56 protein-coding genes and 1 pseudogene (2 of these 57 cut by a window edge) are annotated in these 57671 nt (G+C 41.4%); 21 read left to right on the forward strand and 36 right to left on the reverse strand.

What is annotated here, in order from left to right; translation table 11 throughout:
* The 9 genes from MSG93_RS02005 to MSG93_RS02045 all read right to left on the reverse strand — a co-directional run.
* Nucleotides 1-630, reverse strand: the 5' portion of a protein-coding gene (locus tag MSG93_RS02005; RefSeq protein ID WP_004654491.1) for a methionine ABC transporter permease. It extends 66 nt beyond the left edge of the window; the window shows 630 of its 696 coding nt (coding positions 1-630); the start codon lies at nt 628-630; its stop codon lies off the left edge, out of view.
* Nucleotides 627-1655 (reverse strand): methionine ABC transporter ATP-binding protein, encoded by a 1029-nt coding sequence (locus tag MSG93_RS02010; RefSeq protein WP_005284722.1) that lies wholly within the window; start codon nt 1653-1655, stop codon nt 627-629. Before MSG93_RS02010 ends, MSG93_RS02005 begins: the two co-directional genes overlap by 4 nt.
* A gap of 72 nt (nt 1656-1727) precedes the next feature.
* Complete coding sequence (locus tag MSG93_RS02015; protein WP_324619459.1) at nt 1728-2603, reverse strand: MetQ/NlpA family ABC transporter substrate-binding protein; 876 nt, start codon at nt 2601-2603, stop codon at nt 1728-1730.
* Nucleotides 2604-3212: 609 nt separating this feature from the next.
* On the reverse strand, nt 3213-4499 hold the full coding sequence (purD, locus tag MSG93_RS02020) for a phosphoribosylamine--glycine ligase (protein WP_005229564.1): 1287 nt from the start codon (nt 4497-4499) through the stop codon (nt 3213-3215).
* A gap of 180 nt (nt 4500-4679) precedes the next feature.
* Nucleotides 4680-6254: a bifunctional phosphoribosylaminoimidazolecarboxamide formyltransferase/IMP cyclohydrolase gene (purH, locus tag MSG93_RS02025; RefSeq protein ID WP_199972475.1), complete on the reverse strand. Its 1575-nt coding sequence runs from the start codon at nt 6252-6254 to the stop codon at nt 4680-4682.
* An 80-nt stretch (nt 6255-6334) separates the two neighbouring features.
* On the reverse strand, nt 6335-6604 hold the full coding sequence (gene fis / locus MSG93_RS02030) for a DNA-binding transcriptional regulator Fis (protein WP_001086304.1): 270 nt from the start codon (nt 6602-6604) through the stop codon (nt 6335-6337).
* Between the two features lie 374 nt (nt 6605-6978).
* Entirely contained in the window at nt 6979-7839 is an 861-nt protein-coding gene (locus tag MSG93_RS02035; RefSeq protein WP_324620143.1) for a DUF3426 domain-containing protein, read from the reverse strand.
* 14 nt (nt 7840-7853) lie between these two features.
* Nucleotides 7854-8756, reverse strand: coding sequence for a 50S ribosomal protein L11 methyltransferase (gene prmA, locus MSG93_RS02040; protein WP_005229571.1), 903 nt, complete (start codon nt 8754-8756; stop codon nt 7854-7856).
* A 184-nt stretch (nt 8757-8940) separates the two neighbouring features.
* Nucleotides 8941-9333: a hypothetical protein gene (locus MSG93_RS02045; protein ID WP_032871982.1), complete on the reverse strand. Its 393-nt coding sequence runs from the start codon at nt 9331-9333 to the stop codon at nt 8941-8943.
* Between the two features lie 251 nt (nt 9334-9584).
* Between MSG93_RS02045 and mnmG the strand changes: the two genes are divergently transcribed.
* A complete protein-coding gene (gene mnmG, locus MSG93_RS02050) occupies nt 9585-11465 on the forward strand; it encodes a tRNA uridine-5-carboxymethylaminomethyl(34) synthesis enzyme MnmG (RefSeq protein WP_324620147.1) in 1881 nt (626 codons plus the stop codon).
* Between the two features lie 118 nt (nt 11466-11583).
* Nucleotides 11584-11916 carry a DMT family transporter gene (locus tag MSG93_RS02055; protein ID WP_005229577.1) on the forward strand — a complete coding sequence of 111 codons (333 nt, stop codon included), beginning with the start codon at nt 11584-11586 and terminating at the stop codon, nt 11914-11916.
* Nucleotides 11917-11984: 68 nt separating this feature from the next.
* On the opposite strand, the gene MSG93_RS02060 is transcribed toward MSG93_RS02055, so the two are convergent.
* Entirely contained in the window at nt 11985-13388 is a 1404-nt protein-coding gene (locus MSG93_RS02060; RefSeq protein ID WP_324620149.1) for a hypothetical protein, read from the reverse strand.
* A 297-nt stretch (nt 13389-13685) separates the two neighbouring features.
* Entirely contained in the window at nt 13686-13907 is a 222-nt protein-coding gene (locus MSG93_RS02065) for a DUF6500 family protein (RefSeq protein ID WP_324620151.1), read from the reverse strand.
* Nucleotides 13908-14220: 313 nt separating this feature from the next.
* Here MSG93_RS02065 and MSG93_RS02070 point away from each other — a divergent pair, with 313 nt between their 5' ends.
* From MSG93_RS02070 to MSG93_RS02085, 4 genes are all read left to right on the forward strand, one after another.
* Nucleotides 14221-16422: a TonB-dependent siderophore receptor gene (locus tag MSG93_RS02070; RefSeq protein WP_324620153.1), complete on the forward strand. Its 2202-nt coding sequence runs from the start codon at nt 14221-14223 to the stop codon at nt 16420-16422.
* A 308-nt stretch (nt 16423-16730) separates the two neighbouring features.
* On the forward strand, nt 16731-16916 hold the full coding sequence (locus MSG93_RS02075) for a hypothetical protein (protein ID WP_005229587.1): 186 nt from the start codon (nt 16731-16733) through the stop codon (nt 16914-16916).
* Between the two features lie 329 nt (nt 16917-17245).
* The gene (locus tag MSG93_RS02080; protein ID WP_005229589.1) at nt 17246-18565 is read left to right on the forward strand and encodes an NCS2 family permease; all 1320 of its coding nucleotides are present in this window, start codon (nt 17246-17248) and stop codon (nt 18563-18565) included.
* Between the two features lie 112 nt (nt 18566-18677).
* A complete protein-coding gene (locus tag MSG93_RS02085; RefSeq protein WP_005229591.1) occupies nt 18678-19676 on the forward strand; it encodes an adenosine deaminase in 999 nt (332 codons plus the stop codon).
* A gap of 56 nt (nt 19677-19732) precedes the next feature.
* Here MSG93_RS02085 and MSG93_RS02090 read toward each other — a convergent pair whose 3' ends face one another.
* Nucleotides 19733-20290 carry a cytochrome b gene (locus MSG93_RS02090; RefSeq protein ID WP_202740066.1) on the reverse strand — a complete coding sequence of 186 codons (558 nt, stop codon included), beginning with the start codon at nt 20288-20290 and terminating at the stop codon, nt 19733-19735.
* A gap of 225 nt (nt 20291-20515) precedes the next feature.
* Here MSG93_RS02090 and MSG93_RS02095 point away from each other — a divergent pair, with 225 nt between their 5' ends.
* Entirely contained in the window at nt 20516-20899 is a 384-nt protein-coding gene (locus MSG93_RS02095) for a hypothetical protein (RefSeq protein WP_004771561.1), read from the forward strand.
* Nucleotides 20900-20935: 36 nt separating this feature from the next.
* Nucleotides 20936-21508 (forward strand): annotated as a pseudogene (gene rnhB, locus MSG93_RS02100) (ribonuclease HII); the annotation flags it as partial.
* Nucleotides 21509-21564: 56 nt separating this feature from the next.
* Here rnhB and csrA read toward each other — a convergent pair.
* From csrA to alaS, 3 genes are all read right to left on the reverse strand, one after another.
* Nucleotides 21565-21828 carry a carbon storage regulator CsrA gene (csrA, locus tag MSG93_RS02105; RefSeq protein ID WP_004771563.1) on the reverse strand — a complete coding sequence of 88 codons (264 nt, stop codon included), beginning with the start codon at nt 21826-21828 and terminating at the stop codon, nt 21565-21567.
* 237 nt (nt 21829-22065) lie between these two features.
* Complete coding sequence (locus tag MSG93_RS02110) at nt 22066-23346, reverse strand: aspartate kinase (protein ID WP_005229607.1); 1281 nt, start codon at nt 23344-23346, stop codon at nt 22066-22068.
* A 66-nt stretch (nt 23347-23412) separates the two neighbouring features.
* A complete protein-coding gene (alaS, locus tag MSG93_RS02115; protein WP_324620160.1) occupies nt 23413-26103 on the reverse strand; it encodes an alanine--tRNA ligase in 2691 nt (896 codons plus the stop codon).
* 257 nt (nt 26104-26360) lie between these two features.
* Here alaS and MSG93_RS02120 point away from each other — a divergent pair, with 257 nt between their 5' ends.
* The 6 genes from MSG93_RS02120 (at nt 26361) to MSG93_RS02145 (ending at nt 32021) form a co-directional block, all read left to right on the forward strand.
* Entirely contained in the window at nt 26361-27386 is a 1026-nt protein-coding gene (locus tag MSG93_RS02120) for a type I glyceraldehyde-3-phosphate dehydrogenase (protein ID WP_324620162.1), read from the forward strand.
* A 39-nt stretch (nt 27387-27425) separates the two neighbouring features.
* Nucleotides 27426-27740 (forward strand): hypothetical protein, encoded by a 315-nt coding sequence (locus MSG93_RS02125; RefSeq protein WP_324620164.1) that lies wholly within the window; start codon nt 27426-27428, stop codon nt 27738-27740.
* A 69-nt stretch (nt 27741-27809) separates the two neighbouring features.
* Nucleotides 27810-28904 carry a hypothetical protein gene (locus tag MSG93_RS02130; RefSeq protein ID WP_324620166.1) on the forward strand — a complete coding sequence of 365 codons (1095 nt, stop codon included), beginning with the start codon at nt 27810-27812 and terminating at the stop codon, nt 28902-28904.
* A gap of 177 nt (nt 28905-29081) precedes the next feature.
* Nucleotides 29082-30248, forward strand: coding sequence for an ATP phosphoribosyltransferase regulatory subunit (locus tag MSG93_RS02135; protein ID WP_324620168.1), 1167 nt, complete (start codon nt 29082-29084; stop codon nt 30246-30248).
* A 57-nt stretch (nt 30249-30305) separates the two neighbouring features.
* Nucleotides 30306-31625, forward strand: a complete 1320-nt coding sequence (locus tag MSG93_RS02140) for an adenylosuccinate synthase (protein ID WP_005229615.1) — start codon at nt 30306-30308, stop codon at nt 31623-31625.
* Nucleotides 31626-31703: 78 nt separating this feature from the next.
* Nucleotides 31704-32021 (forward strand): putative quinol monooxygenase, encoded by a 318-nt coding sequence (locus MSG93_RS02145; protein WP_324620171.1) that lies wholly within the window; start codon nt 31704-31706, stop codon nt 32019-32021.
* Nucleotides 32022-32352: 331 nt separating this feature from the next.
* Here the strand turns inward: MSG93_RS02145 and MSG93_RS02150 are convergent, their stop codons facing one another.
* Nucleotides 32353-33330: a hypothetical protein gene (locus MSG93_RS02150; RefSeq protein WP_324620647.1), complete on the reverse strand. Its 978-nt coding sequence runs from the start codon at nt 33328-33330 to the stop codon at nt 32353-32355.
* A gap of 98 nt (nt 33331-33428) precedes the next feature.
* Nucleotides 33429-34433 (reverse strand): helix-turn-helix transcriptional regulator, encoded by a 1005-nt coding sequence (locus MSG93_RS02155; protein ID WP_032880419.1) that lies wholly within the window; start codon nt 34431-34433, stop codon nt 33429-33431.
* Between the two features lie 202 nt (nt 34434-34635).
* On the opposite strand from MSG93_RS02155, the gene MSG93_RS02160 reads away from it, so the two are divergent.
* Complete coding sequence (locus MSG93_RS02160; protein ID WP_005229623.1) at nt 34636-35370, forward strand: proteasome-type protease; 735 nt, start codon at nt 34636-34638, stop codon at nt 35368-35370.
* A 48-nt stretch (nt 35371-35418) separates the two neighbouring features.
* Here the strand turns inward: MSG93_RS02160 and alr are convergent, their stop codons facing one another.
* The 13 genes from alr to ppsA form a co-directional block, all read right to left on the reverse strand.
* On the reverse strand, nt 35419-36489 hold the full coding sequence (gene alr, locus MSG93_RS02165) for an alanine racemase (protein ID WP_324620176.1): 1071 nt from the start codon (nt 36487-36489) through the stop codon (nt 35419-35421).
* Between the two features lie 59 nt (nt 36490-36548).
* Nucleotides 36549-37994 carry a replicative DNA helicase gene (gene dnaB / locus MSG93_RS02170; RefSeq protein WP_004771579.1) on the reverse strand — a complete coding sequence of 482 codons (1446 nt, stop codon included), beginning with the start codon at nt 37992-37994 and terminating at the stop codon, nt 36549-36551.
* A gap of 181 nt (nt 37995-38175) precedes the next feature.
* On the reverse strand, nt 38176-38475 hold the full coding sequence (locus MSG93_RS02175) for a TM2 domain-containing protein (protein WP_005229627.1): 300 nt from the start codon (nt 38473-38475) through the stop codon (nt 38176-38178).
* Between the two features lie 115 nt (nt 38476-38590).
* A complete protein-coding gene (gene rplI, locus MSG93_RS02180) occupies nt 38591-39037 on the reverse strand; it encodes a 50S ribosomal protein L9 (protein WP_005229629.1) in 447 nt (148 codons plus the stop codon).
* 12 nt (nt 39038-39049) lie between these two features.
* The gene (gene rpsR, locus MSG93_RS02185) at nt 39050-39277 is read right to left on the reverse strand and encodes a 30S ribosomal protein S18 (protein WP_000090661.1); all 228 of its coding nucleotides are present in this window, start codon (nt 39275-39277) and stop codon (nt 39050-39052) included.
* An 11-nt stretch (nt 39278-39288) separates the two neighbouring features.
* A complete protein-coding gene (gene rpsF / locus MSG93_RS02190; RefSeq protein WP_004638540.1) occupies nt 39289-39672 on the reverse strand; it encodes a 30S ribosomal protein S6 in 384 nt (127 codons plus the stop codon).
* Nucleotides 39673-40053: 381 nt separating this feature from the next.
* Nucleotides 40054-40932, reverse strand: coding sequence for a heme o synthase (gene cyoE / locus MSG93_RS02195; RefSeq protein WP_009514438.1), 879 nt, complete (start codon nt 40930-40932; stop codon nt 40054-40056).
* A gap of 10 nt (nt 40933-40942) precedes the next feature.
* Entirely contained in the window at nt 40943-41272 is a 330-nt protein-coding gene (locus MSG93_RS02200; protein WP_005229635.1) for a cytochrome o ubiquinol oxidase subunit IV, read from the reverse strand.
* Entirely contained in the window at nt 41272-41892 is a 621-nt protein-coding gene (cyoC, locus tag MSG93_RS02205; RefSeq protein WP_005229636.1) for a cytochrome o ubiquinol oxidase subunit III, read from the reverse strand. Before cyoC ends, MSG93_RS02200 begins: the two co-directional genes overlap by 1 nt.
* A 4-nt stretch (nt 41893-41896) precedes the next feature.
* A complete protein-coding gene (gene cyoB / locus MSG93_RS02210) occupies nt 41897-43888 on the reverse strand; it encodes a cytochrome o ubiquinol oxidase subunit I (RefSeq protein ID WP_005229638.1) in 1992 nt (663 codons plus the stop codon).
* A 3-nt stretch (nt 43889-43891) separates the two neighbouring features.
* Nucleotides 43892-44944 carry a ubiquinol oxidase subunit II gene (gene cyoA, locus MSG93_RS02215; protein ID WP_005229642.1) on the reverse strand — a complete coding sequence of 351 codons (1053 nt, stop codon included), beginning with the start codon at nt 44942-44944 and terminating at the stop codon, nt 43892-43894.
* A 298-nt stretch (nt 44945-45242) separates the two neighbouring features.
* The gene (locus MSG93_RS02220) at nt 45243-46007 is read right to left on the reverse strand and encodes an RDD family protein (protein ID WP_199972491.1); all 765 of its coding nucleotides are present in this window, start codon (nt 46005-46007) and stop codon (nt 45243-45245) included.
* Nucleotides 46008-46074: 67 nt separating this feature from the next.
* On the reverse strand, nt 46075-48453 hold the full coding sequence (ppsA, locus tag MSG93_RS02225) for a phosphoenolpyruvate synthase (RefSeq protein WP_004771590.1): 2379 nt from the start codon (nt 48451-48453) through the stop codon (nt 46075-46077).
* A 158-nt stretch (nt 48454-48611) separates the two neighbouring features.
* Between ppsA and ppsR the strand changes: the two genes are divergently transcribed.
* On the forward strand, nt 48612-49448 hold the full coding sequence (ppsR, locus tag MSG93_RS02230) for a posphoenolpyruvate synthetase regulatory kinase/phosphorylase PpsR (protein ID WP_005229647.1): 837 nt from the start codon (nt 48612-48614) through the stop codon (nt 49446-49448).
* A 79-nt stretch (nt 49449-49527) separates the two neighbouring features.
* Nucleotides 49528-50244 carry a hypothetical protein gene (locus tag MSG93_RS02235; protein WP_324620281.1) on the forward strand — a complete coding sequence of 239 codons (717 nt, stop codon included), beginning with the start codon at nt 49528-49530 and terminating at the stop codon, nt 50242-50244.
* A gap of 41 nt (nt 50245-50285) precedes the next feature.
* On the opposite strand, the gene MSG93_RS02240 is transcribed toward MSG93_RS02235, so the two are convergent.
* The gene (locus MSG93_RS02240; RefSeq protein WP_324620283.1) at nt 50286-51287 is read right to left on the reverse strand and encodes an LLM class flavin-dependent oxidoreductase; all 1002 of its coding nucleotides are present in this window, start codon (nt 51285-51287) and stop codon (nt 50286-50288) included.
* A gap of 143 nt (nt 51288-51430) precedes the next feature.
* On the reverse strand, nt 51431-51928 hold the full coding sequence (locus MSG93_RS02245; RefSeq protein ID WP_005229653.1) for a glycine zipper 2TM domain-containing protein: 498 nt from the start codon (nt 51926-51928) through the stop codon (nt 51431-51433).
* Between the two features lie 246 nt (nt 51929-52174).
* On the opposite strand from MSG93_RS02245, the gene MSG93_RS02250 reads away from it, so the two are divergent.
* Complete coding sequence (locus MSG93_RS02250) at nt 52175-52888, forward strand: 16S rRNA pseudouridine(516) synthase (RefSeq protein WP_324620286.1); 714 nt, start codon at nt 52175-52177, stop codon at nt 52886-52888.
* Here the strand turns inward: MSG93_RS02250 and MSG93_RS02255 are convergent, their stop codons facing one another.
* The 4 genes from MSG93_RS02255 to MSG93_RS02270 form a co-directional block, all read right to left on the reverse strand.
* A complete protein-coding gene (locus MSG93_RS02255) occupies nt 52889-53332 on the reverse strand; it encodes a GNAT family N-acetyltransferase (RefSeq protein WP_005229658.1) in 444 nt (147 codons plus the stop codon). It abuts the gene before it with no gap.
* A 98-nt stretch (nt 53333-53430) separates the two neighbouring features.
* Nucleotides 53431-53739, reverse strand: coding sequence for a type II toxin-antitoxin system RelB/DinJ family antitoxin (locus MSG93_RS02260; RefSeq protein ID WP_005229661.1), 309 nt, complete (start codon nt 53737-53739; stop codon nt 53431-53433).
* A gap of 109 nt (nt 53740-53848) precedes the next feature.
* Complete coding sequence (locus MSG93_RS02265; protein ID WP_324620289.1) at nt 53849-54763, reverse strand: pseudouridine synthase; 915 nt, start codon at nt 54761-54763, stop codon at nt 53849-53851.
* Nucleotides 54764-54790: 27 nt separating this feature from the next.
* Nucleotides 54791-55072 carry a hypothetical protein gene (locus MSG93_RS02270; protein ID WP_324620291.1) on the reverse strand — a complete coding sequence of 94 codons (282 nt, stop codon included), beginning with the start codon at nt 55070-55072 and terminating at the stop codon, nt 54791-54793.
* Between the two features lie 120 nt (nt 55073-55192).
* Here MSG93_RS02270 and tsaE point away from each other — a divergent pair, with 120 nt between their 5' ends.
* The 3 genes in view from tsaE to miaA are tightly spaced (at most 6 nt apart) and all read left to right on the forward strand, a layout consistent with a single transcriptional unit that may run on beyond the window.
* Nucleotides 55193-55669 carry a tRNA (adenosine(37)-N6)-threonylcarbamoyltransferase complex ATPase subunit type 1 TsaE gene (gene tsaE, locus MSG93_RS02275; protein ID WP_032867332.1) on the forward strand — a complete coding sequence of 159 codons (477 nt, stop codon included), beginning with the start codon at nt 55193-55195 and terminating at the stop codon, nt 55667-55669.
* Nucleotides 55659-57605: a DNA mismatch repair endonuclease MutL gene (mutL, locus tag MSG93_RS02280; protein WP_324620295.1), complete on the forward strand. Its 1947-nt coding sequence runs from the start codon at nt 55659-55661 to the stop codon at nt 57603-57605. Before tsaE ends, mutL begins: the two co-directional genes overlap by 11 nt.
* Nucleotides 57606-57611: 6 nt before the next feature.
* Nucleotides 57612-57671: the start of a tRNA (adenosine(37)-N6)-dimethylallyltransferase MiaA gene (miaA, locus tag MSG93_RS02285; RefSeq protein ID WP_324620297.1), read on the forward strand. It continues 885 nt past the right edge of the window; only the first 60 of its 945 coding nucleotides appear in the window; its start codon is at nt 57612-57614; its stop codon lies off the right edge, out of view.

Below are 57671 nucleotides of genomic sequence, written 5' to 3' on the forward strand. Positions count from 1 at the left end.
CACGGTTAAAATCACCACGCTGGTGTCGAAACGTTGATAACCATACGAAATTGCCAAGTCACCAATACCACCTGCACCGACTGCACCTGCCATTGCTGTTGCACCGATCAGGGAAATCGTGCCTGTGGTCAGGTTAAGAATCAGGGAGCTACGTGCTTCAGGAATAATAAACTTGAAAATGATCTGCCATGGCGACGCGCCCATAGCCTGAGCGGACTCCACAATACCTTCATTGACTTCGAGCAGAGAGGTTTCAATCAAACGACCTAAGTATGGCCCAACATAGATAGTGAGCGGTACAATCGCAGCCCATGTCCCAATTGATGTACCTACCAGCATTTTAGTCAGTGGAATCACAGCGATCAAAAGAATAATGAAAGGCAGGGAGCGCAGGGCATTCACAATCGGATTAAGGAAATAATAAATTGCACGATTTTGTAGGATACCGCCAGTGCGGGTCACGACCAGGGTAATACCCTGAATTAAGCCCCAAATACACCCAAATAGCAAAGAGAAGAAGACCATCTGGAAAGTTTCTTGCAGCGCCGTTACAAACTGGTCGATCGAGAGCGAGCTATGCCAAAAAGGAGCAGTGACTTGCGTGAGCCATTGTACGATTAAATCTCTCATTGGCTGACCACTCCAGATTGTTCTACTTTCACGCCTTGAAGTTCAAGGAACTTTACGGTTTCTTGAATGATCAACGGATCGCCCAGCAGTTGAATAAACATTTGTCCGATCACGGTACCATTAATCTCGGTCATGTTGGCAAACAGAATATTTAAGCTGACATCAAACTGTTTAATCGCAGCCTGAATCACGGTTTCCTGTGCAGAAGTGCCCAGAAACTGTAGGCTATAGATACTATTGTGATGCTGGTGTTCAAGATTACTTAAAATATTGACAGGTAACTGCTGCTGCAAAACCGTTTGGATAAAGGTTTTGGTGGTTGGGTGCTGCGGCTGGCTGAAAATATCCAAGGTTGGACCAGTTTCAATCACATGACCTGATTCCATTACGGCTACATAGTCACATACCGATTCGATCACATCCATTTCATGAGTGACCATGACAATGGTAATGTTCTGTTCCTGATTGATCTTTTTTAAGAGTGCCAGAACAGATTTGGTGGTTTGTGGGTCAAGTGCCGAGGTTGCTTCGTCACAGAGTAGAATCTTAGGGTGATTGGCCAGCGCACGTGCGATACCAACGCGTTGTTTTTGACCCCCTGAAAGTTCATCAGGGTAGGCATCTTTTTTATGTTTTAGATCGATAAAATCGAGCAATTCAGCCAGACGTTTATCCCGTTCAGCTTTACTGTGCCCCAATAATTTAAGCGGCATCTCAATATTTTCAGACACAGTTTTGGTCTGAAGAAGATTGAAGTGCTGAAAGATCATGCCAATATTTGCACGTTCTTGACGAAGTGTTCGTGCGTCCATCGCAGTAAAGTCTTTTTGATTGATAATAACTTGTCCCTGCGTCGGGCGTTCAAGCAAATTAATCAAACGGATCAGTGTACTTTTACCTGCACCACTATAGCCGATAATGCCAAAGATACTGCCATCTGGGATCTCTAAATTGATCTGGTCCAGTGCATTGATCGTTTGACCTTTCAACTGATAGTGTTTCGAAATGTTTTTAAATTGGATCATGTTCGTCAGTACTATGGCAGAAAAGAAAAAACAGGCAAAATCACTTTGCCTGTTTTATTTGAGAGTATTATATTACGAATTCGCTTCGGTGAGATAGCTTGTTGGTTTGTTCACGTCAACTTTTGTACCCGCGAAGTGTTCTTGCACATATTTCTTCACCGCTTCAGTGTGGTAAAGTGCGCCAACTTTTTGCAATACAGGATCATCTTTACGCGATTCTGCAGTGGCTAAAACGTTTACATTCAGCTTGGTGCTTTGATCTACAGGCTCATAGAAGATCGCATCTTTCAGAACGTTTAAACCACCTTCCATTGCAAGCGTATTGCCTAATAAAATCGCATCAACTTCATCTTTAACACGTACAGCTGTTGCCATTTGAATTGGTTTGATCACAATTTTTTTCGGGTTTTCAGTAATGTCAGCAGGTGTGCCTTTTACCGGATCAAAGTCAGCTTTTAACTTAATCAAGCCCGCGCTTTGTAAAAGTAATAATGCACGTGATTCGTTCGCGCCGTCATTTGGAATGGCAATGGTGGCACCTTCGGCAAATTCGTCAACTTTTTTGACTTTGCTTGAGTAGATCCCCATTGGCTCTAAATAGGTGGTTGAAACAGGTGCAATCTTATCTTTATTGGCAGCATTAAATGCGACAAGGTAAGCGTAAGACTGGAATGCATTCAGATCAACTTCTTTGTTTGCTGCTGCAGTATTCATTGCAACATAATCAGTGAAGTTTTTAATTTCAAGTTTTAGACCTGCAGCTTTAGTTTCAGGTAAAGTTGCAATATAACGCCAGATATCGGCGTCAGAACCTGTAGAAGCGATTACAACAGTTTGTAATGCAGCAGCATCACCTTTTTGCTCGGTAGATGCGGTATCCGGTTGTTTACTGCAAGCAGCAAGTAATAACACCGATACACTTAAAAAAAGACTAATCAGCTTTTTCATGTATAAATCCTAATCGGAATAATGTCGAGAAAATCAGCCTTTCTCGAGCATTAATGATTGTAATAGGTTTGTATGTTGTAAATTGGCATCGTCCTCAAACAATCACGTGAATTATTCTTGAGGTTTTCAGTAGAGTCCTTTCCACAACACGCGAAAAATAAATGAATATTCATGTTCCCATTTAGTATATATACAGCGGGAAATAAGGTATTCATATCTTTTTCTAATCAAATTTGGATTTAGCTGCAATTTGTTTTGTTAGGCTAAATATTCTAATCATTTGAAATGAATGAAAAAGAATACTGATTTAACATAAAAACAACATCTAAAATTTCGGCAATCATAGCAATAATTTAGTGCAGAGGACAGAGCAACAGCGTGTACTATGAGGTATAAGACTATGATTATTTAAGAGAAATTACAGCATAAGTAAATATAAATTGATGATAGTTTTATGGTTTTTTTAAAAAAGCGCTGTAGCCGGTTGAATTAAAACATAAATATATATTTTTCTGAATTTTATATTTAAATAATGAATATAGAAGTAGAAATTATGCAATTTAAGGAATAAAAAAAACCTTCCGAAGAAGGCTTTTTTACAGGATTTACTTATTCTGCTTTTTCACGGGCGATGGCACGATAGCCAATGTCGCTACGGTATTGCATGCCAGTGAAAGTGACCTGACCACACACCTCTAGTGCATTGATTTGTGCTTCAAGTACCGTATCACCTAATGCCGTAACGCAGAGTACGCGACCCCCTGCAGTAATCACATGACCATCAGCACTCATTGCTGTACCGGCATGGAAAATTTTGGTGTCTTCCGGAGATTGACCAAGACCTGAAATGACATCGCCTTTGCGAACAGTTTCAGGGTAGCCACCGGCAGCAAGCACGATACCAATCGATTTACGCTCATCCCATTCAGCTTCCGCTGGCAAGTTACCTGCAATACCTGCTTCTACCAAATCAACCAAAGATGATTTTAAGCGCATCATGATCGGTTGGGTTTCTGGATCACCAAAACGACAGTTGAATTCGATCACACGTGGTTGACCTTGTTCATCAATCATCAAGCCCGCGTATAAGAAACCTGTATAAACGTGACCATCTGCTGCCATACCATCCACTGTTGGACGCATCACTTCATTCATGACACGCTCAAAGACTTCCGCAGTCACCACAGGGGCAGGAGAGTAAGCACCCATACCACCTGTGTTTGGACCTTCATCGCCTTCAAAAATGCGTTTATGGTCTTGTGATGTCGCCATTGGCAAAATGTTGTTGCCATCGATCATGCAAATGAAGCTAGCTTCTTCACCTGCAAGGAACTGTTCAATCACCACACGTGAACCAGCATCACCAAATTTGTTGCCTGCAAGCATATCGTCAATCGCAGCGAAAGCTTCTTCGTTGGTCATGGCCACGATTACGCCTTTACCCGCCGCAAGGCCATCTGCCTTGATGACGATAGGTGCACCATTTTGCTCTACATAAGCTTTAGCGGCATCAACTTCAGTAAAGACGTCATAAAAAGCGGTTGGAATGTTGTGGCGCTTTAAGAAGTGTTTTGCAAATGCTTTAGAACCTTCTAGCTGAGCTGCATATTGGGTTGGTCCCCAGATTTTTAAACCAGCTTCGCGTGCTGCATCCACCACACCATTCACTAAAGGTGCTTCAGGGCCAACAATGACTAATGCCACATCATTTTCTTTGGCAAAAGCAATAATGGCTGGATTGTCTAAAATATCGAGTTCAACGTTCTTGCATTTGTCTTCAGTTGCAGTGCCTGCATTACCTGGCGCCACAAAAACCTGAGTGACTTTTGCATCTTGTGCGATTTTCCATGCAAGTGCATGTTCACGGCCACCGCTACCCAAAACTAAAATATTCATTATAAAGTTATTTCCCTTTTTCCGTATCTAAGAATATACCTGTTCAGAATAAAAAAGTCCCTCTGAATCTCCCCCAAACCCCTCTTTACGAAAGAGGGGAGCAAGCTTATTCGGGTGAAAAAGTAAGTCCCCCTTTTTTAAAGGGGGATTTAGGGGGGATTACGTTGAGACTCAGATCATTTAGTGACGGAAGTGACGCATGCCCGTGAACACCATGGCAATACCAGCTTCATCTGCTGCTGCAATGGTTTCTTCGTCACGCATTGAACCGCCTGGCTGGATAATGCATTTAATGCCAGCTTTAGCAGCGTTATCAATACCATCACGGAACGGGAAGAATGCATCAGAGGCCATGACTGCACCTTCAACCACTAAACCAGCATGTTCAGCCTTAATCGCAGCAATACGTGCCGAGTTGACGCGGCTCATTTGACCTGCGCCTACACCAATGGTTTGGCGGTTTTTCGCATACACGATCGCATTTGATTTCACATATTTTGCAACTTTCCATGCAAAGATAAGATCATCAATTTCCTGTTCAGTCGGCGCACGTTTGGTCACAACTTTCAGGTCATCTTTAGTGATCATGCCCAAGTCTTGGTCTTGAACCAATAAACCGCCATTCACGCGTTTATAGTCAAGCTGTGGCGCACGTGCATCAATGGCCGGAAGTTCACCACAGACCAGTACGCGTACATTCTTTTTCGCACCGGTAATTTCAAGTACACCTTCCGCAATGCTTGGTGCAATAATCACTTCAACAAATTGACGATCAACGATTGCTTGTGCTGTCGTAGTGTCTAATTCGCGGTTGAATGCAATGATGCCGCCAAATGCTGATTCAGGATCGGTTGCATAAGCAAGGTCATAAGCTGCCTTGATGCCATCCAGTGAAACTGCAACACCGCAAGGGTTAGCATGTTTAACGATCACACAAGCAGGTTTCGCAAATGATTTCACACATTCAAGTGCTGCATCGGTATCTGCAATATTGTTATAAGAGAGTTCTTTGCCTTGTAATTGCTTGGCAGTAGAAACAGAGGCTTCTTTTGCATTTTCTTCTACATAGAAGGCTGCGTTCTGATGCGGGTTTTCACCATAACGTAAATCTTGTGCTTTATTCAGTTGCGTATTGAAGGTACGCGGGAAGAGATCCGCTTCGCCTTCTGCTTTACCCACGCGTGCACCTAAATAAGAAGCAATCATGCCATCGTATTGTGCTGTATGCTCAAATGCTTTAACTGCTAAATCGAAACGTGTTTCATAAGACAGCGTACCATTTGCTTTTAGCTCGGCTACGACTGTGTCGTAGTCTGCTGCATTAACGATAATACCCACTGAAGCGTGGTTTTTCGCTGCTGCACGAACCATGGTCGGACCACCGATGTCGATGTTCTCGATTGCATCTGCAAGTGAACAGTTTGGCTTTGCCACAGTTGCCGCAAATGGATACAGGTTAACAATCACCAGATCAATCGGATCAATGTTGTGTTCTTGCATCACCGCTTCGTCCAGACCACGACGCGCCAAGATGCCTCCATGAATTTTTGGATGCAGTGTTTTAACACGGCCATCCATCATTTCAGGAAAACCTGTATGTTCAGAAACTTCTACTACGGCAATATTGTTGTCTTTAAGCAACTTATAGGTACCGCCCGTAGATAAAATTTCTACCCCTAGCGCTACAAGATTTTGAGCGAATTCAACGATTCCGGTTTTGTCGGATACAGAGATTAAAGCACGTTTGATAGTCATGATTTTAGTCAACAGTTTGAAGTCTACAGATTAAAACAAAGGCAAAAAAAATGCCCACGAGAACGTGAGCATTTTATCAATTATTCACTCATTAAACCGTGAGCTTTTAACTTTTTGCGTAAAGTTCCGCGGTTAAGGCCTAAAATCTCAGCAGCACGCGTTTGGTTGCCACGAGTATATTCTAAGACCACAGATAAAAGAGGTTTCTCCATTTCTGCTAAAACCATGTCATAAACTTGAGATGGTTGCTCACCTTGCAATTGTGCAAAATAATGACGAACTGCGCGATCTACATGGATGCGAAGAGCGACATCAGATTGAGCCGTAAAAATAGGAGATTTGCTATTCATGCGTGTTAATCCGAAAAATCAAAATATCACTTGGGTAAAGTGATATAAATGTGGTCTAAATTACTGAGCCCCGTTTTAGATCCTAAAACAGTGACTCTAAAACAAAAGGACTATTAGCTTGCCACAAATCCTCGAGTTGTGTAAAAAATAAGCGTAACAATAGTTAAATATTTGTTACTGCCTACTTTCAAAAACAAAAAAACCAACAATGCGCTTATTGGGTAAAAGCACAGTTCGTTTAACGATTTTATTGTCTGTAAATTACGAGGAGTAAGTGGGTCAAAGCATTCGTGGCGCGTATCATACCACTGTCAGCGAAAAAGTGAGCAAATTAACTGCACTTTTTTTTGTTTTTTTGTCACTTTTTTGAGCTTTTAGGGCTGTACAAATTCTAAACTATAGTCATTGAAGCTATTTTTGCTTTTCGGAATGATAAATTCGAAGCGAAAAGGGCTATTGGATGGAATGCGTTGAATCGTTTTTAAACTGTCAACTAAATAGTCTTGTGGTTTTAAAACCGTAGATGAAATCGCTTCACCATTTTGTTTAAGTATCACTTTTATTGGAGGCAACACTACGCTATTGGCATCCTGATTAAGCAATACCCCTGAAAAACCTGTGGCATCCTGCTCAACCCGTTTCAATTTTACTTTCTCAAATGACAGCGACTGATATTGCTCATTGCTGATCTTGCAGTTGAAAACACCACAGACATAATTAAACATCTGATTTAATGCCGGGCTTTCATGCATGAGTTTCGGGTTAAACCATAAAATCTGGAAAGCAAACACCAGAATCAGGGCAATATTACCGATTCCCCAAAGGGTGTAATACAACCAGCCATGTTGCTTGTCGTTATTCTCCTGCTCAATTAAAAGTGCATCTTCTGAAAGATTCAGGTTGGGCAGGGCGGTAACCGGTTCGGTATTAAAATAATTCAGGTTATTTAGATAGGTAAGTAGGTCAATATTAGAATTTTCAATTTTCTGGTCGAAGATGCGTAAGATCTGCATCTGTTTTTCTGCAAATGAGCTATCTGGCTGGATCGAGGAAAACAGTGAGCGATTGATGGGTGCTGGTGTCGCTTCACTGTCTGTTTCGAGCAAATTGGTTAATGCATTAAAGTTAATCACGCATTTTGGGCAACAAACCATGCCCTGTGCAACACTGAGTTGTGAAAGGGTCACTTTGTACACAGTTGAACATTTAGGGCAGCGGGTTTGTTTTTCACTCATAATTTATAAAATTCTCAGCTTGTTTTTCGTTTTCCTGAAATGCGGCACCAGTTTTCTTCACGCTTTTCAATTTCTAATATATCAAAAAACTCGGCGTAAACGCTAGAAACATCAGCAACTTGCTCTTCAATTACACCTGCTAGTGCGAACTCTCCCTCATTTTTTAATAAAGTTGAGAATTCAGGCGCAAGTGCCATCAGTGGGGCTGCAAGAATATTGGCAACCAGAATATCAGCCTGTTGAGGTTTGAATTCCTGATCAAACTCTTCAGGCAAGCCGACATAAAGGCGGTCAAGCACGCCATTTAACTCGGCATTCTGTTTGGTTGCGAGTACAGCTTGCGGGTCGATATCGGTTGCATAGACTTTTTTAGCACCTAATAAAAGGGCAGCAACACCTAAAATGCCTGAACCACAGCCATAGTCGATGACAACTTTATCTTTAACATCGGTTTTGCCTAACCATTGTAAGCATAAGAAAGTGCTGGCATGGTTACCTGTACCAAAAGCCAGACCTGGATCAAGCTTGATGTTGGTCGCATCGGCTTCAGGTGGTTCTAACCATTCAGGAACAATCCAGAATTTTTCACTGATTTGAATCGGTTCATAATAATCCATCCAGGCACGTTCCCATACCTGATTTTCAAGGTATTCATGGCGCATCGGCACATCTGGAAGTTGAGCTTTAAGGAAAGTTTCCAAAGCATCTACATCAATCGGGTCATCTTCTTCTTGTTGGTAAATACCTGTAACGATGACTTTATTCCACAAAGGTGTTTCACCTGGTAACGGCTCAAGCAGGGCCTGATCTTCTGCATCATCTAAAGTGACACTCACCGCACCCAATGAAAGAAGCAATGTTTCGGTCAGTTCAACTTGATTTTGATCAACAGTAATATGAATTTGTAGCCAGTTCACAGGAAAACCTAAATAAATGTATTTGTGGGTATTGTAATAGATTAAAACTTATTAAAGGGATTATAAAATAGACAGATTACAATTTTAACAGCAAATATTTGACGGCGTGAGCGCTATTACATTGTTTTTAGATTTTATAGACAAAAAAAGAAGGTCATGGAGACCTTCTTTATTCTTGCTGCAATTATGGCGCAGTCTGTTCAACATCAGGAGCAACTGGCGGAGCAGGTGTCGCTGCCGGTGCACTCATCGCAGGCGCAGCTTCCATTGGAGCACTGCTCACTGGACGTGGAGCGGACTGGGTTTCAGAGAGACGACTTTGTGTGTCTACAGCAGCATTAGAAGCTGGCATTGGCGGTTGGAATGCGAGTTTACCTGCTTCATTAGGTTCGCACGAACCGTTGAAAACAACGCCTTTATACGCAAATGAAACTGGGTCACCTTGTTTTTTGCCTTTACAAACCTGTTGATACTTTTTGGCTTGTGGGTCTTGGGTAGCTTTGGTATCCGCCGCATGTGCAGCTACGCTAAAACATAGGCTACAAATAAGAGATGAAAATAAAAGCTTTGTGTTCATATCATTTTCCTAAAGTATTTGTTATGCACTTTTTAGGATAAGAAATTCATCAAATAAAACAGTGGTGTTCGAGTTAATAGTTTAAGTAGCTCTGTTAAGTATAAGATGAAAATGCAACAGAACGTTTCTTTTTGTATGTTTTGTCAGCATAACTGCGGCTTAGAATCCAGCAGAATGTTGACGGTTTTTGCCAATTTGCTGCAAAACTCCTATATAATACTCTGTCATTTTTTGAATACATATTTACCACTATGCACTATCCTAAAGTTTACGACGTTATCGTAATTGGTGGCGGTCACGCTGGTACGGAAGCGGCACTTGCTGCGGCACGTATGGGAAGACAAACATTATTGTTGACGCATAATATTGAAACTTTGGGTCAGATGAGCTGTAACCCGGCAATTGGTGGTATTGGTAAATCGCATCTGGTCCGTGAGATTGATGCCCTTGGTGGCGCCATGGCGCTTGCGGCGGATAAAGGTGGTATTCAATTCCGTATTCTCAATTCGCGTAAGGGCGCTGCGGTTCGTGCGACACGTGCACAGGCAGATCGCGTACGTTATAAAGCTGCAATTCGCGATACGCTGGAAAATCAGGCCAATCTGGATATCTTCCAGCAAGCAGCAGATGACTTAATTGTTGAAGGCGATGCGGTTAAAGGTGTTGTGACCCAGATGGGTATTCGCTTTGATGCCAAAACTGTGGTACTGACAACCGGTACTTTCCTTGGTGGTGTGATCCATGTGGGTTTACAAAACTCGAGTGGCGGTCGTGCAGGAGATCCACCATCAATTGCACTAGCTCATCGTTTACGTGAACTTAAACTTCCTGTGGGACGTTTAAAAACAGGCACACCACCACGTATTGATGCTCGCTCAGTTGATTTCTCTGTGATGACGCCACAACCGGGTGATTTTCCATCTCCTGTCATGTCATTTATGGGTGATGCCTCAATGCACCCTGAGCAAGTCAATTGCTATATCACCCATACCAGTGAAAAAACCCACGAAATTATCCGTGGCGGTTTAGACCGTTCACCAATGTATACCGGTGTGATTGAAGGTGTTGGTCCACGTTATTGCCCATCGATTGAAGATAAAATTCATCGTTTTGCCGATAAAGATTCACATCAGGTATTCCTAGAGCCAGAAGGCTTAGATACCCATGAGCTTTATCCAAATGGTATTTCGACTTCATTGCCGTTTGATGTACAGTTCAATTTGGTACGTTCGATCCGTGGTATGGAAAATGCACATATCCTGCGTCCGGGTTATGCGATTGAATATGATTATTTCAACCCACAAGCCTTGAGATTCACACTTGAAACCAAAGCGATTCAAAACCTGTATTTTGCTGGTCAAATTAACGGTACCACAGGCTATGAAGAGGCGGGAGCACAAGGTTTACTTGCAGGCTTAAATGCTGCGCGCCGTGCTTGGGAACAAGAAGAGTGGACACCAAAACGTGATCAGGCTTACATGGGCGTGTTGGTCGATGACCTGATTACTTTAGGCACCAAAGAGCCGTATCGTATGTTTACCTCACGTGCGGAATATCGTTTGATGCTGCGTGAAGACAATGCAGATCAACGTTTAACCACGATTGGTCGTGAGCTGGGTCTGGTGGATGATGAGCGTTGGGCGGCTTATAGCGAAAAAATGGAAGCTGTTGAGCGCGAAACATCTCGTTTACAACATTTGTGGGCTGCACCAAACAACCCGATGGGTAAAAAATTCGTTGAAATGACAGGTGCCGATCTCAGCAAAGAATGTAGTGCGGTTGATTTGTTGAAACGTCCAAATATCAATTTCAGTCAAATTGCGGAATTAACCGGTTCGGAAGTTTCACAGCAAGTCGGTGAGCAAATTGAAATTGCGGTGAAATATGAAGGCTATATCAATCGCCAGCATGAAGATGTGGCGCAATTGAAGCGTCTTGAAGAAACCAAGATTCCTGCTGATTTTGAATATGATGGTATTTCAGGCCTATCACGTGAAATTACCTTGAAGTTAAAGACAGTTCGTCCGGAAACCTTAGCGCAGGCAAGCCGTATTCCAGGTGTAACACCAGCCGCTGTACAATTACTGATGATTACCATCCGTAAAAACAATATGGCCAAGAAGTCAGCCTAAGCTTTCAATTCGACTTGTTCAAATAAACACTAAAAACACCCTTTAACAGAAGGGTGTTTTTTTCTCTGAGTATTTTACTCTTATCGTCATAAATATAGACCTGCTGAGGTGCGGTGAAATGAAAAACTGGATTATTTTATTTATCGCAATTATCGCGGAAGTGATTGCCACTTCAGCATTGAAAAGCAGTGAAGGTTTTACCAAGCCGCTCGCTTCAATTGTGGTTGTGCTGGGGTATGTAATTGCATTTTACGGTCTCTCTTTGACGCTTAAAACCATTCCAGTCGGGATTGCCTATGCGATCTGGTCAGGTGTCGGGATTGTTTTAATTACCATAGTAGCCTGGTTCGTGTTTGATCAAAAACTCGATATATGGGGGATTATTGGAATTGCGCTGATTATGAGTGGCGTATTGATCTTGAATCTATTGTCAAAATCCAGTTCGCATTAATCTTTTTAAAATAATAAAAAACCGAACTGGTTGAGTTCGGCCTTTTAGAGGGAATTTACAGTTTTAGGTTATCGGCCTGCAAAATCGAAAATACCATTGATATGAAAAACTCGAATTAGTGCTGGGTTTTTTTCATCCTTAGAATATAAAGGCGTGTTTTTAAAGGTAACTTTTGTATTGGCTGCATCATAACTGATACCCCGACAAGGTTGAGTCGTATTACAACTAAAATTATTTTCGAAACGTTTTAATAAGCCAGTGCTAGGATCAACTCCTAATTTAACTTCTTTGAAGTTGATCTTTATAATACTATTGTTCTGAAGAGTTACCTGAATGATTTCATGTCCAAATTCTTGTTGATTGTTATTGACGACATCAAAATATAAAGCAGGACGGTTAAGAGGTGGAATAAGGGTATTTTTATCATCAGAAATGATAGTTAACTGTGTAAGTGGTTTATTTACTGTAATTGAGCCATCGAGTTTAAGGTTGGTTGTGCTGCAATCTGAAGGTGGACTATATGTTTGCTGATATTTTGTTTGATTAAAAGTTAGATTTATCTTGTCTGTTGTTTCTTGTACTTGAATCGACAATGGGTTTTGAACAGGAATATTGGTCTCAATGAGTCCTAGGCATCCTGTTATTGGGGAGGCTTGATAGGATTTTGTATAAACAGAAGAATTTGATCCATCGTTGTAAGATGTGAGTGTTGTAAATAAATCTGACTTAAGTCCTTGATTAACTCCATTATCGGTATAGGTATTAAAAGTAACATTTTTTGATTCTGGTTCGTAAATGATACCGATTGGAGAGATCGGTTGACTATTTATAGAAAGGTCTACCTTGCTTGTTTTTCTAATGCTTTCAAATGATTGAGGTGGGATGGATAGTTTTCCTGTTAACTTTCCATTTAATGTCATGACACTTTTGGTTGTATTGGTAGACTCAGCTAGAGTTAGGTGTGGAGTGGATAATTTAGTATTGTTAAATATAATTTCACTATGCCCAGTCTTGTCATCAAAATTAATTTTTATGTTTTTACAGACATCGTAAAATGAACTACTACAACTATATTGCATAGAACCTATTTCTAATTGACCTATCTCGATCCTTTTGCTACCAATTGAAACAGCTAATATTTCTTTAAGTATTGGATCGTAATTAACATGAAGTGTCTTATTGGTATCATTTTTATCAAAATTGTAGCTCAAAATAATTGAGCTACTTCCACTATCAAAATGATGCGTAACTGAATATGCATTTATTTCATCATTCTGATTACTTTTGCTGCTCAATATCTGAATGGCTGGTTCTGCATCCTTTTGCAAGCTTAAAGTGCTTTGAAACTCAGTATTAAATGGAGTGGGGGTAGTTGTATTGTCTTGAGGCGTTTTACTGTCATTTCCACCCCCACAAGCTGAAATTATCATTGCTGTGGTTAAAATAGTAATACCAGATTTAATCTTTAACATTTTTAGTTTTCTATATGGATTATTTTAGAAAAGAATAATATCTATTCATCACGCTATTTCAAAGTGTTTTAAATAATATTTGCGATAAACGATCGATCGACAGGATTAGGTGGAGTGGGGGTGATAGATAATTTATAAGGTCATTTCTAATCTTTTGCTTTTCATTGTGCTGCTCAATATTTTTTTGGGTTGAATCTGGTTATAAGCTTCTATTAAAAGAAAACGTGCTGCTTAATCAACGCTTTGTTCCTTGAATTTGTCATCACCATGACCCATCCATTTCTCATGGCTCATTTTTTAAATAGACTCACTTAAAATTAAAGCTTTAATTTTGGTGGCTTTCTCAAAATGATTAAGTTGATGCTTCATGATCCACCAGTGAGCAGCTTCCATTAAGCGTTCAGGATCATCATTCTTATTGGCAAAGAAAGCATAAAAAGAAAGCCCGACATCACTGCCTTTTTTGGCAATTTTTTCATTACAGACCTGAATGATTTTAATTTGAAGTTCTTTTCTCATTTTTTATAAAAACAATTGAAGCTAGATGGGCTGATTCTAGCACTTTCGAGCTAAGTCTTTATTGAATATTTGGGCAATTTCTCCTGTAGCTACAGTCAGATGGTTCATGTCTTTTTAAGTGTAGAGTAGAGGGATTTTCATCTGATTTAGGTTGAGTAGAGCCTTGGTAATTGTCTAGGTTGTTTAAGAAAACATCTAAAAAATCGAATTGGTAGAAAATATAGTGAAAATGATAATGATTTTTATTAAAATTGTAATGTTTTATATTTTTTAATTTGTTTTTAATTTTTCGTCTGAATTTTTTGAGAGTTTTATGAATAATTTTCACTTGGGTGGGAACAGCAAATCTGCTTTCAAGCTGAGTTTGTTATCCGTGATGATGTTGCAAGCGCACTATGCATTTGCAGATGAAGCAACAACGCCAACGGCAGTGATGCCTACCATTAAAATTGAAGCGATGAGTGAACTTGATCCGATCAAGAGCTATATCGATTATGAGCAGGCAAGTGTAACGCGTAATGGTTTGAAGAAAAAAGATATTCCGCAGACCATTGATACGATTGATGTGCAAAAATACAAAATTTATGGTGCCAATGATCTGAGTGTCATGTTGCAAGGTACGCCGGGCGTTTCTACCAGTTATGACATGCGTGGAGATGGTATCAACTTAAGAGGATTTAATGCAGATACTGGTGATATCTATCGTGATGGTATCAGAGAGAGTGGTCAGGTTCGCCGTAGCACTGCCAATATTGAACGTATCGAGATTTTAAAAGGCCCTGCATCTGTACTTTATGGGCGTAGCTCGGGTGGTGGCGTGATCAATATGGTGAGTAAATTCGCCAATTTTGATTCTAAAAGTTCTGTTGGTGTTTATGCTGGATCATATGATAATTATGGTACCACAGTCGATTTCAACCAAGTACTGAATGACAACGTTGCGGTACGTTTGACAGGTGAATACGGAGAGTCGAATAGTTTCCGTTCAGGTATAGACAATAAAATCGAAATGCTTTCTCCAAGTTTTACTTATAAAAATGATGAAGGTTTAACTTGGACCATGCAATATACCTATGACAAGTTACATCGAGTTCCTGATCGTGGACCATCATATACATCACTTCCAAAAGGTACCTCAATAAAAACTGGTTTTGCGCAAGAGGGTGATTTTGTCAATGATGTGTTGCAGGTCGCACGTTCTGACTTGAACTATGAGTTTGCACCAAACTGGAATTTCCATTGGGCGGTGAGTTATCGTCAGACTGAACAGAATTTTGATCATTTTTATGCTGGCGGACTTTGTGCGACTGATAATACTACAATTTCTAATGCCGGATCATGCAAAGGACATGTCGGGGATATTTCGCAAATTTATTATTGGCAAAAAACTGATAATAAAACCACCAGTAATACCTTTGATATCCGTGGTGAGTTCGACACAGGTAGCATCAAACATAATTTATTGGTCGGTGCAGACTGGACCTATGAACAGCGTGAACCATTGTTAGCAAATAAGAACGAAGATGGTACAGCTATTTATGGATATGTAAATCCATTAACGGGTCAACGTAGCAGTTCAAGAGGTTCTGGTCATCTAAAGCTCAATACACATAACTATAACCAAGGGGAAGGTTATGGCGTGTTTATCCAGGATTTAATCAGTTTCAATGATTATTTTAAGGTGATGCTGGGTGGCCGTTATGATTATTATCAATCGGAAACAACAAATCGACTCTTAACAAGTTCCGATGATTATTATCACCGTAGTATTGATGGTGAGAGTTTTAGTCCTAATATCGGTTTGATCTGGCAGCCGGTTGAGAGTCAGAGTTTTTATGCTTCTTATAGTAAAAGCTTTGCACCATTTGGTGGGCGCGTGGGGGTAAGTGTCGTCTCTGCAAATACAGATGTTGATACATTCGACGCTAAACCACAATATAATGAACAATATGAAGTGGGTGTAAAAAGTGACTGGCTGAATGATCGTTTAAATACGCAGCTTTCTGTGTTTGATATTCGCAAGAATAATATTCGTTACCAACCAAATCCAGATCAACCAGAAAATTGGGTGGTTGGTGCTCAACACCAGTCGAAAGGTATTGAGTTTAGCTTTATTGGGCGAGCTTTAGACAATCTCTTTGTTCGCGGTGGTTATAGTTATATGGACACTGAAGTGACGAAAGATCCTAAGCCACAGAATGTTGGTAAAGAATTAAATAATACACCTCGTCACACAGGTAATCTATTTGTTCGTTATTTACCAACCGATAAGATTTATGGCGAAATTGGTGCAACATATGTGGGGGATGCTAAGGTTTATCCAAATGGTAACCTAGATAGAGAACCGAATGATTTTGCAGGCTTTACTCGTCTTGATGCAGCAATTGGATATAGTGCTAACCCTTGGAATATTACTTTAGCCGTTAATAACTTGACCAATAAAGAATATTGGCGCTCAGAGTCAATGCCTGGTACGCCACGCAACTTCTTGGTGCGTTTAAATTACCAATTCTAAATAAGTGGGTTGATTTTCTTTTAAGCATCTCTGTGTTAGCAGAGGTGCTTTTTTATTGTCAGTCAATAAAATAGATCATGCAAATAAAGATGTAATTCATATCTATCTTATTGAATTATATAAAATGCTATTGCTTAAATTACGGTAATATTCTAATATCTAATTGTATGAAAAATAAGCAATAAAACTTAAAAATAACTGTATAATTGTGATGCAATTCTCATTTTTGGTTTTATTATGCTTGTTTGTACCTGGTTTAATACTTTTTTGCTAGTATTAAAGAAAACATTAAAATAGAGATAATAATAATGAAGATTACACTTAGTTTGCTTGTGAGCTTTGCCATTGTCATTTTAGGCTATGTTGCCTATGTCGATGCACAAACCAAAAAGCGCCAAGAGCTCATGAAGATTGTACAGGATGCAGAGCATAGCCTGGATACGATTCAACACGATCCCCGCAACCAACTGTCTTCATATAAGCCAAGTAATTAGTAGGCATTGATCAGGTATGGGGCTGGTAATGCAGTGGTTTACTTGGGATCGTCGATTAAATGGTCTTTTTTTGCTTGGCGATGCGCAAGTTTTAAATAGAATCTGTTAAAATATTTACCACTAAATAAAAAGCTGCATCAAGATATGCGGCTTTTTACGTTTTGATAGCGAAATTAAATTTATACATGTTGTCTATGTAACAAGTACCAAGCTGGCATATAGATTGCTTTCTAGCTTCGAGTACTCTTTTGTGCAAATTCAAAAAAGATTGCCGCACAAGAGTATAGATTTCACGTCCTACGATCTTAGATTTTAACAGGTGCTATGTTATGACAACGCCTAATGCTTCAGCTGGTTTGTTAGAACGCTTATTTAAATTAAGCGATAACAAAACTAACTTTAGAACAGAAGTTTTGGCAGGTGTAACCACATTCTTAACCATGTGCTACATCATTATTGTAAATCCGCTCATTCTTTCTGAAACAGGAATGGATCACGGAGCGGTGTTTGTTGCGACCTGTCTGGCTGCTGCAATCGGCTGTTTGGTCATGGGGATTATTGCGAATTATCCAATCGCACTGGCACCTGGTATGGGCTTGAATGCTTACTTTACCTATTCTGTCTGCTTAGGCATGGGTGTGCCTTGGCAAACAGCACTCGCTGCGGTTTTTGTTTCAGGGATTATTTTCCTTGCGATCAGCTTCTTTAAAATCCGGGAAGCAATTGTCAATGCGATACCTATGTCACTTAAATTTGCCATTGGTGGCGGTATTGGCTTGTTCCTGGCTTTGGTTGCATTAAAGAACTCAGGCATTATTGTTGCCAATCAGGCAACTTTGGTTGGACTGGGTGATATTAAACAGCCAACCGTCTTGCTTGCCTTATTCGGCTTCCTGCTCATTGTGGTGTTGCATCAGTTTAAGGTACGTGGCGCTATCATTATCAGTATCTTGGCGGTGACTGCGATTGCAACCTTAATGGGCTTAAATGAATTTAAGGGCGTGGTTGGCGAAATTCCTTCGATTGCACCGACATTTATGCAAATGGACTTTGAAGGTCTGTTTACAGCCAGTATGGTCGGCGTGATCTTTGTTTTCTTTATTGTCGATTTATTTGATAGTACAGGGACACTGGTAGGTGTTTCGCATCGTGCAGGTTTATTGCAGGATGGTAAATTGCCACGTTTGAAAAAAGCTTTATTTGCCGATTCAACTGCGATTGTCGCGGGTGCTGCTTTAGGTACCTCATCAACGACACCTTATATTGAATCTGCGTCAGGTGTAGCTGCAGGTGGTCGTACAGGTTTGACTGCCGTTGTGGTCGCATTCTTGTTTGTAAGCTGTTTATTCCTTGCGCCATTGGCTCAATCTGTACCAGGTTTTGCAACCGCACCTGCTTTATTGTTTATTGGTGTGTTGATGATCCAGGGGATCACCAATATTGACTGGGATGATATTACTGAAGCAGTACCTGCATTTTTAACCATTGTATTTATGCCATTTGCCTACTCAATTGCTGATGGTATTGCCATGGGCTTTATTAGCTACGCATTGGTGAAATTATTTACAGGTAAAGCGAAAACTGTACCGTATATGGTCTGGATCATCGCAGCACTTTGGGTATTTAAGTTTGCTGCTTTTGGCGGCTAATCCAAGATTTATCATTTTTACATTATTCTTTGCTGCTATTGTTATTCCAGCAAAGAACCCGAAAAGGGTGTCCGTTTGGTAACACCCTTTTTTCTTTAGACGTGGAGTTTATATGAATCAAATCGAGCTGATTCGTGCCTTACCTAAAGCCGAATTGCATGTGCATATTGAAGGGACTTTTGAGCCGGAACTGATGTTTGCAATTGCACAGCGTAATCAGATTCAGATTCCTTATCAATCTGTTGAAGAAGTGAAGCAGGCGTATAACTTTCACAATCTTCAATCTTTTCTAGATATCTACTATGCCGGCGCGAATGTGCTGGTGCATGAGCAGGATTTTTATGACCTTGCTTGGGCATATTTTGAAAAATGTGCTGAAGATCGTGTCGTACATACTGAAATGTTCTTCGATCCGCAAACGCATACCGAGCGTGGGGTAGAGTTTGCAACGGTACTTGCGGGTCTGAAACGTGCCTGTGAAGATGCCAAAGCGAAATTTGGCATTAGCTCTCAATTGATCATGTGCTTCCTACGCCATTTAAGCGAAGAGAAAGCATTTGAAACGCTTGAACAGGCCTTACCTTTTAAAGATGACATTATTGCCATTGGCTTAGATTCAAGTGAGGTGGGACATCCGCCTGCGAAATTTGAACGTGTTTTTGCCAAAGCGCGTGAAGCAGGATTCCTGATTGTGGCGCATGCAGGCGAAGAAGGGCCACCAGAATATATCTGGGAAGCGCTGGATTTGCTTAAAGTCAATCGTATTGACCATGGTGTACGTTCGGAAGAAGATGAACAACTGATGGCGCGTCTGATTGCAGAAAAGATGCCTTTAACCGTTTGCCCCTTAAGTAATTTAAAGCTTTGTGTTGTTAATGATATGGCTGATCACAACATTCGCCGTTTATTACAGAAAGGCGTTCACGTGACGGTTAATTCAGATGATCCTTCGTACTTCGGTGGTTATATGAATGATAACTTCATTGCCATTCAGCAGGCGCTGGATCTGAGCAATGAAGAATTAAAGCAGCTTGCAATCAACTCTTTTGAGGCTTCATTTATTTCTGATGAAGAAAAGCAAAAGTGGATTACTGAAGTCAACATGCTCTAATTGTTTTCGTATAATAAAAAAACCGCTTTAAGCGGTTTTTTTATTATCTGGACATTTTATTTTTTAGGCTGGCGTAACATGCTGAGTAGCACATTATCTTTATCAACTACATGATGTTTGATGGCCGCTAAAGCATGACCAGCAACCAATAAGCCTGCAAACCATGAAAGATAAATATGGATGGGTTTAACAATGGCCATCAGATCAGGATTGTCCTGTACTAAGCGTGGAATTTCGAATAAATACAGAACTGGTGCAGGGTGTCCGGCACTCCAGCTAAATAAACAGCCGGTAATCGGTAAAGCTAATAACATTAAATACAGTAAGAAATGTCCAACATGGGCCAAGTTTTTCATCATGGGTGACATGGTGTCTGGCAGTTGCGGAACAGGGTGGGTATAGCGCCAGAAAATCCGGATCACCACCAAGAAAATAATAGTCGTGGCAATATTCTTATGTAGGGTGATTACATCGCCTTTAAAGCTGCCATCAACCTCATAGCTCAGAAAATTACCACTGTAAAAACCAATCAGCCAGGCAATGATAAAAATTGCAGCCATGAGCCAATGAATGACTTGCGCCGTACGGGTGTAATATTGTGATGAGGTTGACATTGCAACATCCTGGCATTTTTATAAATGGATTTTTTTATTCTAATAACACCTTGTTATTTCTCATACAATGGAAATGTAACGGAGCGTTTTATGCTTAGAACGGTGGTACAAAAGCTTGCTTAGTTATGATTGTTATATTATGTAAAGTTTGCGCTGAGTCATATCATAAAGCCATTCATTTAGGCACAATACGCCTGCCAAAAATTTAGATACAGGTAAGAAATCATGAAAAAGTTGGTACTTATTGTTGCTCCTGTTGTTTTAGCCCTAACAGGATGTGTAACACCAGATGGCAGCAACTCGGCTGGCGCGACTTCTCAGCAGTTGGGTATGGCGGCATTAAAAGTTGCGGTAAATGCAAAATGTATTAATGAGATTAATACCTTACCGGCTTGGAAAACAGCAACACGTGTAATGACTGCTGAACAACGTGAAAATATCCAGACTGAAGTCTGTGGTTGTGTTAGCGAAAAAGCACCAAACAGCGTAACAGCGGTTGAATTGGCGACAGCTGCCATTGATCCTACTGCTCGTGCAACCATTGTGACTCAAGTGGTTTCACAAACTGTAAATGCATGTGTGGCGGAAACGTTTAAAAAAGCAGGTTAATAAGATCAGGCTGAGTCATCAGCCTATTTTGAGAGAAGTAGTATGACAATTGCGGGTGTAGATGAAGCGGGACGTGGGCCTTTAGTGGGTTCTGTGGTTGCCGCTGCCGTCATTTTAGATCCAAATAATCCGATTCAAGGTTTGAATGATTCTAAAAAACTAACAGAGAAGAAGCGCGAAAAATTATTCTTGGAAATTCAGGAAAAGGCATTGGCATGGTCAATTGCTGAAGCAACACATGCTGAAATTGATGAGTTTAATATTTTACAGGCGACTTTTCTGGCAATGCGTCGTGCGGTAGAAGGCTTGCATACCCAGCCATTAAAAGTGATTGTGGATGGTAATCAGATTCCAAAAGGAATAACGATTGCGTGTGAAGCAATTGTTGGGGGAGATGCAAGTCATGCCGAGATCAGTGCCGCCAGTATTCTGGCCAAGGTCACACGTGATCGCCAGATGCAGGTGCTTGATCAGCAATATCCGGACTATGGCTTTGCCAAACATAAAGGATATCCAACCAAGGCTCATTTTGAAGCGATCGCGGCCCATGGTGTGATTGATCAACACCGCCGCAGTTATGGACCTGTGAAAAAAGCACTAGGTCTATAAACAATTAAAGCGACTATAAATAGTCGCTTTAATTGTTCAGAAAAGAATTCTGCACATTAACGGTTGAAGTTATTATGACGAGGGAACTCGTTATTATCTTCTTCATAAGAATGTTGATAATCTTGATCAAGATGTTGCAGATGCTCATGCATGGCACGTTCATGTTGGATACGTTGGTAAATTTCCTCACGATGCACAGAAACTTCTTTTGGAGCATTTACACCAATACGCACCTGATTGCCTTTTACGCCAAGCACAGTAACACTGACTTGATCCCCAATCATTAATGTTTCTCCGACACGACGGGTCAGAATCAGCATGTTTATCTCCTTGCTAAACGCTTAAACTTGCGACAGGGAATTCATTGTTCGAAAGCACAGCCTAATATACAGAAAATTCTAACAGAAATATGTAAAAAACATTCTTTTTCGTAAGTTCTGTGAGAATCTTCTTAAAAACCTCAGGGCTAATATAACAGAGCCACTATAAAAAAAACTATAGTGGCTCTGTTTTTTTTCTTATTTACTCACAAGTAAATATGTTTAAGCAGCTATTAATTAAGCACGAGCACTGCTTTCGCCGTGTTCACGGTCTAGGCCGAAAGCTGTATGTAAACAACGAACTGCCAACTCAAGGTAGTTTTCTTCGATGATCACAGAAACCTTAATTTCTGATGTAGAAATCATGAGAATATTAATGCTTTCTTCAGCCAGTGCAGTGAACATTTTGCTCGCTACGCCTGCATGAGAGCGCATACCGACACCCACGATTGAGACTTTTACGATGTCATCACGGGTTACAACTTCACAACCTTCAATGCTATTAGCAGTTTGGTCTAAAATCGCTTTTGCTTTCGCCAAGTCATTGCGGTTGACCGTGAAGGTGAAATCAGTCGTGCCATCTTCTTCAACATTCTGGATGATCATATCCACTTCAATGTTGGCATTACTGATAGGTGACAAGATTTTAGAAGCAATACCTGGCTCGTCAGGAACACCCAAAATAGTTAATTTTGCTTCGTCACGGTTAAATGCAATACCTGCAATGATTGGTTGTTCCATGTCGTCTTCTGCCTCAGTCGTAATTAGTGTGCCTACGTTTTGTTTGAAATCTTCATCAAATGCGCCATCATCTTCATTATCAAAGCTTGATAATACGCGTAATGGCACTTGATATTTGCCTGCGAATTCAACAGAGCGAATTTGTAAAACTTTTGAACCTAAAGATGCCATTTCAAGCATTTCTTCAAAAGAGATACGGTCGACTTTTTTCGCTTTTGGCGCTACACGTGGGTCAGTGGTATAAACACCGTCCACATCGGTATAGATCTGGCATTCATCTGCTTTTAATGCTGCTGCAAGGGCAACACCAGAAGTATCAGAACCACCACGGCCCAGTGTTGTGATATTGCCATTGGCATCATAACCCTGGAAGCCAGCAACAACGATTACACGGCCTGCATCTAAGTCGGCCGTCATCACGTCAGTATCAATCGATTCAATACGTGCTTTGGTAAACGCGCTATCGGTTTTGATCCCCACCTGACGACCAGTATATGATTTAGCTTCTACACCAATTGAATTCAGTGCCATAGCTAACATGGAAATCGTTACTTGTTCACCCGTTGACACCATTTGATCTAATTCACGTGGGTCAGGGGTGCTGGTAATGGCTTTGGCAAGCGCAAGTAAGCGGTTGGTTTCACCACTCATTGCAGATACGACCACGACCACCTTGTGACCATGATCATGCCAGCGCTTGACACGACGAGCAACATTTAAAATGCGCTCAGGAGTACCCATAGAGGTACCGCCATATTTTTGAACGATTAATGCCATAGTTGTTCCATATAAGCCATGACCCTGAGAGGCATCAGGGTCAGTTACACAAAAGTGAAGTTTTGTTTATTGCTCAAGCCAGGCAGGTAATGCTGCCATCACTTGATCAAACTTCTCGTTAAGTGGCGCGCCACCTTGTGCTAAGTCAGGTTTGCCACCACCTTTACCACCCAGCTCTTGAGCCAGGTGTTTGATGATGTCACCTGCTTTTAGAGTTGCAGCATATTGTTTAGCGACAGAGGCGATTAAACTCACTTTATCACCATCAACACCAGCTAAAATAATGACTGCATCTTCCAATTTTGATTTTACGCTGTCATGTAGATTGCGTAATGATTTGGCATCCAAACCTTGTACAGTGGTAATCAAAGTTTGACGACCCGCAATTTCTTTTACTTGATCCAACAGATCAGCCGCCTGGAAGCTGGCTAATTTTTGGTTTAGCTGCTCGATTTGCTTTTGCAGGCTAGACGCGGTTTCGACAATCGCTTCAACTTTTTCAACTGTTTGATCTTTTTGTGCTTTTAACAAGCCATTAATGGTTTGGATATCAGTTTCAGCTTTTTGAACCACTTCAACTGCTTTGGTACCCGTCACGGCTTCAATACGACGAACGCCCGCAGCTACGCCACCTTCAGAAGTGATTTTGAACAAGCCAATATCACCCGTGCGCTTCACGTGAATACCGCCACAAAGTTCGATTGAGAAGTTTTTCTCTTCAATCACTGAACCCATCGACAATACACGAACTTCTTCGCCATACTTTTCACCGAACAGCATCATTGCACCTTTGGCTTTTGCTGTATCGATATCAAGCAGTTCAGTGCTTACCGCAGTATTTGCAATCACTTCTGCATTGACTAAGCGTTCGATCTGTTGCAACTGTTCAAATGAAACAGGTTGATCGTTGGCAAAGTCAAAACGTAAAACATCACTTGCAACCAAAGAACCTTTCTGTTGTACATGCTCACCAAGAATCTGGCGTAAAGCGGCATGTAAAAGGTGAGTCGCTGAGTGGTTACGCGCTGTTGCAGCACGGATGTCTGCTTTAACAGTCGCTTCAACATTTTGAGCTGCTTTTAGGCTACCCATGGTCACGATACCTTGATGGACAAAAGCACCACCCGATTTTTTAGTATCTTGTACTTCGAAGATACCAGTATCGTTTTTGAAGATACCTGTGTCACCAATCTGACCACCGCTTTCTGCATAGAAAGGGGTTTGGTTTAGAACAATAAGTGCTTCGTCACCTTCGTTAATTTCATCAACCTGAACGCCATCTTTGTAGATCGCAACAATTTGACCTTGGCCTTGAGTCGCGTCATAGCCATCAAACTGAGTTTCGCCTTCAACTTTGACAATGCTGTTATAGTCAACTGCGAATTTACCTGCATCACGTGCGCGTTGACGTTGTGCAGCCATTTCAACTTCGAAGCCAGCTTCATCAATGGTCAGATCACGCTCACGTGCAATATCAGCGGTTAAATCAGTTGGGAAACCATAAGTATCATACAGTTTAAATACAGTTTCACCTGGAATGACATTGCCTTTCAGTTGAGCCAATTCACCTTCAAGTAACTTCAGGCCTTGCTCAAGTGTTTTCGCAAATTGCTCTTCTTCTTTCAGCAGTTGCGCTTCGATGCGTGCTTGCTGTGCAGCAAGTTCTGGATAAGCATCGCCCATCACTTCAATTAGAGGTTGCAACATCTTGTAGAAGAATGAACCGGTTGCACCGAGCTTGTTACCGTGACGGACTGCACGACGAATGATACGACGCAATACATAACCACGACCTTCATTTGAAGGGTTAACACCGTCAGCAATCAAGAATGAGCATGAACGTGCATGGTCTGCAATCACTTTTAAAGAAGCAGGGTATTCAACCGGTTTATTTTGTGCTTTCGCTTCAGCTTCAATGGCAGTGGTATCCAAACCAATGATTTCAGCCGCTGCTTTTAATAAGTGCTGGAACAAATCAATTTCATAGTTTGAATTAACGTGTTGCAATACTGCAGAAATACGCTCCAAGCCCATACCTGTATCCACAGAAGGTGCTGGAAGAGGGTGCATCACACCATCCGCAGTACGGTTGAACTGCATGAAAACGTTGTTCCAGATTTCGATGAAACGGTCACCATCTTCTTCTGGTGAGCCCGGTAAGCCACCCCAGATATGATCGCCATGATCATAGAAAATTTCAGAACATGGCCCACATGGACCTGTATCACCCATTGCCCAGAAGTTATCTGATGCGTACTGTCCGCCTTTATTGTCTCCAATACGGATAATACGATCTGCATCTAGGCCAATTTCTTTATTCCAGATATCAAAGGCTTCATCATCAGTGTGATAAACCGTGACATATAAACGATCTTTCGGTAAACCTAACCATTGTTCGCTGGTCAAGAATTCCCAGGCAAATTTAAGCGCATTTTGTTTGAAATAATCACCGAAAGAGAAGTTACCTAACATTTCAAAGAAGGTATGGTGACGAGCGGTGTAACCTACATTATCGAGGTCATTATGCTTACCGCCTGCGCGGACACATTTTTGTGATGAAACAGCACGGACATAATCGCGCTTTTCCAGACCTAAGAAACAGTCTTTAAACTGGTTCATACCAGCATTGGTAAATAGCAACGTTGGGTCGTTGGCGGGAACGAGAGAACTCGACGCGACGCGTGTATGCCCTTGCGATTCGAAATAACGCAAAAATGCTTCACGGATTTCAGCTGATGTCATAAAGCGAGTACTCACAACCAAGACACTCCATAATTTTGAATTTGGCTATATGCAACAAGGTACGTTGTTTTTAAAGTTTTACAATCGAACCCGGTGCGTGGCATAGATTTTAAAAGTGCTAAATTATAACGGAAAATACCCGCCTCACCAACGATTTTACAAGCAATATCATATAAAACTGTGTTTAAGCTAAAAATCTATATTCAATAGGGCAACTGATGTTTTACCATATAGCACAGAAAAGATGATGTTTTGATGAATAAGGACGCTACATGCAACGTATCGCTATCAATGGATTTGGTCGAATTGGTCGGAATGTATTACGTGCATGGTTTGAAAGTCCAAAACAGTTTCAATTTGAAATCGTTGCGATTAATGATGTTGCCGATGTTCAGACGCTGGTGCATTTATTTAAGTACGATACCACGCACGGTCGCTTTGCTGGACAAGTTGAAATTCTGATTGAAAATGAATGTATTTTTCTGAACATTCAGTCCAATCAACGCCAATTAAAACTACAAGTTCTGAAGCAAGAGCAACCTGAATTATTGCCTTGGGCAGATTTAAATATTGATGTAGTACTAGAATGTACCGGTCTATTCCGTTCACGTGCCGATGCAACCCGTCATGTCGAGGCAGGTGCTAAGCGTGTGATTATTGGGGCGGCGCCTTTTGACTCTGTAGATGCTGCGATTGTCTATGGTGTCAATCACAACGATGTCAAAGCAAGCGATCAGATCATTTCCAGCGTATCGTGTACCACGCAAGCTTTAGTGCCGCTGGTGAAGATTATTGATGATGCCTTTGGTATTGATACCGCGTTAATGACAGAAATTCATGCGGTTACAGCCGACCAGTCAGTGCTGGATCATGCGCATCGGGATTTGCGTCGAGCACGTGCGTCTGGGCAAAATATTATTCCAACAACATCGAGTGCCTTAGGTGCGCTAAAACAGGTCATGCCAAAAATGGAAGACCGGATTGACGGTTATTCTATTCGTGTACCGACCATTAATGTGGCAGCGATTGATCTTACTTTTGTTTCGCATTCACCCATTACCGTGCATAAAGTCAATGAAGTTCTCAGCAAAGCGGCTCAATTTGATTATGCGCAGATTATGCAAGTGACAAATGAAGATCTGGTTTCTAGTGACTTTAATCATTCACCTTATTCTTTAATTGTGGATTTAACCCAAACCATGGTGGTGGGACACCAAGCGAAAGTTTTTGCGTGGTATGATAATGAGTGGGGTTATGCAAATCGTTTGCTGGATTTGTGTGAATCTTTTTGTACCTAATATTTTAAATAAGATATAAAAAATAATGTGGGGTATTCAATGACATTGATATTGATTTGGGGATTTATTGCTATTTTATTGGTGGCGGTGGCTTTTTTATTCTGGTTGCAGTTTAAAAATGTAGACGTACAAAACCAAGACCTTCAAGTTTTGCATCTTGAAGAAAAAGTTGTGCATTTGGAGTTACATCTTAAAAAGAGTCTGGAAATTATGCAGGACCTTGCCAAAAAAATGCATGTGCAACAGGAAGTGCTGGATCGGACCGTGGCAAATATGGCGGCATTAGAAAAGCAAAATGTTGAATTGGTCAATGTGTTAGAAATAATGGTTAAAGGTAGTAACAAGAGCCATTAAAATACATTTTGTATGATGTGCTTGATTTATATAATATGATTTTTATAAAAAATAAGATGAAATGATTTTATGAAGTCGAATTTTAAAAATAAGGGTATTTGTATTCTCGCAAGCAGCCTGCTGCTATTGGCCTGTGGTGGTGGGGGCTCTGGTCATAATGACGGAGCTAAAGTTGAAGAAAAACCAACTCAGGAAGATGTGCTTTACCAAGTTTCCTATCAATCTCCAAATATTTCATTGGAACGATATTTGGATGAATTTGAAATTACCAAGTATTCACTATTAAATAATCAGATTAATTTCAATAAGTCACATAATGAACCTTTAGACCAAAAGGTATTGACCGAAACAAAAGTGATAGAAAAAGGTACGCCGCAATCGAATGTCGTTAAACGGCTCTCTTCTACGCAATGGCTTTATGAACGCACACCTGAACTTAAGCAGAATTTAAACTTTCAACTGGTAAAATTAGAAGGTCAAAATATTTTTGATCGGGTAATGCCAGGTTATAGAGAACACTTTGATTTAACAGCGAATCCTGATCGACTTGACCAGAATTTAATTAAATTTTATTCCACTTATAAAGATGCTGTATTTCCTAAAGGGAGTTACTGTTATCGGCTAAAACAGAGCCAGTGGAACCAAGCTTATCTGGAGTCTTATTTTTCCTTCTCTGATTCTCCAACTTTTAATGAGCAGAAGCGGCAAATTATAGATCGATATAATAATCTGGGCGAGGATAAGAAGTATTTCAGACTTTTAGATACACAGTGGCATGGTTATAAACTGATTGGATTGGAAAACTTAGAGACGGCTGAAACAGACAGTAGATTAGGAAATAGTGAAAATCAAAGTACCAATAGCCAATTTTTTTCTAGTCATGTATGGGATGCGGACAAGCATTTAGCCTATGAAAAAAGTCATCCTTATCAAGGTGGAGATAGCCCAATTGATTTATGGATAAAGCAAAATCAACGTTTGAATAATGCCAAATTAGAGAACGGCTGTTTTGCCTTCAATACTCAGGCAGCCAACACACTCAAAAATCTGAATCTGATCAACTGGAAGCAAGGCGATAGTTCAGATGTTGGGCAGTTCTTAGGGTTAAGAACAACGACGAGACTTTCAAATGTAAACACTCAATCTGTTGAATCTAATCATTAATTTTATATTCGAGTTGAGATAGACGGATTATGAAACTATAAAGATTTATGCAAATTCGAAGGTGCATCACATAAATCTTCGTGCTACACTACGCTGAATCGGGCATTCACCCGATTTTTTTATGTGGTTGCTTTTTGTGTGGATGCCTCCACATTGAACAGATTTTAGGTTTGGAACATGACCATTTCAGAGACGTGGTTGCTCCCTGACGGGGTAGCAGATGTATTGCCCGAACAAGCGCAAGTTGTTGAAACATTGCGTAGAGAAGCGCTAGATTTCCTCGCAGTTCGAGGTTATCAATTGGTGTATACACCATTTATTGAATACATTGAATCGTTGTCTTTACTTTCAGAATCGAATCAAGATTTAGATCTAGTTACGTTCAAGGTCATTGACCAGCTGTCAGGCCGTTTGCTTGGCGTTCGTGCGGATATGACACCGCAAGTTGCACGTATTGATGCCCATGTACGTCCAGTCGAAGGCGTGGCACGTTATTGCTATGCAGGTTCAGTCTTGCATACCAAACCACAGAATTTTAATGCAACGCGTGCGCCTTTACAGTTAGGTGCAGAGTTGTATGGTCATGACAGCATCGAAGCTGATGTAGAAATGGTCAATGTGATGCTCGCTTTAATTGAGCACACACATACGCTTGAAGGGGCGCATCTAGATCTGGGCCACGTCGGTTTATTCCGTAGTCTGGTGAAGCATGCTGGCCTGAATAAAAATACCGAAAGTGAACTTTCTGACTTATATCAGCGTAAAGCCTTGCCAGAGCTGGAAGAATTTACCCAGAGTTTGGCGATGGGTGCAGATTTTTATGCTTTAGGTCGTTATGCAAGTGATCTGGATGCATTGCAGGCACATTTAAGCCAGGAAATTTTAAACGATGTTGATTTCAAGATTGCCTTTGAGGCATTGAAAACAACATTAGCGCAAATTCAGTCAAGCTGGCCGAATCTGAATGTAGGTGTCGATGTGGTTGAACTACGTAGTTACCACTATCACACGGGCTTGATGTATGCCATTTATGCACCAAATCGTGCTGCGCCACTGGCTCAGGGTGGGCGATATGACGGTATTGGCGAACACTTTGGTCGTGCGCGTCCAGCAACCGGTTTTAGCTGTGACTTATATGCACTAGGTGCAACACAGTTTGTCGACATCGAAACTGTTGTCGCACCAAAAGGTAATCAACAAGATTTATTCAATGCAATTGTAGATGCGCGTAGCCAAGGTTTACGTGTGGTGCAACTGTTAGGTAATGATGATTTAAGCTCAGTGCCCTATGCGACCCATCAGATGGTGTCTCAAAATGGTCAGTGGGTGATTGAAAAGATTTAATTGCCGGGTTTTAAGACTTGGTTTCCAATTTTAACAGCATGATGTAATGAGGCTATTATGGGCAAAAATGTTGTGGTACTTGGTACCCAATGGGGCGACGAAGGAAAAGGTAAAATCGTCGACCTGCTCACAGATCAAGCGGCTGCGGTAGTACGCTATCAAGGCGGTCACAACGCAGGACATACTCTTGTCGTAGGTGGTAAGAAGACTGTATTACACCTCATTCCATCAGGTATTTTACGTGAAAACGTATTGTGCTTAATCGGTAATGGTGTAGTTCTTTCTCCTGAAGCATTAATCAAGGAAATGGCCATTCTGGAACAAGAAGGCGTACCTGTTAAAGAACGTTTACGTATTTCTCCAAACTGTCCATTAATCTTGCCGAACCATATCGCGCTAGATCAGGCACGTGAGAAAAAACGTGGTAATGCCAAGATTGGTACTACAGGTCGTGGTATTGGTCCAGCTTATGAAGATAAAGTTGCACGTCGTGCAGTACGCGTCGCTGACTTGATTCGTGGTGGTGCGTTGCTTGAAGAAAAACTTCAGGAAATGCTTGAGTTGCATAACTTCCAGCTTTCTCAATTCTATGGCGTTGAAGAAGTTAAGTTTGAAGATGTACTTGCGCTTTGCAATGAATGGCGTGAAGTGCTTGAACCATTAGTGATTGACGTGACTAAAGTGTTACATGATTACCGTAAAGAAGGTAAGGCAATCATGTTCGAAGGCGCGCAAGGTTCATTACTTGACATCGATCACGGTACCTATCCATACGTAACCAGCTCGAATACTACTGCAGGCGGCGTAAGCTCTGGTTCAGGTATGGGACCACTGCATTTAGACTATGTCTTGGGTATTACCAAAGCTTATACAACACGTGTAGGTGCTGGTCCATTCCCAACTGAACTACACTACAATGCAGCAACCGATACTGGTGATGCGATTGGTCGTCACTTAGGTACAGTCGGTCATGAGTTTGGCGCGTCTACTGGCCGTCAACGTCGTTGTGGCTGGTTCGATGCAGAAATTCTACGTCGTTCAGTTGAAGTGAACTCATTGTCTGGTATTTGCTTGACTAAACTTGATGTATTAGATGGTTTAGAAGAAGTGAAAATCTGTGTAGGCTATGAAGATGTAGATTCAGGCTGTGCTGGTTCTTCTGATGCGATTTCATTCGAAAGCTTGAAGCCGATCTATGAAACCATGCCGGGTTGGAGCGAGTCGACTGTTGGTTTAACTCAAATCGATCAACTTCCTGCCAATGCATTGGCTTATGTACGTCGTATCGAAACGTTAATTGGTTGCCCAATTGATATCGTTTCAACAGGTCCTGACCGTGCAGAAACAATCGTATTACGTCATCCATTTTCAGCATAAGCTGAATAGATGACAAAAAAGCTCTCATGAATTTGAGAGCTTTTTTTATGGAAAAATTTCAGAAAAATAAGAGCTAATATGACCTTAAAACTGATTGCGGAAGACTTTATTCAACCCGAACATATCGATGCAGTGTTACCGCTGTATCAGGAGCTGGTTGAAAAAACCAGATCTGAGGCAGGCTGTATTGCTTACGACCTTTACCATGATCATAAGCAGAAAGGGCATTTTGTTTTCATTGAAGAATGGATCGATCGGGCTGCGCTGGATTTACATGTACAGTCTGAGCATTTTCAGCGCTTGGTGCCGCAAATTGATCAATATCAAACACAAGCTGGACGTTTTACGCATCTACATCGGTTTGAGGCTTTGTTTGAGAATCAAAATGATCAGTAATATGGCTTTGATCTAGCAAATGGTGATAGCAAAAAATCAGCTTTGGATTCCAGACTTTGTTATTTCACAGCTTCAAAAATCCTCGTTATATTAACTTTACGTTCAAACAAAGAGGGTGATAACAATGACGAAAAAGATAATCCGTTACAATGGCTATGAATTGGCGTGCCGATGTTGATTTGCATCACAGCGCTAAAAAAGGTGCAAACCAATTTTGATCAAGGCGGGGAGAGAGGTTGGTTTGACATTTATAACAAGAAGAATAATATTGAGTGATTAATAATAAAACCTATAAAAAGTCAAAGAGAACCGAAAAGGTTCTCTTTTTTAATTATAATCCTGTTGAGCCATTAAGGTAGACTATACCAATTAAAGTATGATTTACTTTAGTATTCCTAAAAGTGACTTGATAATTCATAGGATTATACTTAGCGCCTTCACAAGATAAACTTGCTATACCGCAAGCAGCATAGTAGTAAATAGAGTTGTTAGGAAAGTTAATATAAACACCATTTACTTTATTATTAAGTATATAAATGGATGTTGATCCTGTAAGAAGGCTTTCCAGAGGACCTTTATTATAACTCGTATGAATAGAAACATCATTGTGATTCGTGAAAATTAACTGTTCATATTGAGTTGGTAGAGAAGGAGAAGTTGAATCTGGCGGAGTTGATAGTGAAAGTGTCCATTGGAGCTGGTGAACTTGGCTCTCTGGTAACTGAACTTTAGTCGGTGCTTCTGTTAGCTTCCCTTCAACAGAGCCTGCAAGCGTAATGGTATTGATTTGTCCATCTACCGAATATTGTTTAGTTAATAGCAGGTTATTAAAATCAAGCTTAGCTTGCCCTGTTTTCATATTGACTGAATTGACAATATTAGCGCATGGATTGTTACTTTCTGAACATTGAAATTCTTTTTTTAAGGTTATTTGCTTACCATCTTTTTCAAATTCCATTAATTTGACGGAATTCGGGACAGCATTAATTAATGTATCATAATCGGCTTCTAAGCGGTAAAGCGTATTTGCATTCATATCAAAATCAAACTCTAAACGATAGCTTGTTTTGAACTGACCATTTTCTTTACTGAAGATTTGAGTGTAGCGATAGACATGAGTATCTACATTGGTCGATTGAGTGGAAGGTAAATTTTTTCCTAAAAATTTTAAATCTGTTTTAACTTCACTCATAACCTTGGGCGGAATATAAGTATTAACTGAATTGGAAGAGTCACCACCACATGCAGATAATAAGATAAGACTTGAAATCATCCCAACAGAAAGAAATATTTTTTTATGGCTGTGCATTTTGATTCTACCAATAGCATTATTATTACCATGGCTAATTATATTTAGCCAATTTCGGTAAAATTCTATCATGCAAAATGCTAGATATATATCGCTATTTATGACTCTTCAATTTCTTTCACTGCATTATAAACAGCAGCAGGTTCGATATTCAGAATCTTTTTACCAAAACTTCTAAGCCACCACACCAGTTGTGAGGTAAAAGGAACGGTTGCAGAAACTTCAACAATATTCTCTTCCAGAGCTTGGATGACCTGATCTTTGCTAAGCTGACTTTCGTAGAAGCTTTTAGCGGTACTCTCGCTCATAGTCAGTTTTAACTGAATCTGTTCAGTTGGCTTGTTATAGTCGACCCGGAAACCAAGAGCACCTGATTCAATATAATTATCAATATCAAAATTCACAGGATGTAAGGCACGATTGTCCAGCACGGTTGCTGATTTAAAACGATGCAAGGCGAAGGTCTGGACTTCGGTTTTATCATTACGGGTACAGATCAGGTAAATCACGGCACCTTTTTGCACCAATGCCAATGGATTCAGAATATAGGTCTTATCTTCGCCCTGATGGGTTCTGGCACGGTAAATACATTCAATCTGTTTGTCTTGCAATAAACCTTCGTAAATCGCCTGTTGTGCATGTTTGTCCACCACAGGCGGGATTAAAGGCTGCGTCGCAGGTACAATACGGACACGGTTAATCCATTGTCTTACGTTGTTCTGGGTTGAAAGGCTGCGCTTGGCAAGATCAAACCAGGGCATCATCTCTTCTAGCAAGCTGGGTGGGAGAAGGTGACGTAAATGCTCTTCTACCATCATGAAGGTCACCGCTTGCGAACTGGTCATGTGGGGTAAGCTTTGAATAGGCGCGTCAGAACGCCAGCGCCAGCCTTGAGGGACGGTTTTATTACTCTCGATAGGGAAGCGTTGCGCAATCTGATTTAGATCGCGCTGAATCGTTCTCAGGCTAATATCAATGCCTTCACGTTCTAAAATTTCTTGTAATTCCCGGGTCCCCATCCATTTTCCGGTCGAAAGGCGGGATAAAATCTGCCATTGGCGATAAAGGCTATTTGAAGTTTCTTTTTCTTGTACGGATGACATAAGCGTAATACGTAATTCAATGGTCTGAAGCACACACAATAAAAAAACTATACCTATTTAGCAAGTCCATCCGATCCAGATTACGTATTTACGACTGAAATGAACACGCTTTTGCTTAAATATTTTAAATAAGGACAAAAAATATTCATTTATAAGGTGTCTACGCTTCAGGTTTGGGCTTGTTAAATGTAGAGAGAAAAAGATGACCTATTGTTGTGCTTTAAGACTGGAACAAGGCTTGGTACTAATCAGTGATACCCGCACCAATGCCGGGGTGGACCATATTTCTGTTTTTCGAAAGCTTCACACCTTTGGGGTAGATGGAGAGCGGTTTATTGCTTTACAAACCTCCGGTAATCTGGCGACGACTCAGGCGGTGATTGGGCATTTGCAAAATGCGCTGACCTTACGGCAGGAACCAAATCTGAATACCGTCAATACCATGTTTGAAGTGGCTGAACTGATTGGTAAAACGTTACGTAAGGTGCTGGCAGATATTACTTCAGATCCACATGAGCAGATGAATTACTCTTGCAGTATTCTGGTGGCCGGGCAAATTCAGGGCGATAAAATGCAGTTGTATAATGTCTATCCGCAGGGTAATTTTATTTGTGCGACCACAGATACGCCTTATTTCCAGATTGGTGAAAGTAAATACGGGAAACCGATTCTGGACCGAGCCTTGTATTATAAAATGCCTTTGGATGATGCATTGCGTTGTGCACTGATTTCATTTGATTCGACCTTGCGTTCCAATGTCTCGGTCGGCTTGCCACTCGATGCACTGGTTTATCACAAAGATAGCTTTAAGATTCCAACTGGTAAACGGATCAGTGAAAATGATCTTTATTTTACCCAGATCAGTAAGCAGTGGTCGGAAACCTTAAGACGTGGTTTGCAAGAATTGCCGAAGCCGACGGCAGATTATGATTTATAAATCCAGGAAAATAAAAAATCCAGACATTGGCCTGGATTTTCGGTGTACTTAAAGGACTTTACGCAGTGGCCGATTGCTTAAACGACACAATAACTCATAGCCAATGGTACCGTTTGCAGTAGCAACATCATCCACAAGACGATGGGCGCCCCAAAGCTCTACTTTGGTACCAATCTCGGCTGTAATATTCGTTACATCAATCGCCATCATATCCATACTGACGCGTCCAACCACTGGAACCAGTTGCTGACCAATGGCCACAAAATTCTGCTGGGTATAGGCACGCGGATAACCATCACCATAGCCAATCGAAACAATGGCAATTTTTGAAGGGCAGGTTGCTGCATAAGTGGAACCATAGCCGACACATTCGCCTTGTTGAATCTGATTCAAAGCCATGATTTCTGCGCTAAAAGTCATCACCGGTTTCAGATTGAGCTCATGCACATTCTTGTCAGCAAAGGGAGAGGCACCATATAGCATGATTCCCGGACGGACAAAATCAAAATGCAGTTCTGGATATTTATAAATTGCTGCTGAATTACAGCATGAGGCTAAAATTGGTGCGCATGCCTGTTTAACCTGCAAAAATTGTTCTATTTGTTGTTCATTCAATGGATGATCGACATCGGCATTGGCAAAATGCATGGCAAGGACACAGGTAAAACCTTCTGCTTTTAAACGCTGGATGACCTCGATAATTTCGGTCACTTTAAAACCTAAACGGTTCATTCCGCTATTCAGTTTGACCCAGACCTTTAATCCTAAAGCATTGTAAGCTTGCTTGTGCTGGATTAGCCATTCGACTTGCTGGCTATGGTGAACGATACATTCAAGTTTCTGTTCAATCACCTGTGCCATTTCATCTTCAGAAAATATGCCTTCAATCAGCGTGATCGGTTGGGTGTATCCCAGTTGTCTGATCTCTAGCGCTTCTTCTAGGCAGGCGACACCAAAGGCGTCTGTGGCGTCCAAGGCGGCTAAGCAATCTTTAACTCCGTGTCCGTAAGCATTGGCCTTAACCATACTGACAATTTTTGAATGTGGAGCAAGTTGTTTAACGCGGTTGAAATTATATTGTAGTGCATCACTATCAATATAAACTGTTGCTTGGCGCACCCTGATTTCTCCTTTGGGACGACTTGGAAAGTAGATAAAGCAGCTATATAGGGGAAGAATTATTCCTCATCATCATACTGGGCATAGAACTCAGGTGAGAGGTTACTAAAACGGGTATATTGACCTTCGAAGGCAAGGCGCACACTACCAATTGGGCCGTTACGCTGTTTACCAATAATGATCTCGGCGGTGCCTGCTTCTTTGGATTCCTTGTTATAGACTTCATCACGGTAAATAAACATGATCAAGTCGGCATCCTGCTCGATCGCACCGGATTCACGTAAGTCGGACATTACTGGACGTTTGTTGGGACGGTTCTCCAAACTACGGTTCAGCTGTGATAGTGCGATAACAGGACATTGCATTTCTTTGGCAAGCGCTTTCAGGCTTCGGGAAATTTCCGAGATCTCGCCGACACGGTTATCACCCATACCGGGTACTTTCATCAACTGCAAGTAATCGACCATGATACAACCGATTTTGCCATCATGCATTTTGGCCACACGACGCGCACGGGCACGAAGTTCGGTAGGTGGCAGGGCAGAGGAATCATCGATATAGAGATGCATTTCCTGTAATTGCAGAATCGTCCCGGTGACTTTGGTCCATTCATCCGCATCCAGATTACCCGAACGTAAATGTCCTTGATGGACTTTACCCATAGCAGAAATCAAACGCATGGCAATCGAGTCTGCTGGCATCTCCATAGAGAATACCAGCGCTGGTAAGCGGTTATATTGCAATACACTTTCAACCAGATTCATGGCGAAAGTGGTTTTACCCATCGATGGACGTGCCGCGACAATAATCAAGTCACCCGGTTGCATGCCTGAGGTTTTATTATCCAGCTCTAAGAAGCCAGTAGTTAAGCCGGTAATGTTGCCATCTAGTTTAGACAGTTCATCTAATTTGGTGATAACGTCCGCAGTCACAGAACTGATTGATTTTGGCCCAGAATCTTTTTTATTGTTATTGTGCTGTTCCGCCAAAGAGAAAATACTGGTTTCTGCTAAATCAAGAATTTCACTGACTGGACGACCTTTGGTGTCATAGGCATTTTGTAAAATATCACTGCTGATCTTGATCATGTTGCGCAGCGTTGAAAATTCCTTGATTTTATTGGCATAAATTTCAAGGTTATAAAAGCTTGATGGGGAGTCTGCCATCAATTGCATCAAATATTCTTCACCACCAATGGCATCAAGCAGGTTTTGTTTGAGCAACCAGTCATTGACCAAAACTGCGTCATAAGGCGAGTTTTCTTGGGCCAGTTTTTCAATGGCACGATAAATATATTTGTGACGTGTTGCATAGAAATCATTTTCTTTGAGTAAGTCACTGACTTGTTCAAAAGATTCAGCCACCGTCATTAAGGCTGCTAAGACTGCCTGCTCGATAGCGAGATTGTGTGGCGGGGTACGGAATTCTTTTAGCTGACCTGAGTCACTCACTTTACTCTCTGTGTTTGGAGAATTTTTTGTAAAATTGGCATTCGCCTGTGACATAACAAGACCTAATAAAAAAGATGAAACAATACCGAGTGACTATCTTAATCCAAATGAAGCTGATCTGGACAATTTAATTCAGGGAAAATTGTGTAAGTGGTGCAATAGCATAATAGATAGTCATTTCTGCTATTGCAGCTTGATGGGCCAGATCGATGTAAGAAAAAAGGGCCGTTTTACTTTAAGGTTGTGCAAACCAGTCCTGTACGAACTTTCCATTTTTTAAGCGATAAGCTGAAAGACCGTAGCGAAGATCATTCTTTTGCGCATCTTTAACAAAGCCGGTGTCTTTGCCCAAAGAATAGAGGAAGGCATCCAGTAACAGCAGGGTAGCATCAATAAACCACCACACGCCCAAGCCACCAAAGGTAATTAATTTTAAAACGCCACTGGTCTTTTTACCGAGATAGAAACGATCTATTCCAAAAAATCCTAAAAACATGGCAAGTACCAAAGCAATGATACGATTCTTTTTTTGCATATCTGCGGCCCTATAGCGTGAGAATTATAAAATTTAAAACTTAATTCGAAGTCTTTTTGTATTTTTTAGACATAAAAAAAGAGCATGTAAAACATGCTCTTTTTCTTTGCAGAAATTACTCAGATACGATAGTAACGAGAACTTCAGCAACAACATCATGGTGCAATTGGATTGCGATGTTGAATTCACCAGTGTGACGAAGCGCACCGTTTGGTAAACGAACTTCTGCACGGTCTACAGTAAGACCAGCATTCGTTAAAGCATCAGCGATGTCACGAGTACCGATAGAACCGAAGAGTTTACCTTCATCACCAGCTTTCGCAGTGATAACGATGTTTACTTCGTTCAATTGTTCAGCACGTGCATTCGCAGCAGCTAATACTTCAGCTTCTTGCTTCTCAAGTTCAGCACGACGAGCTTCAAAAGCAGCAGTGTTTGCTTCAGTTGCAGCTACAGCTTTACCTTGAGGGATCAAGAAGTTACGACCGTAACCAGCTTTAACTGATACTTTGTCGCCTAATTTACCAAGGTTTTTAATGCGTTGTAATAAGATAACGTCCACAGCTCACCTCACTTACTTATGGTTGTCAGTGTACGGAATCAAAGACAAATAGCGAGCTTGTTTGATAGCTAACGCTAATTGACGTTGATAACGAGCTTTAGTACCTGTAATACGGCTAGGAACAATCTTGCCGTTTTCAGTGATGTACTGTTTTAAAGTGTCGATATCTTTGTAGTCGATGTACGCAACATTCTCAGCTGTAAAGCGGCAGAACTTGCGACGACGGTAAAAACGTGCCATTGATGTTCTCCTTATTCAGCTTCTTGAACTGCTTGTTGTGCTTCTTCACGTTGAGCTTTACGCGCACGTTTTTCTTCAGCACTCTTAGCAAGTAAAGATTCTTCAGTAATTGCGTGTTCACGACGGATGATGATGTTACGAATGATCGCGTCGTTATAACGGAACAATTCTTCTAATTCATCAAGAGTCGTTTGACCACATTCAACATTCATAAGAATGTAGTGTGCTTTGTGAATTTTGTTAATCGGGTAAGCCAATTGGCGGCGGCCCCAATCTTCTAAACGGTGAATTTGACCTTCAGCTTCTTTGATCTGAGAGATATAGCGTTCAACCATACCTACAACTTGATCGCTTTGGTCTGGATGTACCAATAGTACGATTTCGTAGTGACGCATTGTCAGCTCCTTACGGTTTAAGCAGCCCCTGATTATAAAAATCAGAAGCAAGGAGTCATAACTTAAAAAGTTATGTCGCAAATTGCGAAGCGGCGATTATAGTCAAATCAGCGTGATAAAGCAAATTTAGTGGGATTGTGTTTTTTAATTTTTTGTAGGGTCAGCAAAAAAGTAACAGCAATTTGTTTTGGAGATGAAATACAGTTTATGGAATTACAGCAAGGTACTAATAGGGTGAGAATCTTGGCTTAAATTAAGTGCAGAACAAGTGAGGAGTGAGAATAAAAGAGAGTTCATTTAGGCAATAAAGAAGCAAATGTTTTTATTGCACGAAATGATTACAGCGAGGGAGAATAAAAAGATAGAGCATTCTCTATCTTTTTAAAAAATAGGGAAGAATGGTGCAGGGCTTTTGAAGCTAAAGCTAAAGCTTAAACTGATGACAGTAATCAGAATTACTGAAAAAAGGAAAAAGCGTTTCGCCCAAAGCTGATCGTCTTTAGCCTTAAATCCTAAAATACCAATGTAGAACCAGTAAATACAAAGTGCATTACAGATCACCAGGAAAATCATGTTGGTGTATCCATAAACATACAGTGCATTCATTGCAACAGTAAATAAAACCACATAAATCAGTGATTCAATCTTGGTTCTTAAAATCGAACGCGCTACAGGTAAAATCGGAACGCCTGCATTTTTGTAATCGTCAAAACGATAAATTGCAATCGCCCATGAATGTGGCATTTGCCATAAAGCATATGCAACAAAAATCAATAAGGCCGCCATATCGAACTGATGACTTACAGCCGTATAACCAATAACAGGAGGACTCGCTCCGGAAATACTACCAATGACGGTTTGGTGGATTGTGGTGCGTTTGGTCCACAAACTATAAAAACCGACATAGACCACAAAACCAATCACTGCGAATAAAAATGCATAAGCATTGACATAGAACCAGAGAATGCTAAAGCCGATAATACCTAAGACCAAGGCATAGCACATGGCAACAGTAGGGGAAATGGTTTTAGTCACAAGCGCGCGGTTCATGGTGCGTTGCATTTTTTGATCGATGTCTTGATCAATTACATTATTGACGACACAACCCGAAGCAACCACAAAAGTTGTTCCAAGCAAGGTCAGTAATAATAAGAGGAAGTCTATAGAGCCTTGGGCGGCTAAGAAGAAGCCGCCCAAGGTGGTAATAAAATTACCGAAGAGAATTCCTGGTTTAGTCAGGAATAAATACTTTTTCCACATGACAATCAGTTTAGATCATCATGTTGTAGTGTAGGTAATTCATAATCCACACAGAGCCGACTAACAGTACAGCGATACATAAAATTGTGTAGATAAATGCAATAAGGTTCCAACGTTGGTCAGATGATGTATTCATGTGTAAGAAGTACACAAGTTGTACAAGCACCTGAGCAACGGCAGTGATTGCGATTACTGTAACTAAGACGCCACGACTGAAACCACCCGCCATCACCATCCCGAACGGGATGATGGTGAGGATAACAGAGAGGATAAATCCAACAGTGTATTGTTTAAAGTTACCGTGTGACGCACCTGCAGCATTATGCTCATGACTACTCATTAGAGAACTCCCAGTAAGTAAACGACGCTGAATACACAGATCCAAACGATGTCAAGGAAGTGCCAGAACAAGCTTAAGCAAGCAAGACGACGTGTATTCGGTAAAGTCAAACCATTCTTTTTGATCTGATACATCAATACCAGCATCCACACTAAACCAGAAGTTACGTGGATACCGTGTGTACCAACCAAGGTAAAGAACGATGATAAGAATGCACTGTGAGTTGGACCATGGCCTTCATGTACAAGGTGACGGAATTCGTAGATTTCCATCCCGATGAACGATGCACCAAAAAGGAATGTAATTAATAACCAAGTGATCACCTGATTTACATTCTTTTTATAAGATGCCAGTACAGCAAAACCAAATGTTACCGATGAAATCAATAAGGCAAATGTTTCAGTTAACACGAAGCCTAATGAATCATGGAACAGGTCATATGCACTTGGGGTTCCTGGTGGGATATGACTGCTTAATACAGCGAACGCGATGAAGAGTGATCCGAAAAGAATCAAGTCACTCATCAAGTATGTCCAGAAACCAAAGACCGTCAAGTCTGTATCATCATGCTCATGATGACCATCGTGGCCGTGGTTGTCGTGATGAAGTACTTCAGCCATTTCCTTAGTCCTTCTTCAAGTGTTTTTCAAGTAAAGCATAGCGTTCGTTTTCAATACGCTCAACTTCAGCAGCAGGAACATAGTAATCCACATTCTTGGTGAATGAGCTTACGATCAAGCTAACAACAGCTGAAACAAATGAAACAACAACGAGCCACCAAATATGCCAGATCAGTGCAAAACCAAGAATGGTAATGAACATGGCAATGACGAAGCCAGCAGCACGATCAGTCGGCATGTGGATGTCTTCATATTTAGTATTACGTGCGTATGCTACACCATTTTCTTTGTCAGTCCAGAAACGGTCAATGCCGCTTGCATCTGGTTCATGCGCAAAGTTATAGAACGGAGCAGGGGAAGAAGTCGCCCATTCAAGGGTACGGCCATCCCATGGATCGCCAGTGTGGTCCATGTTGTCCTTACGTTGTAAGAAACCAACAATGATTTGCATCAAGAAGCATGCAATACCGATTGCAACAAGAACAGCACCGAATAACGCGATAGCCAAGTATGGATCCCATTCAGGGTTGTCATATGTATTCAAACGACGTGTCATACCCATGAAACCAAGGATATAAAGTGGCATGAATGCAAAATAGAAACCGAAGAACCAGAACCAGAACGCAGCTTTACCCCATGCTTCATTGAGCTTCCAACCAAACATTTTCGGCCAGTAGAAGATGATGCCGGCAAACATACCAAACACCACACCACCGATAATTACGTTATGGAAGTGAGCGATCAAGAATAATGAGTTGTGTACCAGGAAGTCCGCAGGTGGAACAGCCATAAGTACACCAGTTAAACCACCGATACCGAATGTTACGAGGAAGCCAAGCGTCCATAACATAGGCGTAGTAAAGGTGATGCGACCTTTATACATGGTGAATAACCAAGAGAAGATTTTCACACCAGTCGGAATCGCAATAACCATGGTCATGATACCGAAGAACGCATTCACGTTCGCACCAGCACCCATGGTGAAGAAGTGGTGAAGCCATACAACGAACGCAAGAACAGTAATCGCGATGGTTGCATACACCATAGACTTATAACCGAACAACGCTTTACGAGAGAAGGTTGCCACGATTTCTGAGTATAGACCAAATGCTGGTAATACCAAGATATATACTTCAGGGTGACCCCAGGTCCAGATCAAGTTCACGTAAAGCATTGGGCTACCGCCAAGCTCATTGGTGAAGAAATGGAAACCGAAGTAACGGTCAAGCGTCAACATTGCAAGGGTACCTGTTAATACAGGGAATGATGCAATGATGAGTACAGCCGTACACAGTGAAGTCCACGTGAAAATAGGCATGTCCATGAGTTTCATGCCAGGTGCACGCATTTTGATGATGGTAACAAAGAAGTTAACACCAGATAACAGCGTACCTAGACCAGAAACCTGAAGCGCCCAGATATAGTAGTCAACACCCACACCAGGAGAATATTGAATGCCAGATAGAGGAGGATAAGCCATCCAACCAGTCGCAGCAAACTCACCCAATACCAGTGAAAGCATCATCAAACCAGCAGCACCGGCGAATAACCAGAAGCTTAAAGAGTTCAATAATGGGAACGCAACGTCACGAGCACCGATCTGTAAAGGTACAGAGATGTTCATCATACCAACAACGAGACCCATGGCTACGAAGAAGATCATGATCACACCGTGTGCGGTGAAGATCTGGTCGTAGTGGTCAGGATGCAGGTAACCTTCACCGCCGCCTTTCGCGAGGAAAAGTTGTAGACGCATCATGATCGCATCGGCGAAACCACGCAACAGCATGACGACAGATACGATGATATACATGATACCAATCTTTTTATGGTCTACCGTAATAAACCACTCATTCCACAAATATCCCCATTTTTTGAAATAGGTGATACCGCCTAAAACAGCAATTGCACCAAGTGCCATAAAGACCATGGTGACAAGTACAAGGGGTTCTGTCGGGATCGAATCCCACCCAAGTTTACCAAAAATCATATCCATGTCTTATTCCCCTTGAGCAGCGTGTTCTGCTGCAGCATGAGTTTCTGCTGTTGCATGTCCAGCAGAATGGTCAGCACCGTGATAGTTACTCATATAATGGTTGATAATTGTTTCAAACAATTTTGGTTCAACTGATGAGTAATAAGTCACTGGGTGTGGCTTAGTCGGGAACGGTTTCATCGCTTCAGCTTTAGCAAGCGCTTCTTCATCACCAGCAGCTTTAGCACGGTTGACTAAATGCTCGATCTGATGCTTAGAACGATCGCCATCTTTCAAAGTTGCTAATTCAGCTTGGTCAAGTGTACCTTTCTGAATTGCTTCAGGGTTAATACTTGTACCATTACCAGCTTTAACTGCTTCTACCCATTGCGCAAATTCCGGCTCAGTCACGCTGTGTGCTTTAAAGCGCATTTGTGAGAAACCATAACCTGAATAGTTTGCTGAGAAACCACGGAAAACACCTGGTTCATCTGCTAACAGGTGCAGGTGAGTTTGCATACCAGCCATTGCATAGATCTGGCCGCCTAACTGCGGGATGAAGAACGAGTTCATCGTAAAGTTAGAAGTGATCTTAAAGCTTACTGGTGTTTGCTCTGGGAAGCGTACTTCGTTTACCGTTGCAATGTTTTGCTCAGGATAGATAAAAATCCACTTGAACTGTTCAGCGACAGCTTGAATAGTCAATGGTGCTTTATCAGATTCTAACGGACGGTAAGGGTCGTACTTGTGGGAACCCCACCAAGTTAACCAAGCTAAAATACCAATAATAATGACAGGAACACCCCAAACAACGATCTCAATTGTCGTAGAGTGTGCCCAAGTAGGTTTATAGTCTGCATCTTTATTCGACGCGCGATATTTCCAACCAAACCACAATGCCATAATAATTGATGGAATTACCACCAATAGCATTAAATAGATCGCAGTCATCATCAAGTTACTTTGACCTTGACCAACTGGACCTTTATTGTTTAGAAGTACCATATCACCGCCACACCCAGTTAAGAGCGCGGCCATCGCAGATAAAGACAATACAGCTAAAATCGTTTGTCTCATTTTACAACCTCGGTGAAGAGTCCCATTCCCTAATTAAATTATGGGATAGCGATTAAAGTGTCGCGTGATTGATAAGAATTGTTTAAAAAATGCTTAGCAATCACGCGACACCGCTACGTTGTTGGGCATTATGCCTCATATTGAAGAACTAAGCTACTGATAAAGTGGCCTGAAATGCTTGTTTTAAAACCCGATTTATCTTGTAGGAATTAAGGTTGAGTTAAGTTCTTTTTGTATAGATATCAATTTAATATAAAAGAAAAGAGGATTAAATCCTCTTTTCTTTATCGAATTGTGACTACTGTTTAATTACCTTAGTTTTAGCCAATTTATCGTGCAGGGTTTGACGATTTTTGTTCAATGCGAAGAAAGCATAATCAACAATTGTAATAAATGGCATAAACAGTAAATTGAGAATAATAAAGAGAATGCTGCGTAACCAGAAAGCCCGAATTGAGCTGACCTGGGTCAATGTTTCAGCATCTACAATTTTAATTTTTGCAATTTTCTTACCTATACTCTGGCCTGATTTTGCAATAAAAAAAGCCTGAATCATCAACATGATAATCAAGTAGGCAAAAATACTCATCCAGGCTTCATTGGGGATGAGCTGCATTAGCTGTTGTTGTAATTCAACCGCTTTACTCGACGCAACTTGCGCTGTCTGTAATTGCTTTTGAATTTCAAATAATTCTTTATATTGAGCTTCATTAAAAAAGAATGAAGGAATGGCTGCCATTGGCAACCAAAGCATCAAGTCCAAGACTTTTGCCAGCGCACGAGAGTGAAAAGGCGCCAATTCAGGTTTGGCTTTTTGCTCCACCTTGATTTTAAAAGAAGACTCATTGCTTTCGGTTGCAACGGGGGCAGCAAAAGCTGAGTAACCTACAGGTTCGTATACAAGTTTACCTTGAGTAAGTTCACCAAGTGTTTTCCATTCAGCCATACCTTCGTGCCAAGCCAGATCCGTCAATAAAACTTGTTGACTGGCAAGCATTTGGTTCACTTGTTCTAAACTATAGGGACCAGCTTGTTGATTGTTACGAGCCAAGTAAATTTGCATAAATAAAAATTCTCTATTCTAAAGATGAAAAAAGACCCTGCCAGAGAGGGTCTTTTTCTAAAAAAGATTAGGCTTTCTTGATTTGCTCTTCAGCAAGGAAGAACCAGGTGTCAAGGACTGAGTCAGGATTTAATGATACAGATTCAATTCCTTGTTCCATGAGCCATTTTGCAAGATCAGGATGATCCGAAGGACCTTGACCACAAATACCGACATATTTGCCTGCTTTACGGCACGCATGAATTGCCATAGAAAGAAGCGCTTTCACTGCAGGATCACGTTCATCGAACAGGTGCGACACGATACCGGAATCACGATCCAGACCAAGTGTTAACTGGGTCAAGTCGTTTGAACCGATCGAGAAACCATCGAAGTGCTCAAGGAACTGTTCAGCCAATAATGCATTGGTAGGAAGTTCACACATCATGATCACTTTGAGACCGTTCTCACCACGTTTTAGGCCGTTTTGAGCAAGTAATTCGATCACACGTTTAGCTTCAGAAACCGTACGTACGAATGGGATCATGATTTGAATATTGGTTAGACCCATTTCATCACGAACTTTTTTCAAGGCACGGCATTCAAGTTCAAAGCAGTCACGGAAGTTATCTGAAACATAACGACTTGCACCACGGAAACCCAACATCGGGTTTTCTTCTTCTGGCTCGTACAATTTACCGCCGATCAGGTTGGCATATTCGTTTGACTTGAAGTCAGACATACGCACGATCACAGGCTTATCTGCAAATGCGGCTGCAAGGGTAGAAATACCTTCAACCAGTTTCTCGACATAGAATTCGATTGGAGAAGAGTAGCCCGCAGTACGCGCCATCACTGCTGCACGGGTTTCACGTGGCAAGCTGTCAATGTTCAACAATGCTTTCGGATGCACGCCGATCATACGGTTAATGATGAACTCAAGACGTGCAAGGCCGATCCCTTCATTCGGGATTTGGGCAAAGTCAAATGCACGGTCAGGGTTACCGACGTTCATCATGATTTTGAACGGTAATTGTGGCATAGAGTGAATTGAGTTACGTTGCACTTCAAAGTCAAGCGCACCTTCATAAATGAAGCCAGTATCACCTTCAGCACATGAAACAGTCACTTCCTGACCATCAGCAAGTACTTCTGTTGCATTACCACAACCGACAATCGCAGGCACACCTAATTCACGAGCAATAATAGCTGCGTGACAAGTACGACCACCACGGTTGGTCACAATAGCCGCAGCACGCTTCATCACTGGTTCCCAGTCTGGGTCAGTCATGTCAGATACTAGTACGTCACCGTCCTGAACCTTATCCATTTCTTTAATTGAAGTCACAACACGAACTTTACCTGAACCAATGCGTTGACCGATTGAACGGCCTTCACAAATTACAGTACCACGTTGTTTTAACAGGTAGCGTTCCATTGTGCCGACATTCTGGCGGCTTTTTACTGTTTCCGGACGTGCCTGAACGATATAGATTTGGCCATCATCGCCATCTTTCGCCCATTCGATGTCCATTGGAGAACCATAATGCTGTTCAATGATCAAAGCTTGCTTCGCTAATTCGTGAAGCTCGTGATCATTTAAGGCAAACTGTTGACGTTCCTGTTTTTCAACATCAACGATCACCACTGATTTACCCGCTGCACCTTCTTCACCATAAATCATTTTCTGGTGTTTAGAACCGAGATTACGACGTAACACAGAATGTTTACCGGCATTTAGCAGCGGTTTTGATAAATAGAATTCGTCAGGGTTAACCGCACCTTGTACGACCATTTCGCCCAAGCCATAAGATGCAGTAATGAACACCACATCACGGAAACCAGATTCGGTATCAAGTGTAAACATAACACCAGCAGCACCAGTTTCAGAACGAACCATACGTTGTACGCCAGCAGAAAGGGCAACAACACTATGTTCAAAACCTTGGTGTACACGGTAAGCAATGGCACGGTCATTATAAAGCGATGCAAATACTTCTTTAATTGCGATAAGAATGTTATCAATACCGCGGATATTTAAGAAAGTTTCTTGTTGCCCTGCAAATGAAGCGTCAGGTAAGTCTTCAGCAGTTGCCGAAGAACGTACAGCAACGGCAATGTCTGGGTTACCGTTTGAAAGTGCTGCAAAGGCATCACGAATTTCTTGTTCTAATGTCGCAGTAAGCGGAGTGTCAACAATCCATTTACGGATTTTTGCACCAGTCTCAGCAAGTGCAATGACATCATCAACATTGAGTTGGGTAAGTTCAGCCTGAATTCGAGCATTTAAGCCGCTTTGATCCAAGAACTCACGATAGGCAGCAGCAGTTGTTGCAAAACCACCTGGTACCGATACACCAGCATTGGATAAATGGCTGATCATTTCACCCAGAGATGAGTTTTTCCCACCTACGAGTTCGACATCGTGTTTTCCTAATTTTTCCAGACCGATTACGCGCGCTTCCAAAGTATTTACTCCACTTTTTTTGCAGTATGAATGACCATCATTGGTATGAAATTATACAAAAGTGCCTAGATTTAGTATTTTACTAAGCGACAGTCATGTTAGATGAGTTTACTATAAAGATTATAGAGCACTAAGACAAATGTTTAAGGAGAATTTTGATGCCCGTAAGTAAAGAAATTAAACGGAGCGTTTTTTTTATTTCGGATGGCACCGCAATTACTGCAGAAACCCTTGGACATTCACTACTTGCGCAATTTCCGAACGTGGATTTTGACATCCATATCATGCCTTATATCGCGACCGAAGAGGCCGCAATGGTGGCTGTGGCAGAGATCAATGCCTGCCAGTCTCGGGATGGCTCTTTGCCGCTGGTTTTTGATACCTTGGTTGATCCGAATGTCCGTGAAATCATTAATACGGCCAAAGCGGTTAATCTGGATGTATTTGAAGGCCTGATCAGTAAATTAGAACAAGAAATCGGGGTGCCGCCTACCACTTTGGTCGGGCAAACGCATGCGGTTACCGATTCTGAATATTATAAAGCCCGTATCGATGCGGTGCATTTTGCGCTGGACAATGATGATGGTGCCAGAACACGTCATTATGACAAAGCCGATATCATTTTGATTGGGGTATCGCGCTCTGGTAAAACCCCAACCTCGATTTATTTGTCATTACAATTCGGGATTCGTGTAGCAAACTACCCTTTAACCGAGGAAGACCTGGATGACAACCGTTTGCCAAAAGTGCTGCGTGAACATAAGAACAAACTGTTTGGCCTGATGATTGATGCCGAGCGTCTGGTTGCGATTCGTAATGAACGTAAGGCTAATAGTCGTTATTCAAGTTTTAGTCAGTGCCAGATGGAACTCCGTGCAGTTGAAGGCATCTATATCTCGGAAGGGATTAAATATCTCAATGTCACAGAAATGTCGATTGAAGAAATCTCAACCCGTGTTTTGCAAATGACCGGTTTAAAACGTCGTATTGGTTAAAAATGCGATTTAATAGAAAAAGCGTGGTCGATGTGCTGCGCTTTTTTTATTTTGGGAATAATAAAAACAGGACAATAGAATGAAAAGATATATAGTTCTTTTAGCTCTACTGATAATTTCGCAAACGCATGCGGAAACCTTGGCGCAGTTTGAAAAAAAGCTCATTCAAAAATATGCAAATAAAGACTTTTATCAGGTCAATCACGTAATCGAGTCGGAAATCGTCGAGAAAATCGAGCATGATCCAGCCAGCTTTAAATATTCCTTTCCTGTTTTGCAAGACCATTACCATATGTATATCCAGTTTTCACCGGATCAGCAGTTAAAGTTTTATACTTTTGATGTGGGTGGTGGTGGAACAATGGGTGAATACGCCTCTTATGTGCAAACTCAAAATGGTGGCAAAACGCACTTAACTGCAGTTGAAACAGGTTTTATTTTTGATGTAAAGCAAACGATATTGGCGAAACAACCGGTCTATCTGGTTGAGAGCTATTATAAAGGTAGCAGCTGTGTCGGTGCTTATGCGATTGGAGCATTTCAGCCGATTAAAACGGGAGCGGTGCGGCCAATAAAGCTATTCCAGACCAAAACAAAGCTGCTGGATCATAGCCAGGTTGATTTTGACTGTAACAATCATGAAGATCGGAATGATGTGCCTGATTATATTCGCAGTGATAAAAAATTAAATACGATTGATATTATGCTGCTGGATCAAAATTCAAAACCACAGGCCAAGTATTTGCGTTATCGCAAAAGCAATACGGTTTATCAGTATATAGGCGTCGTGAAGTAAGCATCATTTATGAAAAATAATGCTTACTTTCAGATAGCCATTTAGCTGTTTTTAAGGTCCATCAACAGGCTAAAGTTTTCTAACCGTTTCTGGGTGTCGTAAATATCACAGGTGAAAATAAACTCATCTACTTCATATTGACTGGCAATTTTATTTAAACCGGCTTTCACTGTTTCTGCTGAACCGATTTGCGCCATGGCATAGAAATTCTGAATGGCAAGTTGCTCAGAACTGTTTGCCAGACCTTGAGTCGATGCAATGGGTGGTTTGAGTTTCAGGCTGTGGCCCCGGATCAGGTTCAAGATCCGTTGATAAGAACTGGTTGCCAGATGTTGAGCTTCTTCATCGCTTTCGGCAACCACGGTCGGGACACCCATCGATACATAAGGTTGATCCAGATATTCAGAAGGCTGGAAATTATCCCGATAGATATCGATGGCCTGACCTAACATTCTTGGGGCAAAGTGCGAAGCAAATGAGTAGGGCAGTCCCAGCTTGGCTGCCAGTTGCGCACTAAATAAACTTGAACCGAGTAACCAGACTGGTACATGGGTATTTTGCCCAGGCGTTGCAATAATTCGTTGACCCGGTTGCGGTGCTTTAAAATATTGTAAAATTTCCTGCACATCTTGCGGAAATTGATCCTCTGTTTCCTGACGTCCTCGACGTAATGCGCGCATGGTCATCTGGTCGGTACCCGGTGCACGGCCCAGACCCAGTTCAAAACGATCTGGATAAAGTGTTGCCAAGGTGCCGAATTGTTCTGCCACCACCAATGGTGCATGATTGGGCAGCATGATCCCGCCTGAACCCAAACGGATGTTTTGAGTGTTTGCCGCAATAAAACCTAATAAAACCGCTGTGGCAGAACTGGCAATCCCATCCATATTGTGATGTTCGGCCAACCAGAAACGTTCATAGCCTAACTTTTCAGCATGCTGTGCAAGCTCTAAAGCATGGCGTAGTGAAAATTCAATACTCTTATCATCTCTAACAGGAGCTAATTCCAGAATAGAGAACTTTATATCTTGTAGTGTTTTCATCATTACATCTCAAAACTATATATCGAAATACTACGATATAAGTTTGAGTTTGTATATCGAATTTGTTCGATATATTGTTTCAGCCCATAAAAAAAGCACCCGCAGGTGCTATAAAAGGTAAAGCGAATAAGAAACCAATCGGATTAACGATTTTTGTACCAGCCGCGATGGCGTCCATTGTCATGACGATAGTTATGACGTGAATTATAGTAACGGCGATCATCATAAGAACGGCGATTGTCATAACGGCGGTCATAGCGACTGTCTTCATCACGATCTTGGCCAACTTTTTGACCGAGCGCTGCGCCACCAGCCGCACCTAAGGCTGCACCAATATAACCGCCGTTGGAACCACCCATGTTACGACCTACAGTATAACCACCGACGCCACCTAAACCACCACCAATGGCAGCTTCGGTACGGTTACGTTTATTACTGGATGCAGCTGCACCACCAGCACCACCAATAGCCGAGCCAATCATGGCACCGGTATCACCACCAAATTGTTTACCTAATGCGGTACCGACCACACTGCCTAACGCTGAAGTTGCCGCAACGCGGGTTGCATTGTCTGCATGTGCCACAGTCACCATTGACGAGGTTGCCAAGATAACGCTACATAACCACATATTTGCTTTCATGATGAAACTCCTTATCCATTCTTTTGGACAGTATTCTTTTTGCTTGGGACAAATGTAACAAGAGTTTTTAGTGAAATTATGGAGCGCAATATCTGGATTGAGAGTGTTTCACGAGGGTTTTGTATGGGTTCTATTACAAGTGAAGAAATTGTGAATAAATTATAAAAATAAAGAATGAGTAAGCAATGAACAACGGGCTTTGTGCTAATCAGGTACAATAGAAAAAGTTTGGTTTAGGATCTAGATATGCTGCTGGAAAAAATTTTGCAATCTCAAGGCTTTGGTTCACGTAAGTATTGCCAGCAGTTAATTAAAAATGGTTCTGTCCAGATCGATCATCAGATGTGTGATAATCCCAAACAGAATATCAATACCGATCAGTTGCTGTTTCAGGTGTTTGGTGAAGAATATCAATATCGTGAGCATGTTTATCTGGTTTTGAATAAACCGCAGGGCTATGAATGCTCACATCAGGCCACATATCATAAAAGTGTATTCAGTTTATTTCCTGAAATTTTACTGCATCGTGGCATTCAGTGTGTGGGGCGGCTGGATCAGGACACGACAGGTCTGTTACTTTTGACTGATGATGGGCAATATTTACAAGCCTTGACTCATCCGCGCAAACATGTGCCTAAGGTGTATCATGTCACTACCGCAGATCCGATCACACCTGAGCAAATTCAGAGCTTGCAGCAGGGTGTGGAACTTCGAAATGAAAAAGGAATCTTTGCTGCAACGGATGTTAAATTATTTTCGGAACATCAGTTGAGCATGACTATTCATCAAGGCGTTTATCATCAAGTCAAACGAATGCTGGCTGCCGTAGGGAATAAGGTTGAAACATTACACCGACATCAAGTGGGTTTACTTGAAGTGCCTGAGCTGCCTGAAGGTGAATGGATGTATTTAAGTGCTGAGCAAAAACAGTTGAGTCAAAATATCGCGGTAGAAGATTAATTACTTCAAGAAGCAGTGATAAGTCTTAAATTCGCTGTCCTGAATAAATCCCATGTGTTCATAGAGACGATGGGATTGGTAGTTATTTTTTTGAGTTTCCAGACTAATTCGTAGCGCATTTTCATGGCGTGCAAAAAGGATGGCAGTATCAATCAGTTGTTTGGCGGAACCCTGTTTGCGATAGCTTGGGGTGACATAGACATCATCTAAAATATAATAGGTTTCACAGGCCACCGAAGAAAAAGCAAGATAGAGTAGAACAAAACCTGTAATAACATCGTCTTTTACATGAATAAAAATGACACTTTCTTTATTGTCAAAACGTTGTTTGAGAAATTGATAGGATTGTTCAAGATTTGATGATGCACCGTAGAATTGACGGTATTCGTCAAACAAGACAGCAAGTTGATGAAGATCTTCCTTTGTGGCTCGCTTAACAATCATTCCAGCCCATCCTTACAGTTATAATTTTATTTGGACTGTCAGAATAGCGAAAAAAATTCAGCTTAAAAAATAAAAACTTGTTTATAAATGCAACATTGTTAAGTTTTGTCACTTTCACCCAATAGTGCATTTAGCTCTTCGAATAGATCTTCATGATCATCCTCAATCTCGATCGCAGACGGATTTTCGGCAGATGCAGCGGCTTTGGATTTACGTAACTTAAGCAATTGTTCCATATTAATGTTCTGGTTTTCAATTGCGAAAGGAATCGATTTGGTCAGGACAACCTGTTTAAAGAAAAGACGAACGGCTTGAGCAGGGGAGATACCCAACTGCTTAAAAACGGCAAAAGCCTGTTTCTTTTCCTGAGAATCGAGGCGAACCTGATAAACTTCTGTTTTACGCATAAAAAATGTAACCACATATTTTTAGTTATCGTCATGTATTTTAAACCATTGCAATGTAATTTCAATATTTTTGAGGTGAAAAAATAGAATTTTTGTCATTACGGTGTATCTACAATGTCAGTTCAAAATTGGATTTGAAGTGCATTTGCTGTTGTAATACCGGATCAACAAAATGAATCTCCTTGGCCAACAACTGTAATGGATGGCTAAAATCATCATCTGCTTTATGTGCAACAACTGGATAAAACGGATCATTTAAGATGGGAATGCCAAGATAATTTAAATGCACACGTAACTGGTGTTGCTTTCCTGTTGTCGGTTTGAGCAGATATTTTGCAAGGTGCTGGTTGTGTTCCAGCAACTCGATCATTGTTTCCGTATTCGGGGTTTTATCAGGATTAATTTGCATGGTGTAAAAAGGGTTGCCTTTTTCCAGATGCAACTGCAAGGTTTTTGGAAAGTTGAGTTCTGGTTGATAGGCAGCAATGGCATGATAAGTTTTTTTGACTTGGCGTTCGGCAAACAGCTGCTGATAAATGCCGCGGGTTGCGGGTGTTTTGCAGAATAAAACCACACCCGCCGTTTCGCGATCTAGTCGGTGAATAGGCGTGAGCTCAGCATAACCTGTCTGCTTTTTTAATCTTACCAAAAGTGTTTCCTGAACATATTGTCCAGTTGGCGTCATAGTGAGGAAGTGCGGTTTATCGACCACCAGCAAATCTTCATTTTCAAATAAGATTTCATGCTGAAAGGGTACATGAATTTCGTGTACGAGAAATCGATAATAAAAAATGTGGGTATTGGGCGTGTAAATGCTGTCGATACCGAGTTTTGTGCCATCTGCTGCATAGATCAGCCCATCGGCAAAGCGTTGTTGCCATTCTTCTGGCTGGATATGAGGGAAATGCTGGCAGAGATAGTCAAAAATGGTATTTGCACAACGATCATGAGGTAAAAAGACTTTACTGGCACTCACGCCGTCGATCAGTGGCGGGGTAAATTCAATAATATTAGATTTAATCATGTGTACTAAATAACTGGATTTTTGGGGTTACATGTCGGGATAGAAATTATGTCTAGTTTTTATCTCGTTATAACATTGAGTACAGACAACAGACATTTTATTAAAACGATGAAATAAATCCGTCATACCATTTTCTCGATTGAAAACATATTCACATGCTAAACACCATCCTTGTGGATTTGTTGGATCTGAAACATTTTCAATAAAGCCCAGAGGTTGATTGTTATTGTGAATCAAATGTCCGCAGACCACAGCAGCATAATTTTTACCATGACATGCACAATTGATAAATAAAGATTCGGAAGACATTTCTATCCTTTAATATTGAAATCTTAATTGCATTAAAAAGTAGCAACTTCTTCCTAGATATTAGGCTTTGAAGCAGGGCAATGTTATCATAGCCAGCATCCCAATTTTGTTCTATTTGCCATGTCATATTCAGTGAAATTTAACTTAAATCATGAACAAGACACTCAACAGTTTGCACGCATCCTCTCTCAGCATGTGCATTCAGGCATTATTTACTTGATTGGCGATCTGGGTGCTGGCAAGACGACCTTTACCCGTTATTTTTTACAAAATCTTGGTCATCAGGGTTCGGTAAAAAGTCCGACCTATACGCTGGTTGAACCCTATACCATTCAGGGTAAAGAAATTTTCCATTTCGACCTGTATCGTCTGGATGATCCTTATGAATTGGAGTTGATGGGGATTCGTGATTATCTGGAAACGCCTGACGCCTTATTTCTGTTTGAATGGCCATCCAAAGGTGGCGATGAGATTCCAAAGCCGGATATCGTGATTGATATTCAAAAATCAGAGGATGAATTGACCCGTTCTGTCACCTTAACTACAGAATCAGAATCTTTAATTCAAATTTTGCAGGAACAATTGAATGGCGCATGATTCAACCCGTCGTATTCATACCCTTAATGCTGCATTAGCCAACCAGATTGCAGCGGGTGAGGTTATTGAACGTCCTTCATCAGTGGTCAAAGAATTATTAGAAAACTCGATTGATGCGGGCGCAACTGAACTGATTATCCGGATTGCTCAGGGTGGTTCAACCCTGATTGAAATCATTGATAATGGTAACGGGATTCATCCGGAAGATTTACCTTTAGCCGTGATGCGACACGCCACCAGCAAAATTCAGACGGCAGATGATTTACATGCGATTGTGAGTCTGGGCTTTCGGGGTGAGGCCTTGGCTTCGATTGCAGCGGTATCGCGTTTGACCTTGACCAGCAGTCAGGATGAGCAGGGTGTTGGCTATCAGGTTGAAGTGAACGGGACAGCATTTGATCATCAGCAGATTCAGGCGGTGGCTGCCCAGAAAGGAACGCATATTCGAGTGCAGGATTTATTTTTTAATGTGCCTGCACGCCGTAAATTCTTAAAAAAACCGACCACAGAATTTAATCATATTGAAGAAATTGTGCGTCGTCTGGCTTTAACCCATTTCGATATCCGATTTGTACTGGAACATAACGATAATATCCGTTTAAACCTGCCGATCGCGGATAGTGGTGAACTACGATATCAGCGGGTGCAGCAATTATTGGGACAGCAATTTATCCAGAATGCCTACTGGATTGATTCGGATAGTATTAATATGCGTTTGTCTGGCTGGCTAGGACATCCATCCGATGCGCGGGCACAGGCTGATTTGCAATATGTCTATGTGAATGGTCGTATTGTGAAGGACAAGACCATTTCGCATGCCTTACGCATGGCCTATGACGGTATTCTGCATGGTCATCAACATTCGTCCTATCTGTTATTTTTGGAAGTTGATCCAGAAAATATTGATGTCAATGTGCATCCGACCAAGCACGAAATCCGTTTTCTGAACCAGCGTGAAGTGCATGAGTTCGTACGGCATTATGCCAAAGCAACTTTGTCGCAATTCCAGACGGCAACCGCTGATCTGGCACAGGCCATGAAAACAGATGGGGCAGAGAATAACTTCAGTGCTCCAGCACAGCCAAAATATCAGGAACAATTTAATCTGCATCGTGCCGCTGTAGAAGCTGTACCACAGGCCGCTCAGCCTGCCGAGGTGTCAACCGATTTATTGACCGACTTTCATCAGAGTCGCCCGCAGGCGGTACAGTACAATTCAGCCCAAACTCAGCAACCCAAATATAACGGTTCGGCACAATTGAATAATGCCTTGAAAACCTATTTGGCACCTTTGCGTGATGAGTCTGAAACTGTGACTGAAGAAGACAATACACCGTCTCGAGTAGATGAGTTTCCGTTAGGTATTGCGATTGCACAGCTACATGGCATCTACATTCTGGCTCAGAATACGGAAGGCCTGATTATTGTAGACATGCATGCTGCTCATGAGCGGATTCTGTTACAACAAATGAAATCGGCATGGGATAAACCCGAATTCTGGACCTCACAGCAATTGCTGATTCCGAAAGTGGTGTCTATCACGCGTATGCAGGCGACGCGGATCGAAGATCTACAGTCACAATTGCAACGTTTAGGTCTGGAAATAGATCAATATGGCGATGAGCAGGTAATTGTACGTGGTGTACCTGCGATTTTGCACAAGGCTGACTTTGCTAATCTTATTCCAGAATTATTAAATGACCTTGATCCTAATGATGAGGCGAGAGGTTTATTGCAAAAACGTGATGAGCTTTTGGCGGGCATGGCCTGTCATGGGGCAGTACGTGCCCATCGACAATTAAGCCTCTCAGAAATGAATGCTTTATTACGCCAAATGGAACAGACCGAATTCGCCAGTCAATGTAATCATGGTCGTCCAACTTGGCGCGCGTTTCCATTGCATCAATTAGATAAATTATTTGCTCGAGGAGAGTAGTTTTACATGTCAAATCAATTGCCCGTAATCAATTTAATGGGGCCTACCGCAAGTGGTAAAACCGCA

It is taken from the genome of Acinetobacter sp. IK40 (genome assembly GCF_035615075.1).
GTDB classification, from domain to species: domain Bacteria; phylum Pseudomonadota; class Gammaproteobacteria; order Pseudomonadales; family Moraxellaceae; genus Acinetobacter; species Acinetobacter courvalinii.

Coding starts and splice junctions, on each gene's coding strand:
- MSG93_RS02010 (WP_005284722.1), bottom strand. CDS start 1,655: ATGATCCAATTTAAAAACATTTCGAAACACTATCAGTTGAAAGGTCAA.
- MSG93_RS02015 (WP_324619459.1), bottom strand. CDS start 2,603: ATGAAAAAGCTGATTAGTCTTTTTTTAAGTGTATCGGTGTTATTACTT.
- purD (WP_005229564.1), bottom strand. CDS start 4,499: ATGAATATTTTAGTTTTGGGTAGCGGTGGCCGTGAACATGCACTTGCA.
- purH (WP_199972475.1), bottom strand. CDS start 6,254: ATGACTATCAAACGTGCTTTAATCTCTGTATCCGACAAAACCGGAATC.
- fis (WP_001086304.1), bottom strand. CDS start 6,604: ATGAATAGCAAATCTCCTATTTTTACGGCTCAATCTGATGTCGCTCTT.
- MSG93_RS02035 (WP_324620143.1), bottom strand. CDS start 7,839: ATGAGTGAAAAACAAACCCGCTGCCCTAAATGTTCAACTGTGTACAAA.
- MSG93_RS02045 (WP_032871982.1), bottom strand. CDS start 9,333: ATGAACACAAAGCTTTTATTTTCATCTCTTATTTGTAGCCTATGTTTT.
- mnmG (WP_324620147.1), top strand. CDS start 9,585: ATGCACTATCCTAAAGTTTACGACGTTATCGTAATTGGTGGCGGTCAC.
- MSG93_RS02055 (WP_005229577.1), top strand. CDS start 11,584: ATGAAAAACTGGATTATTTTATTTATCGCAATTATCGCGGAAGTGATT.
- MSG93_RS02060 (WP_324620149.1), bottom strand. CDS start 13,388: ATGTTAAAGATTAAATCTGGTATTACTATTTTAACCACAGCAATGATA.
- MSG93_RS02065 (WP_324620151.1), bottom strand. CDS start 13,907: ATGAGAAAAGAACTTCAAATTAAAATCATTCAGGTCTGTAATGAAAAA.
- MSG93_RS02070 (WP_324620153.1), top strand. CDS start 14,221: ATGAATAATTTTCACTTGGGTGGGAACAGCAAATCTGCTTTCAAGCTG.
- MSG93_RS02075 (WP_005229587.1), top strand. CDS start 16,731: ATGAAGATTACACTTAGTTTGCTTGTGAGCTTTGCCATTGTCATTTTA.
- MSG93_RS02080 (WP_005229589.1), top strand. CDS start 17,246: ATGACAACGCCTAATGCTTCAGCTGGTTTGTTAGAACGCTTATTTAAA.
- MSG93_RS02085 (WP_005229591.1), top strand. CDS start 18,678: ATGAATCAAATCGAGCTGATTCGTGCCTTACCTAAAGCCGAATTGCAT.
- MSG93_RS02090 (WP_202740066.1), bottom strand. CDS start 20,290: ATGTCAACCTCATCACAATATTACACCCGTACGGCGCAAGTCATTCAT.
- MSG93_RS02095 (WP_004771561.1), top strand. CDS start 20,516: ATGAAAAAGTTGGTACTTATTGTTGCTCCTGTTGTTTTAGCCCTAACA.
- csrA (WP_004771563.1), bottom strand. CDS start 21,828: ATGCTGATTCTGACCCGTCGTGTCGGAGAAACATTAATGATTGGGGAT.
- MSG93_RS02110 (WP_005229607.1), bottom strand. CDS start 23,346: ATGGCATTAATCGTTCAAAAATATGGCGGTACCTCTATGGGTACTCCT.
- MSG93_RS02120 (WP_324620162.1), top strand. CDS start 26,361: ATGCAACGTATCGCTATCAATGGATTTGGTCGAATTGGTCGGAATGTA.
- MSG93_RS02125 (WP_324620164.1), top strand. CDS start 27,426: ATGACATTGATATTGATTTGGGGATTTATTGCTATTTTATTGGTGGCG.
- MSG93_RS02130 (WP_324620166.1), top strand. CDS start 27,810: ATGAAGTCGAATTTTAAAAATAAGGGTATTTGTATTCTCGCAAGCAGC.
- MSG93_RS02135 (WP_324620168.1), top strand. CDS start 29,082: ATGACCATTTCAGAGACGTGGTTGCTCCCTGACGGGGTAGCAGATGTA.
- MSG93_RS02140 (WP_005229615.1), top strand. CDS start 30,306: ATGGGCAAAAATGTTGTGGTACTTGGTACCCAATGGGGCGACGAAGGA.
- MSG93_RS02145 (WP_324620171.1), top strand. CDS start 31,704: ATGACCTTAAAACTGATTGCGGAAGACTTTATTCAACCCGAACATATC.
- MSG93_RS02150 (WP_324620647.1), bottom strand. CDS start 33,330: ATGCACAGCCATAAAAAAATATTTCTTTCTGTTGGGATGATTTCAAGT.
- MSG93_RS02155 (WP_032880419.1), bottom strand. CDS start 34,433: ATGTCATCCGTACAAGAAAAAGAAACTTCAAATAGCCTTTATCGCCAA.
- MSG93_RS02160 (WP_005229623.1), top strand. CDS start 34,636: ATGACCTATTGTTGTGCTTTAAGACTGGAACAAGGCTTGGTACTAATC.
- dnaB (WP_004771579.1), bottom strand. CDS start 37,994: ATGTCACAGGCGAATGCCAATTTTACAAAAAATTCTCCAAACACAGAG.
- MSG93_RS02175 (WP_005229627.1), bottom strand. CDS start 38,475: ATGCAAAAAAAGAATCGTATCATTGCTTTGGTACTTGCCATGTTTTTA.
- rpsR (WP_000090661.1), bottom strand. CDS start 39,277: ATGGCACGTTTTTACCGTCGTCGCAAGTTCTGCCGCTTTACAGCTGAG.
- rpsF (WP_004638540.1), bottom strand. CDS start 39,672: ATGCGTCACTACGAAATCGTACTATTGGTACATCCAGACCAAAGCGAT.
- cyoE (WP_009514438.1), bottom strand. CDS start 40,932: ATGTGGAAAAAGTATTTATTCCTGACTAAACCAGGAATTCTCTTCGGT.
- MSG93_RS02200 (WP_005229635.1), bottom strand. CDS start 41,272: ATGAGTAGTCATGAGCATAATGCTGCAGGTGCGTCACACGGTAACTTT.
- cyoC (WP_005229636.1), bottom strand. CDS start 41,892: ATGGCTGAAGTACTTCATCACGACAACCACGGCCACGATGGTCATCAT.
- cyoB (WP_005229638.1), bottom strand. CDS start 43,888: ATGGATATGATTTTTGGTAAACTTGGGTGGGATTCGATCCCGACAGAA.
- cyoA (WP_005229642.1), bottom strand. CDS start 44,944: ATGAGACAAACGATTTTAGCTGTATTGTCTTTATCTGCGATGGCCGCG.
- MSG93_RS02220 (WP_199972491.1), bottom strand. CDS start 46,007: ATGCAAATTTACTTGGCTCGTAACAATCAACAAGCTGGTCCCTATAGT.
- ppsR (WP_005229647.1), top strand. CDS start 48,612: ATGCCCGTAAGTAAAGAAATTAAACGGAGCGTTTTTTTTATTTCGGAT.
- MSG93_RS02235 (WP_324620281.1), top strand. CDS start 49,528: ATGAAAAGATATATAGTTCTTTTAGCTCTACTGATAATTTCGCAAACG.
- MSG93_RS02240 (WP_324620283.1), bottom strand. CDS start 51,287: ATGAAAACACTACAAGATATAAAGTTCTCTATTCTGGAATTAGCTCCT.
- MSG93_RS02245 (WP_005229653.1), bottom strand. CDS start 51,928: ATGAAAGCAAATATGTGGTTATGTAGCGTTATCTTGGCAACCTCGTCA.
- MSG93_RS02250 (WP_324620286.1), top strand. CDS start 52,175: ATGCTGCTGGAAAAAATTTTGCAATCTCAAGGCTTTGGTTCACGTAAG.
- MSG93_RS02255 (WP_005229658.1), bottom strand. CDS start 53,332: ATGATTGTTAAGCGAGCCACAAAGGAAGATCTTCATCAACTTGCTGTC.
- MSG93_RS02260 (WP_005229661.1), bottom strand. CDS start 53,739: ATGCGTAAAACAGAAGTTTATCAGGTTCGCCTCGATTCTCAGGAAAAG.
- MSG93_RS02265 (WP_324620289.1), bottom strand. CDS start 54,763: ATGATTAAATCTAATATTATTGAATTTACCCCGCCACTGATCGACGGC.
- MSG93_RS02270 (WP_324620291.1), bottom strand. CDS start 55,072: ATGTCTTCCGAATCTTTATTTATCAATTGTGCATGTCATGGTAAAAAT.
- tsaE (WP_032867332.1), top strand. CDS start 55,193: ATGTCATATTCAGTGAAATTTAACTTAAATCATGAACAAGACACTCAA.
- mutL (WP_324620295.1), top strand. CDS start 55,659: ATGGCGCATGATTCAACCCGTCGTATTCATACCCTTAATGCTGCATTA.